The 57482-nt window shown below is 67.6% G+C and carries 49 protein-coding genes and 1 tRNA gene (1 of these 50 running past the window's edge); 29 read left to right on the top strand and 21 right to left on the bottom strand.

Annotated elements, in window-relative coordinates; all coding sequences use genetic code 11:
• A protein-coding gene (locus DYI42_RS09165; RefSeq protein WP_213545630.1) for an enoyl-CoA hydratase-related protein crosses the window boundary here: on the top strand, positions 1–1319 show its 3' portion. Its footprint begins 562 nt before the window's first position; 1319 of the gene's 1881 nt are visible here — the last part of the coding sequence; the start codon falls outside the window, past its left edge; its stop codon occupies positions 1317–1319.
• A gap of 44 nt (positions 1320–1363) precedes the next feature.
• Here the strand turns inward: DYI42_RS09165 and DYI42_RS09160 are convergent, their stop codons facing one another.
• Complete coding sequence (locus tag DYI42_RS09160) at positions 1364–1603, bottom strand: hypothetical protein (protein WP_244867753.1); 240 nt, start codon at positions 1601–1603, stop codon at positions 1364–1366.
• A gap of 102 nt (positions 1604–1705) precedes the next feature.
• Between DYI42_RS09160 and DYI42_RS09155 the strand changes: the two genes are divergently transcribed.
• Positions 1706–1984: a DUF2312 domain-containing protein gene (locus DYI42_RS09155; RefSeq protein ID WP_140014886.1), complete on the top strand. Its 279-nt coding sequence runs from the start codon at positions 1706–1708 to the stop codon at positions 1982–1984.
• A 66-nt stretch (positions 1985–2050) separates the two neighbouring features.
• Here the strand turns inward: DYI42_RS09155 and DYI42_RS09150 are convergent, their stop codons facing one another.
• Positions 2051–3124, bottom strand: a complete 1074-nt coding sequence (locus tag DYI42_RS09150) for a Hint domain-containing protein (RefSeq protein ID WP_213545629.1) — start codon at positions 3122–3124, stop codon at positions 2051–2053.
• A 102-nt stretch (positions 3125–3226) separates the two neighbouring features.
• Complete coding sequence (locus DYI42_RS09145; RefSeq protein ID WP_213545628.1) at positions 3227–4102, bottom strand: hypothetical protein; 876 nt, start codon at positions 4100–4102, stop codon at positions 3227–3229.
• 133 nt (positions 4103–4235) lie between these two features.
• On the opposite strand from DYI42_RS09145, the gene DYI42_RS09140 reads away from it, so the two are divergent.
• Together DYI42_RS09140 and DYI42_RS09135 are read left to right on the top strand one after the other, a co-directional pair.
• Positions 4236–5888 (top strand): ABC transporter permease, encoded by a 1653-nt coding sequence (locus DYI42_RS09140; RefSeq protein WP_213545627.1) that lies wholly within the window; start codon positions 4236–4238, stop codon positions 5886–5888.
• A gap of 47 nt (positions 5889–5935) precedes the next feature.
• Positions 5936–6011: transfer RNA gene (locus DYI42_RS09135), tRNA-Thr, on the top strand.
• 407 nt (positions 6012–6418) lie between these two features.
• Here DYI42_RS09135 and DYI42_RS09130 read toward each other — a convergent pair.
• The 8 genes from DYI42_RS09130 to DYI42_RS09095 form a co-directional block, all read right to left on the bottom strand.
• Complete coding sequence (locus DYI42_RS09130) at positions 6419–9640, bottom strand: hypothetical protein (RefSeq protein ID WP_213545626.1); 3222 nt, start codon at positions 9638–9640, stop codon at positions 6419–6421.
• A 340-nt stretch (positions 9641–9980) separates the two neighbouring features.
• A complete protein-coding gene (nadC, locus tag DYI42_RS09125) occupies positions 9981–10829 on the bottom strand; it encodes a carboxylating nicotinate-nucleotide diphosphorylase (protein WP_213545625.1) in 849 nt (282 codons plus the stop codon).
• Complete coding sequence (locus DYI42_RS09120; RefSeq protein WP_213545624.1) at positions 10826–12415, bottom strand: L-aspartate oxidase; 1590 nt, start codon at positions 12413–12415, stop codon at positions 10826–10828. Before DYI42_RS09120 ends, nadC begins: the two co-directional genes overlap by 4 nt.
• A 1-nt stretch (position 12416) precedes the next feature.
• On the bottom strand, positions 12417–13469 hold the full coding sequence (gene nadA / locus DYI42_RS09115) for a quinolinate synthase NadA (RefSeq protein ID WP_213545623.1): 1053 nt from the start codon (positions 13467–13469) through the stop codon (positions 12417–12419).
• A 592-nt stretch (positions 13470–14061) separates the two neighbouring features.
• Positions 14062–14376, bottom strand: a complete 315-nt coding sequence (locus DYI42_RS09110; protein WP_213545622.1) for an AtuA-related protein — start codon at positions 14374–14376, stop codon at positions 14062–14064.
• Entirely contained in the window at positions 14363–15706 is a 1344-nt protein-coding gene (locus DYI42_RS09105) for an acyclic terpene utilization AtuA family protein (RefSeq protein WP_213545621.1), read from the bottom strand. The genes DYI42_RS09110 and DYI42_RS09105 overlap by 14 nt, the downstream gene beginning before the upstream one ends.
• A complete protein-coding gene (locus DYI42_RS09100) occupies positions 15703–17562 on the bottom strand; it encodes a TRAP transporter permease (protein ID WP_213545620.1) in 1860 nt (619 codons plus the stop codon). Before DYI42_RS09100 ends, DYI42_RS09105 begins: the two co-directional genes overlap by 4 nt.
• A 9-nt stretch (positions 17563–17571) precedes the next feature.
• Positions 17572–18534 carry a TAXI family TRAP transporter solute-binding subunit gene (locus DYI42_RS09095; RefSeq protein WP_213545619.1) on the bottom strand — a complete coding sequence of 321 codons (963 nt, stop codon included), beginning with the start codon at positions 18532–18534 and terminating at the stop codon, positions 17572–17574.
• 98 nt (positions 18535–18632) lie between these two features.
• Between DYI42_RS09095 and DYI42_RS09090 the strand changes: the two genes are divergently transcribed.
• Positions 18633–19562: a LysR family transcriptional regulator gene (locus tag DYI42_RS09090; protein ID WP_213545618.1), complete on the top strand. Its 930-nt coding sequence runs from the start codon at positions 18633–18635 to the stop codon at positions 19560–19562.
• A 231-nt stretch (positions 19563–19793) separates the two neighbouring features.
• Here DYI42_RS09090 and DYI42_RS09085 read toward each other — a convergent pair whose 3' ends face one another.
• Positions 19794–21011, bottom strand: a complete 1218-nt coding sequence (locus tag DYI42_RS09085; protein ID WP_213545617.1) for an aminotransferase class V-fold PLP-dependent enzyme — start codon at positions 21009–21011, stop codon at positions 19794–19796.
• Between the two features lie 68 nt (positions 21012–21079).
• Between DYI42_RS09085 and DYI42_RS09080 the strand changes: the two genes are divergently transcribed.
• Positions 21080–21865: an IclR family transcriptional regulator gene (locus tag DYI42_RS09080; protein ID WP_244867751.1), complete on the top strand. Its 786-nt coding sequence runs from the start codon at positions 21080–21082 to the stop codon at positions 21863–21865.
• On the opposite strand, the gene DYI42_RS09075 is transcribed toward DYI42_RS09080, so the two are convergent.
• Genes DYI42_RS09075 through DYI42_RS09045 form a run of 7 tightly spaced genes read right to left on the bottom strand, consistent with a single transcriptional unit; the run spans position 21862 to position 28753 of the window.
• A complete protein-coding gene (locus tag DYI42_RS09075) occupies positions 21862–22350 on the bottom strand; it encodes a RidA family protein (protein ID WP_213545615.1) in 489 nt (162 codons plus the stop codon). The genes DYI42_RS09080 and DYI42_RS09075 overlap by 4 nt on opposite strands.
• The gene (locus DYI42_RS09070; RefSeq protein WP_213545614.1) at positions 22340–23302 is read right to left on the bottom strand and encodes an ABC transporter ATP-binding protein; all 963 of its coding nucleotides are present in this window, start codon (positions 23300–23302) and stop codon (positions 22340–22342) included. Before DYI42_RS09070 ends, DYI42_RS09075 begins: the two co-directional genes overlap by 11 nt.
• Positions 23299–24294, bottom strand: coding sequence for an ABC transporter ATP-binding protein (locus DYI42_RS09065; protein WP_213545613.1), 996 nt, complete (start codon positions 24292–24294; stop codon positions 23299–23301). Before DYI42_RS09065 ends, DYI42_RS09070 begins: the two co-directional genes overlap by 4 nt.
• The gene (locus DYI42_RS09060; RefSeq protein ID WP_213545612.1) at positions 24291–25409 is read right to left on the bottom strand and encodes an amidohydrolase/deacetylase family metallohydrolase; all 1119 of its coding nucleotides are present in this window, start codon (positions 25407–25409) and stop codon (positions 24291–24293) included. The genes DYI42_RS09065 and DYI42_RS09060 overlap by 4 nt, the downstream gene beginning before the upstream one ends.
• Positions 25410–25412: 3 nt before the next feature.
• Complete coding sequence (locus tag DYI42_RS09055) at positions 25413–26276, bottom strand: ABC transporter permease (RefSeq protein WP_213545611.1); 864 nt, start codon at positions 26274–26276, stop codon at positions 25413–25415.
• Positions 26276–27217 carry an ABC transporter permease gene (locus tag DYI42_RS09050; RefSeq protein WP_213545610.1) on the bottom strand — a complete coding sequence of 314 codons (942 nt, stop codon included), beginning with the start codon at positions 27215–27217 and terminating at the stop codon, positions 26276–26278. Before DYI42_RS09050 ends, DYI42_RS09055 begins: the two co-directional genes overlap by 1 nt.
• A gap of 54 nt (positions 27218–27271) precedes the next feature.
• Positions 27272–28753, bottom strand: coding sequence for an ABC transporter substrate-binding protein (locus DYI42_RS09045; protein ID WP_244867749.1), 1482 nt, complete (start codon positions 28751–28753; stop codon positions 27272–27274).
• A gap of 640 nt (positions 28754–29393) precedes the next feature.
• On the opposite strand from DYI42_RS09045, the gene DYI42_RS09040 reads away from it, so the two are divergent.
• From DYI42_RS09040 to DYI42_RS09005, 8 genes are all read left to right on the top strand, one after another.
• Entirely contained in the window at positions 29394–30236 is an 843-nt protein-coding gene (locus tag DYI42_RS09040) for a PaaX family transcriptional regulator C-terminal domain-containing protein (RefSeq protein WP_342344633.1), read from the top strand.
• 114 nt (positions 30237–30350) lie between these two features.
• Positions 30351–30521 (top strand): hypothetical protein, encoded by a 171-nt coding sequence (locus DYI42_RS09035; protein WP_213545608.1) that lies wholly within the window; start codon positions 30351–30353, stop codon positions 30519–30521.
• Positions 30522–30544: 23 nt separating this feature from the next.
• Positions 30545–31543 carry a 1,2-phenylacetyl-CoA epoxidase subunit PaaA gene (gene paaA / locus DYI42_RS09030; RefSeq protein WP_213545607.1) on the top strand — a complete coding sequence of 333 codons (999 nt, stop codon included), beginning with the start codon at positions 30545–30547 and terminating at the stop codon, positions 31541–31543.
• 24 nt (positions 31544–31567) lie between these two features.
• A complete protein-coding gene (gene paaB / locus DYI42_RS09025) occupies positions 31568–31855 on the top strand; it encodes a 1,2-phenylacetyl-CoA epoxidase subunit PaaB (protein WP_213545606.1) in 288 nt (95 codons plus the stop codon).
• Positions 31855–32709, top strand: coding sequence for a 1,2-phenylacetyl-CoA epoxidase subunit PaaC (paaC, locus tag DYI42_RS09020; RefSeq protein ID WP_213545605.1), 855 nt, complete (start codon positions 31855–31857; stop codon positions 32707–32709). Before paaB ends, paaC begins: the two co-directional genes overlap by 1 nt.
• 5 nt (positions 32710–32714) lie before the next feature.
• Positions 32715–33236 (top strand): 1,2-phenylacetyl-CoA epoxidase subunit PaaD, encoded by a 522-nt coding sequence (gene paaD, locus DYI42_RS09015; RefSeq protein WP_213545604.1) that lies wholly within the window; start codon positions 32715–32717, stop codon positions 33234–33236.
• Between the two features lie 49 nt (positions 33237–33285).
• Entirely contained in the window at positions 33286–34362 is a 1077-nt protein-coding gene (gene paaE / locus DYI42_RS09010) for a 1,2-phenylacetyl-CoA epoxidase subunit PaaE (protein ID WP_213545603.1), read from the top strand.
• Positions 34352–35104, top strand: a complete 753-nt coding sequence (locus tag DYI42_RS09005; RefSeq protein WP_213545602.1) for a Phenylacetic acid catabolic protein — start codon at positions 34352–34354, stop codon at positions 35102–35104. The genes paaE and DYI42_RS09005 overlap by 11 nt, the downstream gene beginning before the upstream one ends.
• Before the next feature lie 110 nt (positions 35105–35214).
• Here DYI42_RS09005 and DYI42_RS09000 read toward each other — a convergent pair whose 3' ends face one another.
• Both DYI42_RS09000 and DYI42_RS08995 read right to left on the bottom strand, forming a co-directional pair.
• Positions 35215–36894 (bottom strand): tetratricopeptide repeat protein, encoded by a 1680-nt coding sequence (locus DYI42_RS09000; RefSeq protein WP_213545601.1) that lies wholly within the window; start codon positions 36892–36894, stop codon positions 35215–35217.
• A 240-nt stretch (positions 36895–37134) separates the two neighbouring features.
• On the bottom strand, positions 37135–38625 hold the full coding sequence (locus DYI42_RS08995; RefSeq protein WP_213545600.1) for an eCIS core domain-containing protein: 1491 nt from the start codon (positions 38623–38625) through the stop codon (positions 37135–37137).
• A gap of 245 nt (positions 38626–38870) precedes the next feature.
• On the opposite strand from DYI42_RS08995, the gene DYI42_RS08990 reads away from it, so the two are divergent.
• The 15 genes from DYI42_RS08990 to DYI42_RS08920 all read left to right on the top strand — a co-directional run.
• Entirely contained in the window at positions 38871–39878 is a 1008-nt protein-coding gene (locus DYI42_RS08990) for a hypothetical protein (protein ID WP_213545599.1), read from the top strand.
• Positions 39879–40169: 291 nt separating this feature from the next.
• Complete coding sequence (locus DYI42_RS08985; RefSeq protein ID WP_213545598.1) at positions 40170–40913, top strand: hypothetical protein; 744 nt, start codon at positions 40170–40172, stop codon at positions 40911–40913.
• Between the two features lie 42 nt (positions 40914–40955).
• Positions 40956–42413, top strand: coding sequence for a phage tail sheath family protein (locus DYI42_RS08980; protein ID WP_213545597.1), 1458 nt, complete (start codon positions 40956–40958; stop codon positions 42411–42413).
• A 24-nt stretch (positions 42414–42437) separates the two neighbouring features.
• A complete protein-coding gene (locus DYI42_RS08975; protein WP_213545596.1) occupies positions 42438–42893 on the top strand; it encodes a phage tail protein in 456 nt (151 codons plus the stop codon).
• Positions 42894–42906: 13 nt separating this feature from the next.
• Complete coding sequence (locus tag DYI42_RS08970; protein ID WP_213545595.1) at positions 42907–43392, top strand: phage tail protein; 486 nt, start codon at positions 42907–42909, stop codon at positions 43390–43392.
• A gap of 21 nt (positions 43393–43413) precedes the next feature.
• Complete coding sequence (locus DYI42_RS08965) at positions 43414–43602, top strand: DUF5908 family protein (RefSeq protein ID WP_213545594.1); 189 nt, start codon at positions 43414–43416, stop codon at positions 43600–43602.
• Between the two features lie 9 nt (positions 43603–43611).
• Entirely contained in the window at positions 43612–44265 is a 654-nt protein-coding gene (locus tag DYI42_RS08960) for a CIS tube protein (RefSeq protein ID WP_213545593.1), read from the top strand.
• On the top strand, positions 44262–46046 hold the full coding sequence (vgrG, locus tag DYI42_RS08955) for a type VI secretion system tip protein VgrG (protein WP_213545592.1): 1785 nt from the start codon (positions 44262–44264) through the stop codon (positions 46044–46046). Before DYI42_RS08960 ends, vgrG begins: the two co-directional genes overlap by 4 nt.
• 69 nt (positions 46047–46115) lie before the next feature.
• Positions 46116–46415 carry a PAAR domain-containing protein gene (locus tag DYI42_RS08950; RefSeq protein WP_213545591.1) on the top strand — a complete coding sequence of 100 codons (300 nt, stop codon included), beginning with the start codon at positions 46116–46118 and terminating at the stop codon, positions 46413–46415.
• Between the two features lie 10 nt (positions 46416–46425).
• The gene (locus DYI42_RS08945; protein WP_213545590.1) at positions 46426–46881 is read left to right on the top strand and encodes a GPW/gp25 family protein; all 456 of its coding nucleotides are present in this window, start codon (positions 46426–46428) and stop codon (positions 46879–46881) included.
• Positions 46868–50638, top strand: coding sequence for a baseplate J/gp47 family protein (locus tag DYI42_RS08940; protein WP_213545589.1), 3771 nt, complete (start codon positions 46868–46870; stop codon positions 50636–50638). Before DYI42_RS08945 ends, DYI42_RS08940 begins: the two co-directional genes overlap by 14 nt.
• The gene (locus DYI42_RS08935) at positions 50635–51606 is read left to right on the top strand and encodes a hypothetical protein (RefSeq protein ID WP_213545588.1); all 972 of its coding nucleotides are present in this window, start codon (positions 50635–50637) and stop codon (positions 51604–51606) included. The genes DYI42_RS08940 and DYI42_RS08935 overlap by 4 nt, the downstream gene beginning before the upstream one ends.
• A 25-nt stretch (positions 51607–51631) precedes the next feature.
• Positions 51632–54019 carry a hypothetical protein gene (locus tag DYI42_RS08930; protein ID WP_213545587.1) on the top strand — a complete coding sequence of 796 codons (2388 nt, stop codon included), beginning with the start codon at positions 51632–51634 and terminating at the stop codon, positions 54017–54019.
• Positions 54016–57126: a contractile injection system tape measure protein gene (locus DYI42_RS08925; RefSeq protein WP_213545586.1), complete on the top strand. Its 3111-nt coding sequence runs from the start codon at positions 54016–54018 to the stop codon at positions 57124–57126. Before DYI42_RS08930 ends, DYI42_RS08925 begins: the two co-directional genes overlap by 4 nt.
• Positions 57123–57482, top strand: a 360-nt coding sequence (locus tag DYI42_RS08920; protein WP_213545585.1) for a hypothetical protein, incomplete at its 3' end; no start/stop codon positions are given. The genes DYI42_RS08925 and DYI42_RS08920, both read left to right, overlap by 4 nt.

The raw sequence follows: 57482 nt of genomic DNA, 5'->3' as shown, positions 1-57482 counted from the left end.
AGATCGGGCAGGGAAGCGAGGGCGCCCCCCCGCGCCGCACCCGTGATCTGCGCACCGGCCTGGCCGACCCGCAGGGCTACGAGGCGGCGGTGGCGCGCGCCCGGGCCGAGCTAGAGGCCGATCCGGCCCGCGCCGTGCTGGAGGCCCCGCACCGGGTGATCGACTGCGTGGAGGGTGCGCTTCTGCTGCCTTTCGAGACCGGGCTGGCCTATGAGCTGGAGGCCTTCGAAGAGTTGCGGGGCGGCCGTCAGTCGGCAGCGCTGCGCCATGCCTTCTTTGCCGAGCGCGCGGTGGCGCGGCCCGCCCGGCTGGGCGAGGCGAAGCCCGCGGCACCGCGGCGCGTGGGCGTGGTGGGCGGTGGCGCAAGGGGCACGTCGCTGGCGGCGGCGGTGGCGGCGGCGGGCGCGGAGGTGCGCCTGATGGAGCAGGACCTCGGCCACCTGGAGGCAGCGATCGGGCGGGTGCAGGCGCATCTGGAGGGCGAGGTGGCGGCAGGCCGGATGAAGCCGGAGGCCGTGGCGCAGGCGCTTGGCCGGGTGTCCGGCGCCGAGCGCGATGGCGGGCTTTCGGGCTGTGACCTGGTGGTGGAGACCATGCCGGAAGAGAGCGGGCTGAAGGGCGACCTGCTGGCCCGCCTGTCGGAGCTGTTGGGGCCGGGGCCGGTGCTGGCGACGACGGCGCGCCGCGCCGAATTGAAGACGCTGTCTGCGCCGTTGGCGCATAAGGCGCGGTTCATCGCCCTGCGCTTTGCCGGGCCGCCGCATGAAGCGGGCCTTCTGGAGGTGGGCGCGCGGCCCGACGCCGAGGGCGCAGCGGTGGCGCGTGGATTCGGGCTGGCCCGGCTGCTGGGCGTGGCCGCGATCTGGGCCGAGCCTGCGGTGGCTGAGTTCATTGCCGCAGCCGGGCGCGCGGCGGGCGACGACATGGTGAAGCGCGGCGAGGCCAGCCGCGAGGAGGTGGCCGCGGCGCGGGCATGGTTTGGCATGGTGGCGGAGGCGGATGCGGGCGATGCCGATATTGCGGGTTGGCGCGCGGAAGAGATCATCGCGCCGATCTGCCTGGCCATGGCCAATGCCGGCGCGCTGATGCTGGCGCAGGGCGTGGTCGAAAACGCCGCCGCGATCGACGTGGCGATGATGGCGGGCGAGGGCTTTCCGCGCCACGCGGGCGGGCCGATGCAGTGGGCCGAGGCGCGCGGGCTGGCGCGGGTGGAGGCGGAGCTCAAGGCGCGGGCCGAAAGCCATGGCGAGGCGCTCTGGGCCCCCGCGCCGCAGTTTGCCGAGCTGGTCAAGAACGGGCAGGGCTGGGCGGACCTTTAGCGCGGCTGGGATGAGGACCGACGGGCAGAAGAGCTGCCCCGGGGTCAGCCCAGCAGCAGGCCCGTGATCACCAGCGCCAGCCCGATGGCCGAGACACCGAGGGCGGCCATGTTCCATGCGCCCATCTTCTGCATGTGGGCGACCATTTCCTCGTTGGGCAGCCCGGCGTTGCGGGCTTTCATCACCGAGCGGACGCAGGCGAGGATGCCGATGACGCCCGCGAGCGCGAGCGCGGCACCGGGCCAGACGAGAAGCGACAGGTCGAGAGCGGCGGTTTGTTCCATTCGTGCGAGGTAGCACCGTGCGGTGGGGCTTTTCAAGCGCGCTGCGCGCCGCTACTCAGGGCGCCGTGGCCAAGAATGAGAACGAGGCAGAAGGAGTTTCACATGAGCGACGTTGATACCGGAGGCGATCAGGGCGGCACGCCGGGCAGCTACCGCGTGGCAGCCGACGAGTTGCGCCAGTTCATCGAGCGGTTCGAGCGGCTGGACGCCGAGAAGAAGGACATCGCTGAACAGCAGAAAGAGGTGATGGCCGAGGCCAAGGGCCGGGGCTATGACACCAAGGTGATGCGCAAGGTGATCGCGCTCAGGAAGCGCGAGCCCGACGATATTGCCGAGGAAGAGGCGGTGCTGGACATGTACAAGCAGGCGCTTGGCATGTGAGCAGGCGCTCAGCGCCGAGGGATTGCGCCGCCTCCGGGCGGCGTTTTCATGCGGAGTGCCGGGCGTTCAGGCCGCCACGAAGCCCGGCGCCGTGCCGCGCGGCTCGGCGGGCAGGTCGATATCCCACATCAACGAAGCCAGCATGCGCGCCTCGTAGAACCTGAGCGTGGGCCGGGCGAGCTGGAGCGAATGCTGCGCGCCGATCTCGCCCAGGTCGATGTTGCCCGGGAGGCCGGGGAAGATGGAGGCGATTTCGCACTGGGCTGCCGTGCCGAGGCGGGCGCGGGCGACATCGCCGTAATAGAGGCTTTCACAGGCCAGCCCCTCGGCCTCGATCACCTCGTGCTGGGGCAGCATGAAGTGGGCGTATCCGATTTCATGGACATTCACGAGGTCGATCCCCGGCACCCCGACGAGCGCGCGGGCGGGCACGAAGACCTCCGGCGCTCCGAAGTGCAGCTCGGCCAGCGGATCGGCCATCAGCACCCGGTGCTGTTGCGACAGCACGAGCGGGGCGGGGTTGCCGAAGGCGCCGGCATCAAAGCGCACGGGCGCGGCATCGGCCCGGCCCGGCACGAGGCTTTGCCCGATCCACATCACCGGTTGCGCGCCGTTGTCATGGGTCAGCACGCGCTGGCCCGCGCGCAGCCGCTCCACCGGCACCATGCCGTCCTCGGTGGCGATGCGGGTGCCGAAGCCGAAGCAGACGTAGCCGTATTGCTGCAAGCCGTCCTGATCGGTGGTGTAGAAACCCGGCGGGTTTTGCGGATCGTGATTGTCCCAATACCATTGTTCGAGGTCGAACTCGGGCGACCAGACGACCTGGATGGTGTCGCCATTGCCATCGACCCCTTCAAACACCACCGCGCCGCCCTGATCGCCGTTGATGTCGACGAAATCGGAGCGCACGACCACGGCATCTTCCAGCGTGCCGCCGCCGCTATTGCCGGAATAGGTGAGATCATAGGTGTCGCCCACCGAGAACTGATAGGGCGAGCTGTCGCCCGTGTTGGAGGTGATGGTGAGGTTGGAGGTGGAGTTTGGCGGGTAATCGAAGGTCGAGGTGCCATCGCCACTGTTGACGTTGGCGCCGCTTGCGATGCCGAACTCGCTGTCGGGCGCGGTGATGGTGATGGGCATGAACGGGCCTCCGGTAATTGCGCGCGGAGCTTAGGCCGCGGGCACCGAAGGCTTGGTTAACAAGCTCGGAAAACCGCCAAGAATTTTAGGGAAACCCTTGGGTCAGGGGGCGAGGAAAGTGACGCCCTCGATCGAACGGATCCGTTCGACATCCTCAACGTAGGATTGGGTGAGCTGCTCGACCAGCTCTGCGCTCCAGCCGGGCAGGTCCATCTCAACCTCGACGGCCTCGGGGCGGGCGTATTTGTCGAGAAAGGCGGTGACCACGCGCTGGCGCTGCTGCGGCGTCTTCACCGGGTGTGAGGCCAGGTAGCTTTCCATCCGGCACAGTCCCTCCTCCGACATGATGGTGCCCAGCAGATCGTTTTCGCCCTCGATTGGCATGGTGGCCGGCATGGCGCCCATGTCGCGCAGGATCTCGGGCCAGATCAGCGGGGTATCCTCGTTGCACCAGGCCACGAGGCGGGCATCGGGCACGGCGGTGCGGATAGCCGCGACGGTATCGGACCAACGCAGCTCGACCGGGGTGACGCCGGCGATGAACGCGGTGAAATCCTCTTCCTTGCAGCGCCCGAACAGGTCGGGGATGAAGGTGGCCGGGTTGGCAATGCCGATATGAAATTCGGCCTCGGCCTCGGGGAACAGGTTGCGAATCCAGCGCACCTTCTCGCCGATCTGGGGGTAGATCCGATTTTCGGCCAGCACGGCGTGGGCGGCACAGACGAATTGCTCGTTTGAGAACACCAGCCGCTCGGCGTGATCTTCGTCAAGCACGGCGGCGAGCATGTCTTCCTGTAACTCGGCGGATGCTGGCTGGCCCTTGAGCGCGTTCATCGCCTCGCGCAGCACGCGGCGGTAGCGCCCCGGCCCGGTGACCATTGTGCCGATCTCGGCCAGCTCACCCTTGTTCTTGAGCAGGCAGCGGAACAGCTTGTCGTTGTCTGTGCAATGTGCGCCCAGGTGGTACACGACCTGCATCGGATCGTCCCCTCGTTACTCGTTTTGCCTCTTCGCCCCCAAGCGTTGCCGCACAATATGGTGCTTTGCCCGGCAGATAAACCGCTTTCCATTGGCCTTGCAGGGGTTATTGCCGGGAGGGTAGGGAGCAATCATGGCAGATGTAAGCACAGGGCAGGGCAGAAGGCGGCGGGCGCGGTTGAACGGATGGTCGACCGGGTCGGTGGCGATTGCGGTGCTGGTGCTGATGCCGATTGCCGCCGTCGTCGTCATGGCGCTGACCCCGGCCGAGAATATCTGGCCCCATCTCGCCGCCACGGTTCTGCCGCGCTACCTAGAAAACACGGTAGTGCTGATGCTGGGCGTGGGCGTGCTCGCGGCCTCGATGGGCGCGGGCGCGGCCTGGACGGTGGTGATGTATCGCTTTCCGGGGCGGCGCTGGCTGGAGTGGGCGCTGTTCCTGCCGCTGGCGGTGCCCGCCTACGTGGGGGCCTACGCGCTGGTGGACTTCCTCGAATACGCGGGGCCGGTGCAGACCGCCCTGCGCGAGGCCTTTGGCTGGACCAGCGCGCGGGACTACTGGTTTCCCGACATTCGCTCCCGCTGGGCGGCGGTGCTGGTGCTTGCCGCTTCGCTCTATCCCTATGTGTACCTGCTGGCCCGCGCGGCCTTCCGCGAGCAGCCGGGCGGGGCCTATGAGGTGGCGCGCGCGCTGGGCGCGGGGCCGGTGGCGCGGTTCTGGCGGGTGGGGCTGCCGTTGGCGCGCCCGGCCATCGCCGCCGCAACGGCGATCGTGATGATGGAGACGGTGAGCGATTTCGGCACCGTGGAGTTCTTTGCCGTGCAGACGCTGACCACCGGCATCTTCTCGGCCTGGCTGGAGGCGGGCAACGCGGGCGGGGCGGCGCAGCTGGCCTGCGTGATCCTCGTGCTGGTGCTGGTGCTGGTGGTGCTGGAGCGGGCCTCGCGGCGCCGCGCCAAGGTGCACCAGGGCGCTCGGGGCGTACGCCCGGTGGCGCCGCAGGCGCTGGGGCCGGTGCGGCGCTGGCTGGCGTTCGGGCTCTGCATGGTGCCCTTCTCCTTGGGCTTTCTGCTGCCGGTCGGGGTGATGGTGCATCACGGGCTGGGCCCGAAGGCCGACTGGCTGGACCCGCGCCTCCTGGAGGCGCTGGGCAACACGCTGGTGGTCGGCGGGGTGGCGGCGGTGCTGACGGTGGCGGCGGGGCTCTTCATGGTGTACGGCGTGCGGCTTTCGGGCCATGCGCTGCCGCGGATGCTGCTGCCGGTGACCACGCTGGGCTATGCCGCGCCGGGCGCGGTGCTGGGCGTGGGCGTGCTTCTGCCGCTTGCCGCGCTCGATCACCGGGTGGCCGACGCGGTGCAGGCGCTGACGGGGTGGGACCCGGGGCTGGTGCTGACAGGCTCCGCCGCCGCGCTGGTCTTTGCCTACGTGGTGCGCTTCTTCGCCATCGGGCAGGGCGCGGCGGATGCGGCCTTCGGGCGGATCTCGCCCAACATCCCGCTCGCCGCCCGCGCGCTGGGCCGCACCCGCCGGGGCGTGCTGGCGTCAATCTACCTGCCGCTGATGCGCGCCTCGGTGGGCACCGCCTTGCTGCTGGTCTTCGTGGATTGCGTGAAGGAACTGCCAGCCACGCTGCTTCTGCGCCCGTTCAACTATTCCACGCTGGCGGTGCGGGTCTATGAGGAGGCCTCGCTGGAGCACCTGCCCCAGGCCGCCCCGCCCGCGCTGATGATCTGCGCCACCGGCCTCGCTGCCGTCGCGCTGCTGGCCCGGGCGAACCGCTAGAAGGGCTTGCACCACGGCCCCCGCCACGCTACCTCTCGCCCCGCAGTGCCCCTATAGCTCAGCTGGTAGAGCAACTGATTTGTAATCAGTGGGTCGGGAGTTCGAGTCTCTCTGGGGGCACCAGAACATCAGGAACTTTGGCGTGCGCCCGCTGCTGTAATTGAGTGCCAGGACGCGCACAGGATGTGGCGCATCGCGTGACGGTTGCTTCCCTGTTCTGCAGTGGCGCGTTTTGACGCGCGCTTTGATGTTCTTGAAGCTCAGGGTGCGTCGCTGCCTGGTGGCACATTGCGAATCGGCGGTCCGACGAGCCGCGCGGCATTGGCGCTGCGGGCGACGGTATCGCGCCATTCGGATGATGCCGTGGCAGGGCTGGCGGAGGTGATGGCGGCACCCCGTGCGGGGGGAGCATGCGTTGCTCAGGGCGATTGCAGTGCATCTCGGTGCACGGGGCATCCTCAGCCGGCGCGGTGGGGAAGCGGCTTTGTCCCCCTCCGGTTCGGGCGCAGTCTGCCTGCACACGCAAAGGCTTACAGTTTCGAGCGCACGTATTTCAGGTTGTTGTCGAGAAGCGAGCTCTTTCCGACGTCCGTCAGGCCGAGCTCGTAGATCTCTGCCGCGCGCGCCCAGTCGGATTCGAAATGCATGCGGGCCCATTTCTCGTAGGTGTAGACCTTCAGGTCGTGGGTCTTGTCCGCCGAGAGGGCGCCAGAGAGCGCGTTGACGAGGTCGAGCGCGTGTTCCGGGGCCGGGGCGGAGAGATGTTCGTCGACCCGTTTTGACACGATCGACACCACCACATCCTCGCGAGATTTGCTGTCCGGCAGGATTGCTTTCATCTCTTCCACAGCCGCGAGCAGGCCCGCCACGTCGCCTTCTGCCAGGGCCTGCCGCGCCCATTCCTGCTGGACGTAGGGGATATTGCGCTTCAGGTCGGACGAGTCCGGGACGACCTGAAGGCCGGTTGCATAGGCCGATAGCGCGTCGCGCCAGGCTTTTCGGTCAAGCTGGTTGTCTCCCCAGCGCCTGTAGAGCGTGATGGTGAGGGAGCGGACCTGCTCGGGCTCCAGGAAGGCGCGGGCGAGGGCGATCTGCTCTTTCGCGGCGTCCACCTTGCCCTCGTCCAGCAGCGTCGAGATCATCCATTCCAGCGTGCGTTTGCCCATCTCGGCAACCGCCTCGTCGCCCGGAAAGAGCGTGCCCAGCACCGAAAGTGGCCCGGCGACGGAGGCTGCGCCCCCCTCGGCACCGGCGCTTCGGGTCCATTCCTGCGCGATGTAGGCGACGTTGTTGGAAAAGAGCTTTGGGTCGTCCAATTCGGCCCGCGCTGCGGAATAAACCCGCGCCGCGTGCTCCCAGTCCTGCGCCGACATGGCCGCCTGTGCCTCGCGGTCGACGATGAGCAGGCGAAGGTCGCGCCATGTCTTGTCGGTCAGCAGGAGTTGGGTCGAGTTGAGAAAGGCCAGCGCGCCCGCGTAGTCGCCTGCCTTGGCAAGTTCTTGCGTTTTCAGGATGATCTCACGCTCATTGGCACCGGGTTTTGCGAAGAAGGGGAAAAGCTCCCGCAGACGGGCCGTGACCTCGGCCAGCCGTTCGGGGCTTTCGGCAAGCGCGGCCTCGCGCCACTTGGAGGCGGCGAAACGCGCGTTGTTCTTGAGGTGCCGGTCGTCGGGGTGGGCACGGAGCCCGTCGGCATAGATCTGCGCTGCCGCCGGCCAATCCTCCGCCTGGAGCAAGGCATCGGCGTAGAGGCTGTAGACGTGGGCGCCGAAGTCCTTCTCTGAGCGGACGAGTGCGAGGACCGGCTTTGCCAAGGCCGCCATCGGGAGAGCGTCATCGATGGGGCGCTCGGCGGCGGCGTCGCGGAGCGCGCGGGCAACGTAGCTTTCGGTGACGTCGTCGAGGCCGTCTACGTCGGGGAAGCGCTCTGCCATGGTCCGGAGTGCGCCAAGACCAGAGGGAAAATCGGCCCCGGCGCGCGCCCATTCCTGACCGAGGTAGCGCAGATTGCGCGCGATGCGCCGGGAGTCGGGATAGGCGGCAAGGCCTGCCGCGAGCACATCGGCCGCCTCGGAGAAGGCCCCGGCGTCCATGAGCCGGTTGCTCCAGCGGAGGTAGACTTGGGCATGCCAGTCGCGCAGCTCGTTCCGTGCGTCGCCCTCCAGCGTTTCCAACCCCTCTTCGCCGAAGGCCAGCGCGGCCTCCCATCGTCCGTTTTCGATCATCGTCTCCGCGGCGCGTGAAAAGATCGCTGCGCGCCAGGGGGCGAAATCCTCTTCGGGGATCTCAGCGGCAGCCCGCGTGAGCAGGTCGAGCGCGCCGGCGGGATCGCCCGCATCGGCGGTTTGGAACGCCCAGCGCTGCCACAGGGCGAGCTGGTTGCTCGCAAGGCCGCGGTCGTCCGGCGCGAGCCTGCGCCCGAGGGCGGCGACCTGAACCGCCTCCTCCCAGCGCCCGTCCGAGGAGAGGGCGATGCTCCACTTTCCGAGGGACGCGAGCGCGTTGGTTGCCGCCGAGGAGAACTCCGGGTCGAGACTCATGGCGCGGAAGTTGGCGAGCAGCGCCTCGTGGAAGCGGCCCTCCCGGAGGTGCATGACGCCGTGATTGTAGTAGATCAGCGCCGCCAGACCGGCCGCGCCGATCTCGCGCCGCTTGGAGCGGTTCGACTCGGGGATGTAGTTGAACCCGGTGAGCGCCTCGAAGGCCTCGATCTTCTCGCGGCGCGGGTCGAAGCCCTGCGGCGTGGTGGTTTCCACGTCCATGTGGTTGGCCCCGTCGTAAACGATCGAGAAGGCGTGGTCGGGCACTTCGATTGCCCGCGCGTCGAGGCCGAGGCGCAGGGCGAGGGCGTTGTAGACAACGGCTGAGGACACGCAGTTGAACAGGCCCTCGTCGAGCAGCACCGACAGGTCGGTTTGCTTCTCGCGGTAACCGGCAGTCAGGACCTTGTCATGCAGCCAGGGCAGCATCTGACCGGCCAATTCTGCGGGCGGCAGGTTGGTGTCGATCTGGCGGCGCAGCTCGGCCTCGATTTCATCGAGCCGGGCGATGTAGCGCGCGCGGGCGTCAGCATTGCGGATGCCGGAGGCGAAGAGGGCGATTTCCTCGAAGTCTTCCCGCGACAGCGCGCCACCTGCCGCGCGATCAAAGATCTCGCGTTCCTCCGTCGTGAGAGAGAGATCCCCCGTGCCGAGCGCGGCGAGGCCCTCGATGATCTGGAGCGCGCCGGTGGGGCTTTCGCCGAACTGGTAGGTCGTCGCAGGCGGGCCCAAGGTGCCTTCGATGCCCAGGTCCGCGAGCGTGACCGAACGCGCTTCGGCGGCGGGGGACAGGCGGATCATCACCCAACTGGTCGCTGCGGGCCGGAGCGGGAAGCGCTGGGTGGGCTTAAGCGGATCTATTCGCTCGTCCAGCACCGAGCGAAACCCGCTGTTGGAGGAGATCGTGGAGGTCAGCACGTCGACGCGGCCAGGCGGAGCGTTGCGGCCCTCTGCGAGGGTAAGCACGAGGGTAGAGCCGCTGACGATCTCATCGAACCGGAAGACGAGGTCCACCGAGCCGCCGGCCTCGACATCGAAGGTCGCGCTGGTGCTCTCATCGCTGTCTGTCAGTTTTTCCAGCGTAGGTTCGCTGACGGGCAGAGCAGCCGTTCCCTCCACCGGCACGAGCGCCAGAAAGTCATCGGCGACCGTCGGTGCGGAAGGCAAGGAGAGCACAGCGGCGCAGGCAGCCAGTTTGCAGATCCGGAACATCATGGTTCCTCCGTTCGGGCCTCCCCATTCTCGGCAGGGATGCCGCGCAGTCAATGTTGGCTGCAGGGTTTGTTTGAGCCGGGACCGTCTGAGACTGTGCCAAGCCGCGCTCACGGCTCAGAAAACGCTACCCTGTTCCGGGTGATCTGCGGCGCGGATGTTTCGCGATTTGCTGCGCGACCGGGTGGCGGAGCTGGCCGATATCGATGGCCCTTTCCGCGGTCAGGCCTTGATCGTCGCACGTGCTGGTCCTGCCATTGAGCGCGTCTCTGTGCCTGGTCGCCGGTCGTGGCGCGGAACTCCGGCCGGGATTCGCGGGCTCTGCCGCTCTCGCTGCTGCCTAGAAATCCAGGCCGAGGTCCAGAACGCTGGCGGAATGGGTCAGCGCGCCGGAAGAGATATAATCCACCCCGGTGGCCGCAACCTCGGCGATGCGCTCCAGCTGCATGTTTCCCGAGGCCTCCAGCACCACCTGCCCGGCGGCCATGTCGACCGCCCGCGTAAGGCTTTGCGTGTCCATGTTGTCGAGCAGCACCACGTCGGCGCCGCCCTCGTCCAGAACCTCGGAAAGCTGATCCAGCCGGTCGACCTCGATTTCGCAGCGCAGCATATGCGAGGCGTGCGCCTTCACCGCCTGCAATACCGGACGGATGCCACCGGCGGCGGCGATGTGGTTGTCCTTGATCAGGATTGCGTCCGACAGGTTGAAGCGGTGGTTGAAGCCGCCGCCGTGCAGGACAGCCTGCTTTTCGACGAGGCGCAGCCCCGGCGTCGTCTTGCGGGTGCAGGTGATGCGGGCTTTCGTGCCGCGCGTCTCTGCCACGAAAGCGGCGGTGAGGGTGGCGATGCCCGACATGCGCCCGGCGAAGTTGAGCGCCACCCGTTCGGCGGCGAGGATCGAGGCGGCATCGCCTGCGATCTCCATCAGCAGGTCGCCCGGTGCGACCGCGTCGCCATCGGCCTTGTGTGTGGTGATGTTCAGCGCCGGATCGACCAGCCGGAAGGCCAGCGCGGCGATCTGGAGGCCCGAGACAACACCGGGCATGCGGGCGTTGAGCCGGGCGGTATAGGCCGTGCCGGGTGGGATGACGGTGCGGGTGGTGATGTCGCCGGAAGTGCCGAGATCTTCCATCAGGGCGGCACGGACGAACGGTTCGAGGATCAGGTCGGGCAGGGGGGCGTGCGTCATGCGGGGGCCTTTGGAGCGGTGGTTGTGGCGTTGGCGGAATCGCGGAGGGTGAAGGCCTCGGCGAGGGTCAGGAAGGAGCGGGTGCCGGTTTCTCCCGTGGCCTCCGGATGGTCGGCGCGGAAATGCGCGCCCCGGCTCTCGCGGCGCGCCAGTGCGGCGGCGGCGATGAGAGTGGCGGTGGCGGTCATGTTCAGCAGCGGCGCGCAGGTGGGTTGGGCGGCTTCGATCCGGGCGATCTCGGCGAGGGTTCGGTTGAGGCCCCCGGCACTGCGGATGACGCCCGCGCCATCGGTCATTGCCTGGCGCAGCGCGGCTACCAGCGCCGGATCGGGCGGCTCGGCCGGGCCCAGATCGGGCAGGTGCAGCGCCTGTGCAGCGCCGGGCGCGGGCAGGGTGGCGTTGATCGCCAGAGCACAGCGGCGGCCATAGACCAGCGCTTCCAGCAATCCGTTCGAGGCCAGCCGGTTGGCCCCGTGCAGCCCGGTCGAGGCGACTTCGCCGCAGGCCCAGAGCCCGGTCAGGCTGCTTTGCCCGGCGGCATCGGTGGCGACGCCCCCCATGTGGTAATGCGCGGCGGCGGCCACCGGGATTGGCTGGGTGAGCGGGTCGATCCCGGCCTGTTGGCAGGCCTCGGCAACGGCGGGGAAGTCGCGCAGGATCGACGCGCCGAGGGCTGCGCGGGTGTCGAGCGCGGGGGCGAGCCCGGCCTGGGTTTGGGCATAGACGGCGCGGGCCACGATATCGCGCGGGGCAAGCTCGGCGTCGGGGTGGGCCTCCAGCATGAAGCGGGCGCCGTGCCGGTTGATCAGCACTGCCCCCTCGCCACGCAGTGCCTCGGTTGCCAGTGGCGCCGGGTCCAGCCCGCAGGCGATGGCGGTGGGGTGGAACTGGACAAACTCGGCATCGGCGATCTGCGCCCCGGCGCGGGCCGCCATGCCGATCACCTGCCCGCGGACGCGCGGCGGGTTGGTGGTGAGCGTGTAGAGCCCGCCCGAGCCGCCGCCCGCCAGCAGCACCGCCGGGCCGCGCAAAACGACGCTCTCGCTCAGGCCTGCATCGCAGCGCGCCACCGACACGCCGGTCACGCGCCCGTCCGAAAGCTCCAGCGCGGTGGCCATCACCCCTTCGAGCACCTGCACATGCGTGGCCTCGCGCAGCTGTGCGGTGAGCGCGCGCATGATCTCGGCCCCGGCCTGATCGCCCCGCACCCGGACGACGCGGGCGAAGCTGTGTGCGGCTTCGCGGGAGAGCACATAGGCCCCGTCCTCCGTCCGGTCGAAGGGGGTGCCGAGCCCGGTCAGGTCGAGGATGTGCTCGCGCGCCTCGCGGGTGACGGCCTCGGCCACGCGGGCGTCCACGGTGCCCGCGCCGGCACGCAGGGTGTCGCGCGCATGGGCCTCGGCGCTGTCGGCCGGGTCCATCGCCGCGGCCACGCCGCCCTGGGCCCAGGCCGAGGAGGCACCGCTGCCCAGTGGCTCGGGCGAGATCACCAGCACCGGGCGGGGGGCGAGCTTGAGCGCGGCGTAATGCGCTGCCAGCCCCGCCCCGACGATGATAACGCGGGACGTCTCTATCGGGCCCGCCACCTCAGCCGGCCAGCCGCGCCGAAAGGTCGATCATCCGCTGCACGGCCACACGGGCCTTCGCGGCCACGGCCTCTTCGACCTCCACCGCGCCCTCCATGCTGTGAAGCGACCACAGCACCTTTTCCAGCGTGATCTTCTTCATGTAGGGGCACATGTTGCAGGGGCCGACGAACTCCACCTCAGGCAAGGCGTCGGCGATGTTGGAAGCCATCGAGCATTCTGTCACCAGCATCGCCTTCTCCGGCTGCTCCCGCGTGACATAGTCGATGATGCCGCTGGTGGAGCCGGAGAAATCGGCCTCGGCCACCACGTCGGGCGGGCACTCGGGGTGGGCGATGATGCGGGTGCCGGGGTTCCAGCCGCGAAAGTCGCTCAGGTCGCGGGCGGTGTATTGCTCGTGGACGATGCAGGCGCCGTCCCACCAGACCACGCGCTTCTGTGGCACCTGTTTGGCCACGTTCTGCGCGAGGTACTTGTCGGGCGTCATGATGATCGTGTCGCTCTCCTGCGCGGCGACGATCTGGGCGGCGTTGGAAGAGGTGCAGCAGATGTCGGAGGCCGCCTTAACCTCGGCGGTGGTGTTCACGTAGCTCACCACCGGCGCGCCGGGATATTGGCGGCGCATCTCCGCAATGCCCTCGGCGGTGATGCTCTCGGCCAGCGAGCAGCCGGCCTCCATGTCGGGGATCAGGACGGTCTTGGCGGGGTTCAGGATCTTGGAGGTTTCGGCCATGAAGTGCACGCCGCATTGCACGATCACCTGCGCCTTGACCTTCGTGGCCTCGATCGCCAGTTGCAGGCTGTCGCCCACCACGTCGGCGATGCCGTGGTAGATTTCGGGCGTCATGTAGTTATGCGCGAGAATCACCGCATCGCGCTCTTTCTTCAGCCGGTTGATGGCCGCGACGTAGGGGGCATGAATCGCCCAGTCGGGCGGCGTGACGACCCGGCTCATCCGCGCGTAGAGATCGGATGTGGCCGTGGCGATTTCGGTTGAAGGCGCGAGATCGTAGTGATCGGCGAGTTCGGCGCGCAGCGCGAGCTGGTCGAGCAAGGGAGAATGGTCCTCAAGTTGGTTCGGATCGCCTCATGGGCAGGGCAGCGCGCCGGAACCGACGGCTGGGGGACTTCTACGGAGCGAATGACCCAAGGGCAAGTTCGCGCTTGGGTGGCATGGGACGCCTTGCGCAAACATGCCAAACCCCGGCGGCGCAAACGCAACTGGAAACGCCATGGAGACTCAGCGGGTCGCTTGGCACCGGGGCAACGTCGGCGGCTTGCACGGCGGGCTGCCTGGTGCGCTTGGTCCGGTGGCTTCGATAGGGTCGAGGGCCGACAGGCGGAAGCCAAGTTCGTTGAGTGTGGTTCTGTCGCTGTTTGTGCCAGCGCCCGTGCGCGGCATCGGCCGGCGGTTGCGGAAGATCGCGGGCCGGGCAACGCGCTCCATGGTCAACTGACGGACATGACCTTGGCCGGGAGGGGCGAGAGTGAAACCGTTTGTTCCTTTCTCCCGATCTCAGGCAGGCTTGGGGTCAGAACGCAGAGCCAAGGTCTCTCGACTGGGGTTTGGCCCGGAGGCGACAGGGCGATCTTTGGCCTGCGCGATGCAGCCCGGTTGCGAAACACCCTTTCGGCTTGCGTCAACCTCATCCAGCCCTGTCCGGTATTCGCATCTCCAGCAACACCGAGGCAAGGCATTTGCCATGCGCGTCCAGCGCCAGCGAGCGGGTGACGCCGCCGGTCAGCGCGCCACGGATCACGAAGTTGAGCGCATGCAGTGCAGGCAGTTCGTAGCGCGTGATCGCCTCCGGCGCGAAACATCCGAAATGTGCTGCCACGCGCTCCGGCGTGACCACCTCGCGGATCAATGCCCAATGCGCCGGGTCATGGGCGATGACCGAGATGTTGGAAATGTCGCCCTTGTCGCCGGTGCGGCCATGGGCGATGTCATGCAATTTCATCCTCGGCCTCCATCATCTTGACCGTTGCGACGACCTCGGCAGCCGGAATGAGCGTGGAGCCGATTGCGAGAACAGGGCGGTGGTGGCTGCGCGCCCCGCCGCCACCGGCCGGCCCTGAGAGGTAGAGCGCCTCGACCTCCTCGCCCACGCACCGGGCGGCTTCGGCGTCCTGACAGCGGGCGGCATAGCGCATCCGCACTTCGGGCACCCCGGCGGCTGGCTCTGCTCCCGGGATCACCGAGTTCAGCCCGATCAATTCGCCGCGTGCCTCGTGAATCCGCGTCTCCAGCGGTTTCAGGCGCGCGCGCACCACCTCGATGGCCAGGGTGCCCCGTGCCACGCAATTGGCCCCCGCATAGGTGATCTGGCCTTCACCCATCCAGCCATCACGATAGCCGACCGACACCTTGAGGAGGCCCGAGGCGGCCTGGCCCTGGGCACCGGCGACGGCGATGCAATCGGGCGCGGTCTGGGCGAAGGTGACGCCGGAGAAGTCGGCAATCACGTCGGGCTGAAGATAGCGCGCCGGGTCGTGAATTTCGTAGAGCATCTGCTCGATGCAGGTGGCGCGGGTGATTTGCCCGCCGGTGCCCGGCAACTTGGTAATCGTGGCGTTTCCCTCTGCATCGACGCTGGCCAGCGGGTTGCCGACGTGGGCGAGGTCGGGCACGTCCTTGACGCCGGGGTCGGCAAAATACCCTCCGGTGATCTGGGCGGCGCATTCCAGCAGGTGGCCGACGAGCACGCCGCGCCCGAGCCGGGCCCAGTCATCCCGCGCCCAGCCGAACTCGTGGACAAGCGGCGCGAGAAACAGTGACGGGTCGGAGGCGCGACCGCAGATCACCACGTCGGCCCCCGCCTCCAGCGCCGAAACCAGACCCTCGATGCCAACATAGGCGTTGGCGGAAACGAGCCGCTCGGAGAGCGCGGAGGCGGGTTCGCCGGTTTCGTCCAGAATGTAGTCACCGATCCGGTCGAGCACGTCGTCGCCTGTGACGGCGGCGATCTTGAGGTCGGTCAACCCCAGCTCACGCGCGATTTCGGCGGTGCGTTTGGCCGCACCACGCGGGTTGGCCGCACCCATGTTGGTAATGATGCGCGTGCCATTCTTGTGGCAGGCGGGCAGGACCGCGCGCATGCGGCGCGCGAGCAACGGGTCATATCCCGCCTCCGGATGGCTGATCCGGTCCTGTTGGGCCAGCGCGATGGTGCGCTCGCCCAGGCATTCGAACACGAGGTAATCCAGCGCGCCGCGCTCCGCCAGGTCCACCGCAGGGGCCAGCCTGTCGCCCTGAAAGCCCGCGCCTGCGCCGATCCGAACCACGCTCATACCATGGCCTCCCGCCTGGCGCGCCCGGCAAAGAAGGCGCCGGCCAGCAGCGCCAGCGCAATGAAGGGGGTGACGGGGTGGGGGTAGATGGCCAGCGCGATGATGGCGGCGTAGAGCGCCACATCGGGCGCCCGATGGCCAAAGAGCCGCGCGCCTGACAGCAGCCCCGGCACCGCGATGACCAGCACCAGACCGGCGGCAATCGCCTCCAGAATGTCGAGCGGGGTGCCGCCCAGCAGCATGCCGGGATAGAGCAGCAGCAGGAAGGGCACGATATAGGTGACGGCGCCCAGCCGCACCGCTTCGCCCGCGGCGGGCAGCCAGTTGGTGCCCGCGATGCCCGAGCCGACGAAGACTGCCACGCAGACCGGTGGGGTGATGACGGAGATGGTGGCGAAGTAGAAGACGAAGAGATGGGCGGCCAGCGGGTCCACCCCCACCGCCGTCATCGCCGGGGCCAGCACGGCGGCGACCAGCACGTAGGCGGCGGTGGTCGGCAGGCCCATCCCCATGATCAGGCAGACGAAGCCGACGATGATGGCCACGAGCACGATGCTGTCTCCCGCGATCGAGACGATCAGGGAGGAGAGCGTAACGCCGATGCCGGTGAGGTTGATCATCGAGACCAGCACCTGCGCTCCGGCCAGCAGCACGCCGATGATGACCATGCCCTTGCCCGCGTCTTCCAGCCCGGCAATCAGCTTGCCCGCCATCTGCCGCGCCGAGAGCCGCCCGGCCTCGGTGGCGAGGAAGGCCACCAGCAGCCCGAGGATGCCGTAGAAGGCGGAGGTGGCGATGGAGCGGCCCAGCCAGATGCCCACGCCCAGCCCGCCGAGCGCGGCGAGGATCGGCAGCACCCGGCGCGGGGCGAGGATGGTGGTCCAGTCGGGCATCTCGGAGTCAGGCACCACGGCGAGGCCCCGGCGCAGCGCGACGAAATGCACCGTCATGAAAACCGAAAGGTAGAAGAGCACGGCGGGCAGGATCGCCCCGACGATGATGGTGAGGTAGGGCACACCGAGGATTTCGGCCATCACGAAGGCGGCCGCCCCCATGATCGGCGGGGCGATCTGCCCGCCGGTGGAGGCCACCGCTTCGACGGCGGCGGCAAAGGGGCGCGGGTAGCCCAGCCGGATCATCATCGGGATGGTGAAGTTGCCGGTGGTGGCCACATTGGCCACGGCAGAGCCCGAGATCATGCCGAAAAGACCGGAGGCGATGGTGGCGATCTTGGCCGCGCCGCCGGGCTGGCGCCCGCCAAGGCGCATCGCGAGGTCCATGAAGGCCTGCCCGCCGCCGGTGTGCAGCAGCAGCGCGCCGAAGAGCACGAAGGCGGCGATGACGGTGGCGGCAACGCCGGTGAGCATGCCCCAGATACCGAGGTCGCCGAGGAAGATGGTTTCGGTCACGAAATCCACGCCGAAGCCCCGGTGGCGCAGCGGCCCGGGCAGCAGGTTGCCGAAGAGCGCGTAGCCAAGCCCGAGGCAGACCAGCACCGGAAAGATCAGCCCCACCGTGCGCCGCCCCAGCTCCAGCACCGCAAGCACGAGGCCCGCCGTCAGCGCCATATCGAGCCCTTTGGCCCAGGGCAGCTCGGTCATGATCCGCTCGTAGTTGACCACCACGTAACCGCAGGCCGCCATGGTGACGGCGGTGAGGGCAAGATCCACCGCCAGCCCCACAGGGCGCCAGGACTTGCCCGCGCCCAGCGGGTAGAGCGCGAAGCCGAGCGCGGCGACGAGCGCGAGGAACAGCGCCCGCTGGATCAGCCCTTCAAACGGGCCGGTCGCGGCGGTGTAGAGAACGAAGAGGCCGACGAGGATCGCCAGCCCCTTCTGGATGCGCTCGGCTGTCATGACGCCCGCTTACTCGGCGGGTTGCAGTTTGGCGGGCAGTTCGATGCCCTGCTCTTCAAACCAGCGCGCCGCGCCGGGGTGCAGCGGCACGGTGCCGAATTGCAGCGTCATGTCGGCCAGATTTGCGCCCTTGAGGCTGGCCATGGCGTTGGCCTGTGCGGTTTCGTCCTCCATGATCGCCTTGACGATCTTGTAGGCGGTGTCTTCATCCATCGTGCTCGGGGCCGCGACGCCCACGCCGAAGCTCCAGGTGGTGTAGGCCGGAACGCCGTCTGCCGCGCCTTCAGGGATGTCGACCACTGAGATATCCGGCATCTCGGCCCTGAGCTTATCGGCCTGCTCGGGGGTGAGGCCGAGGATGGCAATATCCGTCGAGGTGGCGATGTCCATCGTTGAGCCGTCGAGCTTGTTGCCCGAGCCGGACTTCACGTAGCCCGCCACGCGGTTGTCCTTGATCATGCCCACCACATCGGTGGTGGAGCCGCGCACGTAATCGGCGGACAGGCCGAGGGTGTTGAACACCGCTTCGGTCGTCGCCTCGGTGGCTGAGCCCTTGATGCCGGGGTTGAAACGCACGCCCTCCAGGCCCGACAGATCGGAAACGCCGGCGTCAGCACGCATCACCACGTTCTGCGGCGCGCCGGTGTAAACCCAGAGCAGCCGCAGGTCTTGCGGGTTGCCGTCGAAGGCATTGGTGCCCGCAGCGGCGTGCTGGGCGACGTTGGTTGTGACAAGCCCTAGGTCCACCTGATCGCGGGCCATGCGGCGGATGTTGTCCATCGTGGCGCCGGTTTCGACAACCGAAGCGCGCAGCCCTTCGGCGTTTTCGTTGATCAGCTGGCCGACGGCGACGAAATAGCCGTAGTGGCTGGACGAGGCCGAGGTGGAGCCGATCAGCAGGTCCTGGTCCTGCGCGGCCAGCGGACCGGCAAGCAGGGTTGCGCCCAGCAGGGCCTTGGCGAGATGTTTCATGAGTATCCTCCCTTGGTGCCCGCAGCGCGGGATCTGGGCGCAGCATGGCACAGGTTATCTATTGCTAGAATTGCTATGTTCGCGATAATTGATGCGAAATGCGCAACACTCCATCGCTCACCGACTATCGGATCGTTCGTGCCTTGACCGATCAGGGGGCTTTCCGGGCGGCTGCCGAAACGCTGGGCATGTCGCCTTCCGCCCTGTCGCGCCAACTCGCTGCGCTTGAAAGCCAGTTGGATGTGCGCCTGTTTGATCGTGACACCCGCAACGTTGCCCCGACCGCCTCGGGGGAGGCCTTCGCACGGCTGGCCGAGCGGATGCTGAACACCGCCGAGGACGTGATGGAGGAATTCGGCGCCCACCTGTCTGCCAGCCGGGGGAGGCTGACCATCGCCGGGCTGCCCTCCGTCACCGCCGGCCTGTTGCCGGGCCTTCTGAAGAGCTTCGCCGCGACTCACCCGGGGATCGATCTGCGGATCGTCGATGCGCTTTCTGGCAACGTGATAGAGGCCATCGAGGCAGGGCGCGCCGATATCGGCTTTACGGCTGGCACCGTCTCGGCCCGGATGCGCCTTGCCTTCCATCCGCTGCTCGATGACCACTTTGTCGCCGTCGGTGCGCCGGATGGGCCGCTGATGGAAGAGCGCAGCTACACGCTTTCGGAACTCACGGCCATGCCGGTCATCGCGATGGAGGTCGGCACCAGCGTGCGAGAGTTGCTGGACGGTGCCTGCCAGCGCGGCGGGCTTGCGCTGACGCCCCGCTTTGAGGTGGCGCATCTGGCCACGGCGGGCGCATTGGTGGCGGAGGGGCTTGGCATCACCATTTTGCCCACGCTGACCCTACCCGTGTTGCCGATGGAGCGATTGGTGCAGCGCCCGGTCGGGAATTTCGGCGCAAAGCGTCGTATCGGGCTGGTCTACCAGGCGGGTCGCTCGATTTCGCCAACGGCCAGGGCGTTCCTGGAGCACACCAGGCAGAACCTGCGAGGCATCTCCAAGCCCGGGCGCGGTTTCTCGGATTGACCTTCGCCGAACCTCCCGAAGAAGAAGGGGCGAGATCGGTCTTGCGGGCCTGGCCAGAAGGGACCGTTGCGCTGGTGCTGACCGTTGCGGGCCGGTTCAGGCGGCCTGCGCTAAAACGGCATCTGTCGATCATCAAGGGCGCCAAGGCCCGCGCCGTCCGGGTCTCCCTTTCAGCGCAGGCACCGGCCCGCTCAGGCTGCGTAGGGATCGATCTCCCCCTGTCTCATCCCTTCAGGTGAGCCATGTGAGGTAGGATTCGGTGCCGCCGTTGCGGGCCCCGGCCAGCGCGCTGCGTGCGTCTATGGCACCCGCGGCGGGGTCGGTCAGCACGGGTTTGAGCGCATCTCGGACCAGCTCGGCTTGCCCGGGCATCAGGTTGCACGGGTCGAGGTCGAAATAGCCTTTCTCGACCTCATGCCCGCGCACGACGATCGGAGGATCGAGCTTGCCGAAGGCCACGACGAATTGCGCGGCAGAGGCCGGGGCGAGGGCCGGATCGGCCCAGACGCGCAGACGTTCGAGCGGGTTGTTGGTGGGGTCGGGCAGGGGTTTTGCCGTGATGCCGGGCAGCCCCGCGACCGCCTCGGCCCAGATCGTCAGGGCGCGGGTCTCTTCGGCCCGGATCGCCTCGTGGTCGCGCTCCATCCATTGCTCCATCGCGGCGATGGCACCGGCCATGCTTTCCTTGCCGATCTTCATGCCGCGGCCGATCCCGGTGTTGTGCAGGTAGGCGGCGCGGATCAGCGCCTTGCGACCGGCCACGATGCCCGAGGTTGGTCCGCCCAGAAACTTGTGGCCGGAATAGATGGCGATATCGGCGCCCGTGGCGAGCATGCCGGTGAGGTCATATTCGGAGGCCGCATCGACGATGACCGGCACGCCCTTGGCGTGGGCGATGCGCACGAAGGTGTCCAGCGGCATCATCCCGTAATCGACGACATGGTGCGAGACGACGTAGAGCGCCGCTGCGCAACCGTCGAGCGCGGCCTCGAGCTGGTAGTCGCGGGTGAGGGTGGATTGCCCGACGATGCGCTGATCGCCCCCGGCCAGCGCGATGGCCTGGCTGACGGGCGCGCCGTATTCGCAGAGGTGCCCCATCTGTACGGCCACGCCATTGGTGTCGCCGGGGCGGGTCGGCAGCGCCTCGGCCTTGGCCGGATCGAGCCCGGTGATGCAGCCTGCGACGGCCAGCGAGATACCGGCGCTTGCCGAGGCGGTCAAAAACCCGGCCTCAGCCCCGGTGAGCCGGGCGATGGTTTGGGAGGCGCGCGCCTGAAGCTCGTGGATATTCACGAAGCGCGGCATGGCGGCGGCGGTGGCCCGCGCGACGCGCTCGGTGGTGATCGAGCCGCCCAGCGAGGTCATCGTGCCCGAGACGTTCACCACCCGGCTCAGGCCCTCGGCATCATGCCAGGACCAGTCGATGCCGTAATCTTCATTGCGCAGCATGGTGTGCCTTTCCGTCTTGCTCGTGTTTCTACAATTATGGTCTATAGTGCGCGACTATGGAGATGCCCATGAAAGACAATGCCACAGGCGCACGTCGCAGCCGCACCAGCGGGATCGACCGGGCGCTTCAGATCCTTGATATCCTGACCGAGCGGCATGGGCCGATGACCTCCTACGAAGTAGCCAAGGTTGCCGGTGCGCCGCCCTCGACGATCTACAAGGTGATCGACGAGCTGGTGGACCGCTCGATGCTGGTGCGCACCAAGGACGGGCAGGTGTGGCTCGGGCCGCGGCTCATGCGATATGGCCTGGCCTACCGGGCGCGGATGAGCGCCTTCAACGAGGCCGAACGCGCGATGTTTGCGCTCAACGAGCGGGTCCGCGAGATGGTGCAGATCTGCGCCCGTGACGAGGGCATGATGCAGGTGGTCGCCATGGCGGAGGGCTCGTCGGGCCCGTTTCGGGTGACCTCGGACGTGGGCACGCGGGTGCCGCTGAACTGGACCGCCTCGGGCCGCCTTCTGGTGGGCCATCTGCCGGACAGCCAGCGGCTGGAGATCTTTACCCAACATGCCCGACCGTCCAACACCCGGCTGGCCGAGACCGACCCGGTGCGGCTGGCCGAGATCAGCCGCACCGACTTTCTGGACGGGCTTTCGGTGCAGATCGATACCTCCGAGGACCAGGTGGCCTGCATTGCCGCGCCGATCCGAGATCTGGACGGAATGTGCCGCCTCACCATGTCGGTGGTGATGCCAAAGCACCGGGTCGAGGAGAAGTTCGACCTTGTCTCCCGGGAGGTGCGCGCCGCGGCGCGAGAGGTGGAACGGGCGCTTGGGCTGCATCACGGCTAGGCGGGGGTTGCGGCTTCGAAGATCGCCTCGATCTCGACGGTGATGCGGTTGGGCAGTGAGCCGACTCCGAAGGCGGAGCGGGCGTGGATGCCCGGCTCGCCGAAGACCTCGGCCAGAAGGTTCGACGCGCCGTCGATCACGAAGGGGTGGTGCTCGAACTCGGGGTCGCAATTGACGAGACCCAGCAGCTTCACGACGCCTTTCACCCGATCGAGGCTGCCGAGCGCATCGCGCAGGGCGGCGAGGATGTTGACGGCGACCAGCTCGGCGTGGTCACGGGCGGTATCGGCAGTGACCTCGCTGCCGACCTTGCCCTTGAGCAGCGTGCCATCGGCCTGCACCGGCCCCTGCCCGGAGACATAGATCATGTCGCCCGAGCGGCGGACGTTGCAGAAAGACCCGATCGGGCTTGGCGCACGGCTCGGCAGCGATATGCCGAGGGAGGCGATGCGTTGCTCGGGGGTTTCCATCAGGTCAGAGGTCATGAAGCTCCTCGGCTCTCTTGCAATATGTCAGGTGATCGGTACCGGGCTGCTGCGGCTCCGGGATGCCCTCGGCGCAGATATCGCGGGCATGGGCGCAGCGTGTGCGAAAGACGCAGCCCGAGGGCGGGGCCAGCGGCGAGGGGATATCGCCCTCAAGGGGCACGCGGTCGCGCCGGGCGCGCGGGTCCGGTTTGGGGATCGCGGAGTTCAGGGCGCGGGTGTAGGGGTGGGCCGAGGCGCTGTGGATCCTGGCGACCGGGCCAAGCTCCATCAGCCGGCCAAGGTAGAGCACCGCGACCTGATCGCAGAGGTAGTTCACCACCGAGAGGTCATGGGCGATGAACAGCATCGTCAGGTTGCGCTTTTCGCGCAGCTCCAGCAGCAGGTTCAGCACCTGCGCCTGGATCGACACGTCGAGCGCCGAGACGCTCTCGTCCGCGACGATGAAATCGGGCTCCAGCGCAAGGGCACGGGCAATGCCGATGCGCTGGCGCTGGCCACCGGAGAAGGCTTGGGGATAGCGCGTCATGTGGTCGGCGTTCAGCCCGACCTCTTCGAGCAAGGCGGCGACCCTGTCACGCCGGTCTTGCCGGGTGCCGATATTGAAGGCCTTCAGCCCCTCGGCAATCAGATCGCCCACTTTCAGTCGCGGGTTCAGCGAGGAGACCGGATCCTGAAAGATGATCTGCATCCGCCGCCGCATCTCGCGCATCTGCGCCGTGCCGAGGGTGGTGATATCGGTGCCGTCGAACAGCACCTGACCGGAGGTCGGCTCGACCAGCCGAAGGAGGGCACGGCCAAGTGTCGTCTTGCCCGAGCCGCTTTCGCCCACCAGCCCCATGATCGAGCCGCGGGGGATATCGAAGCTGACATCCTCGACCGCGTGGACCGGGCCGCGGGGCGTGTCGAACCGCTTGGTCAGCCCGCGGATCTGGAGAAGCGCTTCGCTCATGCCGCCCCGGCCATGTCATGGATGCAGGCGGCAAGGTGGGCCGGGGCCTTGGGTTGAAGCTGCACCGGGGTCTGGCAGGCAGGCTCGGCGAAGCGGCACCGGGGCGCGAAGGCGCAGCCCGGGGGCAGGGCGGTGAGGGCGGGCACCGAGCCGGGGATCGGCACCAGCCGTCCCTCGGCCGCGGGGGCGGATTTGGGGATCGAGTTCAGCAGGCCCTGGGTGTAGGGGTGGCGCGGCGCGTCGAAGAGCCGGGTGACCGAGGCCTGTTCGACCACCGCGCCCGCATACATCACCGCCACGTCATCGGCCATCTCGGCCACCACGCCCATGTCGTGAGTGATGAACAGGATCGACATGCCGAGATCCTTCTGGAGCCGTCGCATCAGGTCGAGGATCTGGGCCTGAATAGTGACATCGAGCGCGGTGGTCGGCTCATCGGCGATGAGCAGCGCGGGGTTGCAGATCATCGCCATGGCGATCATCACGCGCTGGCGCATGCCGCCCGACATCTCGTGCGGGTAGCTGTCGATCCGGTTGGCGGCCCCCGGGATTTCGACCAGTTCGAGCATCTCGATCACCCGGCGGCGGCGGGCCCTGGCATCCAGGTCTTCATGCAGCAGAACCATCTCGCCGATCTGGTCGCCCACGGTGAAGAGCGGATTGAGCGAGGACATCGGCTCCTGAAAGATCATCGACAGGCCCGGGCCGCGCAGGTTGCGATAGGCGTCGGGGCCGGTGCTGTGCAGGGCGTGGCGGGTGCCCCTGCTGTCGGTAAAGACCATCTCGCCCGACAGCACCTTGCCGCCCGGCGGCAGCAGGCCCATCAGCGCCAGAGAGGTGACCGACTTGCCCGAGCCGCTTTCGCCGACGAGCGCCAGCGTGCGCCCGCGCTCGAGCGCAAAGCTGACATCGCGCAGGGCGGTCACCTGCCGCTTGCCCTTGCCGAAGCCGACGCGCAGCTTGTCGACGGAAAGGATGGTCTCGCCGCTCATGGCAGGCGCCGGGCCGCGAGTTGCCAATCGGTGCCGAGCAGGGTGCCGCGCGGCTCGAAGACCTTGTCCATGGTCATCGCGTTGTGCTGGCTGTCGAGCACCTCGATCTCTGCATCGGCGAGATCGAAGGCGGTAAAGTCGGCGCGGGTGCCGGGAGCCAGGCCTTCTGCCGCCACCGAAAGGCCAAGCAGCCCGCGCGGCGCGTTGGTGGAGGCCTCGATCACGTCCTCGAAGGGCAGGCCCACCGCCAGCAGCTTCGACATAGTGGTGGCCATGTCATAGACCGGGCTGGCCATCGAATGCTTGTGCAGGTCGGTCGAGATCGAAAACGGGCGCAGCCCGTCGGCGATGCTGTCGCGCGCGGTCTTGAAGTTGAAGGATGCGCCGCCGTGGCCGATATCCATGAGGATGCCGCGCGCAGATAGATCCTGCGCCATGCGGAACAGGGCCGGGGTGTCGCGGATCGACCCGGCGGGCTTGCCGTTGAAGCAATGGGTAACGATATCGCCCGGAGTCAGGATCTCGAAGACCTCGTCGATCAGCGGGGGCGGCTCGCCGACGTGGACCATCAGCGGCAGATTGGTCATCTCCGCGACGCGCTTGGCGATCTTGGCGGGGGTGATGCCCCAGCTTCCGACGATGACGCCGGAGGCGCGCACCTTGATGCCGCAGATCACGTCACGGTTGGCCTCGATCACCTCCAGCGTGCGGTCGATGTCGATCGAGCGCCAGTCCTGCAACTCGGGCACGCGGTTGCAGGCCACGAGGCCGATGGAGCCGATGTTGAGGAAGGCCTTGATGGTTTCGGACTGCGGTTCGATCACGTATTCTCGCAGCCCGTGAAACGACGCCTCGCCGGCACTTCCCGCATCGGCCATCGCGGTGACGCCGGTGGGGCGCCCGGCCTCCGAGGCGCGCACCGAGATGTCGGTTCCGCCATGCCAGACATGCACATGCAGGTCGCACCAGCCGGGCGAAAGATAGGCGCCCTTCAGATCGATCTCCTGCGCGCCTTCTATGGCGGCGCCGGCCACCAACCCGTGGTCATCGACGAAGATGCGATCTGGCGTGGCGTTGAAACCCGCGCTGCGGAAATTGGTGAGGGTGATGGACATGGCTCAGGTCTCCTTGGCCAATCTTGGGTCGAGCGCGTCGCGCAGCCCGTCGCCCGCAATCTGGAGCGTCAGGACGGAGGCGGCGATGATCAGACCCGGAAAGAGTATGAGGAAGAAGGCGTTGTCGATGAACTGGCGGCCTTCGTTCACCATCGTGCCCCAGGTCGGCGTGGTCGGATCGACCCCGACGCCGAGGAAAGACAGCCCCGCCTCTGCCAGCATGGCATAGGCGAAGATGAAGGTGGCCTGCACGAGGATCGGCGACATGATGTTGCGCAGCACATGGGTGATCATGATGGTAGGCGTTCGGGTGCCGAGGGCCTGGGCCGCCTCGACATAGGGCAGCTCGCGGATCACCAGCGTGGAGGCGCGCACGATCCGGGCGATCCGGGGCGTGTAGACGATGGAGAGGGCGAGGATGACGTTGCCCATGGAGCCGCCGAAGATCGCCACCAGCGAAAGCGCCAGGAGGATGTCGGGGAAGGCCATCATCGCGTCGATGAGCCGCGACAGCGGCGTATCGAGCCGCTTGAAGAACCCGGCCAGCAGGCCGATCCAGATGCCCGCGGCAGAGGAGAGCAGGGCGACGCCGAGCCCGATGCCGAGCGAGACCTGACCGGCCACCATCAGGCGGCCCAGCAGGTCGCGCCCGAAGGCATCGGCGCCCAGCAGGTAGCCGCCTTCGCCCGGCGGCGTGAGGCGGTTGCGCACCGACATGCCGCCGATGTCGGTGACGCCGAGCAGCGGCAGCAGGACGCAGGCCGCGACGATGGCGACGAAGAGGGCGAAGGCGACCAGCACCGAGGGGCGCGCCGAGAGCAGCCGGAAAAAACCGGGCGCGGAGGCGGATGCGGCGGAGCCGGCCATCAGTACTTCACCCGCTTATCGAGGATCAGGTAGAGCAGGTCGGTGGCGAGGTTCACCAGCACGTAGAGCGCAGCGACAACGATCAGCGTGCCCTGGATCACCGGGTAATCGCGGCGCAGCACGGCGTTGACCACGAGGTTGCCCATGCCCGGCAGGTTGAACACGCGCTCGGTCACCACGGCGCCCGAGACCAGCAGGGCGAAGGTGAGGCCGACCACGGTGATGATCGGGATGCCCGCGTTCTTCAGCGCGTGGCGCAGCACCACGCGACGCTCGCGCATGCCCTTGGAGCGGGCGGTGCGGATGTAATCCTCGCCCAGAATGTCGAGCATGGAGGCGCGGGTGAAGCGCAGGATCAGCGCTGAATTGGTAATGCCCAGCGTGATAGCGGGCAGGATCAGGTGGCGCATCCGCTCTGCAAAATCCGCATCCGGGCTGCCGTAGCCTGAAACCGGAAACCATCCGAGATCGGTGGCGAGGTAGCGCTGGAAGATGAGCCCGGTCAGGAAGCTCGGCACGGAGGCCGCCAGCATTGCCGAGGTAACAGACATCTGGTCGCCCACCGAGCCGCGCCGGTAGGCGGCCCAGATGCCGATGGGCGTGGCGATGACCAGCGCCACCAGAAGGGAGAAGAGCGCCAGGAAGATCGACGGCTCGGCCCGGGTGGCCAGAACCGAGGTGACGGACTGGTTGAAGAACAGCGAGGTGCCCAGATCGCCGCGCAGCGCGTTGGTCACGAAGGTGAGGTATTGCACGATGATCGGCTGGTCGAGACCGAGGCGGATACGCAGCGCGTCGACCTCTTCGGGCGTGGCATCGGGGCCCAGCATCAACGAGGCCGGATCGCCGGGGGCGAGACGGACCAGCACGAAGGCGATGGTGAGCACCAGGAAGATGACCACGACCATGCCGACGAGGCGTCTGACGAGATAGCTGCGCATTGAGGCCCGTTTTCAGGAAAGGGCCGGCCCCCGCAAGGGCCGGCGTTGGTTGTTTTACTCGGCGGAGGCCGCGTTCCAGAAGGCGGGCCAGGGCGAGGGGACGACGCCTTCAAGCCCGGCGGCCTTGCCTTGCAGGGCGTTGAAATTGCCGACCTTGATGAGGCCCACGTCTTTCAGCACGATTTCCTGCAGTTCGGCAAAGACTTCCTTGCGCGCCTCCGGATCGGCGACCGAGGTGAAGCGATCGAGGATCTCGTTTTTCTCGGGATTATCCCAGCCTTCGCGGGCGGTCGAGAAATAGGACGAGGTCAGCGCCGGTTCGGGCAGGAAGGGCGAGTGGGTGATGTAGATGTCCCAAAGGTCGGGGTTGTCGCGGTTTTGCGCCAGCGTGGCCCAATCCACCACGTCCATCTCCACCGTGAAGCCGGCCGCTTCGAGCGCCATGCGGGCGACCTCGGCCATCTGGTAGTGAAACTCGTACTGGCGCGAGGTCAGGATGCGCAGCGGGTCGCCGTCATAGCCGATCTCGTCCAGCAGGGCCGAGGCCTTGGCCTGGTCGTTCTGGTTGTAGAGCTCGGTGCCGGCCTCGGTGTTCCATGCCCAGCCCTCGGGATACATCGCGCCATCGGTCTGGAAGAACTTCTCATCTCCGAAGGCAGCGAACAGCATGTCGTCGAAGGGGAGGGCGGCCTGCACGGCCTGGCGGAACTTCAGCTCCGTCATCTTTCCTTTCTTGTGGTTCACCGCGAAGACCGGCCAGCCAAAGGGCTCCAGCAGCACGGGCTCTGCTGCGTCGGAGGCTTCGATCCGGTCGTAGGCTTCGGTCTGCAATCCGTCGGCATAGTCGAACTGCCCCGAGAGCAGCCCTTCGACCCGCGTGTTCGGGTCGGGCACCGGCACGAAGCGGATCTCGTCCGGGGTCTGCGTGCGCTCGGCGGCGCCGGTTGGCTGGGTGTAGCCATCGAAGCGGACGAGCTGCGTGTATTGATCGGGCTCGTGGGCTTCCAGCTTGTAGGGGCCGGTGCCGACAACCTCGGCGATCTCGTCGCCGATGATCTCCTCGGGGTAGACCACGGCGGCAGAGTTGGAGAAGGCCAGCAGCGACATCAGCGGTGCGTAGGGCGCGTTCAGCGAGATGGTGATCTCGTAATCGCCGGTTGCCTCGATGCTCTCCACCTTGTCGGCAATGGCCTTGCCGCGGCTGGCGACCTCGACCCAGCGGGTCATCGAGGCCAGCACGTCGGCGCTGTCCATGGAGGAGCCGTCGTGGAAGGTCACGCCTTCGCGCAGCGGGATGACATAGGTGAGGCCGTCGTCGGAGATTTGGGGCATGGCGGCGGCCAGGAGCGGCACGACGCTCCAGCTTTCGTCGAAGGTGTAGAGCGTCTCGACAAAGTGCTGGGTGACGATGCTGACCACGTCCTTGGTGGAGATCATCGGGTCGAAGGTGTCGGGCTCACCGATGATTGCGACGTCGATGGTGCCCTCGGCGATGGCCGGCGATGCGGCGACCAGCGCGATCGTGGCGGCGGTCATGAGTGGGCGGAATCTGTGATGCATGATGCAGGTCCCTGTGGCTTGGTTTGAACGGTTTCTTGGTCTTGCCCCATTAGAACCGACCGAATGCCATAGTAGTCAACTATATTGCATTATTATGAATTATACTGGCGGGGTGGCTCCTTAAGTTTCTGTTTTACAGGTGTAATATCAGGGGATGCCGCTGTGTGAAACTTGCCTGGGGTGCCGGTCTGCGGCATTCGGCGCTCATGAAATGCGTGTTGCAGCTGTCAATCCGTTGCCCGGGCAACGTCCGTCTGCTCCAGTCCACCTTCGGTTCGAGGCGTCAGTATCTGGTGATCGGGCGGGGTGCCCCCTGGGGTATCCACACAGGATCGTCGCCCAGGGTGCCTGTTGGCTTCCAAGTGAGCAAGCTTGCCGATAATCTCGCACGGTGCCTGATCCGACCGCGGCCGCGATTAGGGCAATGCCCGTGCGGTGATGCAGGCCTTCCATCGGGTGATCGTAAAGCGGCACGGTTGCGGCGCCGTTTCGCGTTTGTTGTGACGGATACCTTGCGATACCCTGTGCCTTGTCTGCGCTCATGTGGACGTCTTGGCCGCAGGAGCACGCGATGAACAGTCGAGCAGGGGAGCGCAGGGCCGCACAGGACAAGCCCGTGTCGGACGTGCCGCGCGCGCCTGCTTTCATCGTGACGATCTATGGTGATGTGGTTGACCCGCGGGGCGGCGCGCTCTGGATCGGCACCTTGATCGAGTGTTGCGCGCGGCACGGGCTGAACGAAACGCTCGTGCGCACAGCGGTCTCACGCCTTGTGGCGGCCGGGAATCTGGAAGGTGTCCGGATTGGCCGAAAGAGCTATTACCGCCTGTCCGAGAGGGCCCGTGAGGAGTTTCGCGAGGCGGCACGGCTGCTGTTTGGGCCGCCACCCGATGTGGAGGATTGGCTGATCAGCCTGTCCACCGCCGGGGACCTGCCCGGCCCCTGGGCGCGACTGTCGCCGAGCGTCGCCATCGCGCCCAACCGGGAGGATGTGGCGCCGGTCGATGGTGTGGTGATGCGGGCCGAGCAGATCGGGGCGCAGGATGAGTTGCGGTCGCTCGCCCGGGAAAAATGGGCATTGGACGAGGTCGCGCGCGCTTACGAGGCGTTTCTGGATCGTCACGCGAGCCTGCTGGACACAGGGCGCAGTGAGTCGTGCTTTTCGCCGGAAGGTGCGCTGGCCCGTCGGCTCCGACTCGTCCATGACTACCGGCACGCAGCCCTCAACGACCCGAGATTGCCACGCGCAGCCTGTCCGGAGGACTGGCCGGCCACACGGGCGCGGCGCTTGTTCGTGTCCGCCTATCTTGGCCTGTCGGACAAGGCGGACGCCTTTGTCGGCGAGAGTTTTCTCAACGAGAACGGTGCGTTGCAGGCGCACAATGCCGAGACCGAGCGGCGGTTGTCCCGGTTGGAGAGGGAGGCCGCAGGCTGGGAGCAGTCTGCGACCTTCCGCTAAACATTACATGAATTGCACGTTTCCGCTTAACTTGTGCTGCATTGCGTGCTAATAACCTGACCGTGCGGTCAGTCTTTGTCGGGCGACGGCAGGAGGCACAGGGAGGAAACGTGCATGCCGGAGGCGTTCATTTGTGACGAACTGCGCACCCCGCTTGGCGTATCTGGCGCAAGGCGGGGGCTGACGACAGCGCAACGGTCGCGCCGGATTGGCGGCGGCTTTGCCTTGCGTGCCCTGTGCCTGGGCGCCGGCCAGGGGATCGCCATGATCCGCGAACGCACCTAATCTCTCATCGAGGAGGAACGACGATGTATGCACAGATGGTCAAGTCGCAGGGCATGAAGTCTCTCGAGGAGATGAGCCCTGAAGAGCGCGCGTTTCAGGAGCGGGTCGACGCGGGCGAGAAGATCGAGCCGAAGGAATGGATGCCCGAGGGCTACCGCAAGACGCTGATCCGCCAGATCGGCCAGCACGCCCACTCAGAGATTGTCGGCCAGCTGCCCGAGGGCAACTGGATCACCCGCGCGCCGACGCTGGAGCGCAAGGCGATCCTGCTGGCCAAGGTGCAGGACGAGGCGGGGCACGGGCTTTATCTCTATTCCGCCGCCGAGACGCTGGGCATCAGCCGGGACGAGCTGACCGAAAAGCTGCTTTCGGGCGAGATGAAATACTCGTCGATCTTCAACTATCCCACGCTCACCTGGGCCGATATGGGCGCGGTTGGCTGGCTGGTCGACGGCGCCGCGATCATGAACCAGGTGCCCTTGCAGCGCACCTCTTACGGGCCCTACAGCCGTGCTATGATCCGCATCTGCAAGGAGGAGAGCTTTCACCAGCGGCAGGGCTACGCGATCATGATGAAGATGGCGAACGGCACGCCCGAGCAGAAGGACATGGCGCAGGACGCGCTCAACCGCTTCTGGTTTCCGGCGTTGATGATGTTCGGCCCCTCCGACAAGGACTCGGTGCATTCGGCGCAGTCGATGGCCTGGAAGATCAAGATGAACACCAATGACGAGCTGCGTCAGAAGTTCGTCGACGAAACGGTGCCGCAGGCCGAATACCTTGGCCTGACCGTGCCGGACGAAACACTCGCATGGAACGCCGAGAAGGGCGGCTACGATTTTGCCGAGCCGGACTGGTCGGAGTTTTTCGAGGTGATCAAGGGAAACGGCCCCTGCAACGAAGAGCGCCTCGGCGCCCGCCAAAAGGCATGGGACGAGGGGGCGTGGTTCCGCGACGGCCTGACCGCCTACGCCGAGAAGGCCGAGGCACGCCGCGCCAATGCGACGCTGGCCGCCGAGTGACCGGGCCCATCGGGAGGAGATGACATGAGCAAGAAGGAATGGCCGCTGTGGGAGATCTTCATCCGGGGCCAGCACGGGTTGAACCATCGCCACGTGGGCAGCCTGCACGCACCGGACGCTGAAATGGCGCTCCGCAACGCGCGGGACGTTTACACCCGCCGCAAGGAAGGGGTTTCCATCTGGGTTGTGGAAAGCCGTCAGATCACCGCGTCGAGCCCGTCGGAGAAGGGCCCGATGTTCGATCCGGCCGAAAGCAAGGTGTACCGCCACCCGACCTTTTTCGACATTCCCGACGAAGTGGGACACATGTGATGCCCTCGCTTCCCGATGCTGCAACACCTGACGCAGCCGCGCTCGCCCAGGAGGCCGCGGCCCATCAGGCCCATGACCCGCATGTCGCGGACGTGGGCCTGCAACCTGCCTTCTTCGACTGGCTTTGCCGCATGGGCGACAACGCGCTGATCCTGGGGCACCGCATCTCGGAATGGTGCGGGCACGGCCCGGTGCTGGAAGAGGACATTGCGCTGGCCAACACCGCACTCGACCTCATCGGGCACACGCAGATGTGGCTTGGCCTGGCCGCCGAGGTCGAGGGAGCGGGGCGCAGCGCGGACGATCTGGCCTATCTGCGCGATGCAATGAAGCTTCGCAATCTCAAGCTGGTCGAACTGCCGAACGGCGATATGGCGGTGACGCTGATGCGCGAATTCCTGTTCGATGCGTTCCATTTCGAGCTGCTGACCGCGCTTACCACCTCCTCCAGCCCGCGTGTGGCCGAGATCGCTGCGAAGGCGCTGAAGGAGGTGTCGTATCATGTTGAGCGCTCTTCCGATCTCGTGGTTCGGCTGGGCGACGGCACCGAGGAAAGCCACGCCCGGATGCAGGCCGCCCTGGATCGGCTCTGGCCCTATACCGGCGAGATGTTCGCGGCGGACGCGGTAGACGAGGCCATCGCCGAGGCCGGGATCGCGCCCGCGCTGGCGGACCTTCTGGCGCGCTGGCAACAGACCGTGGACGAGGTGTTGACCGAGGCGACGCTGAGCAAGCCGGAGCAGCGTTTCGATGCGCATAAGGGCGGCAAGCAGGGGCGGCACACCGAGCACCTGGGGTACATCCTGGCCGAAATGCAGTTTCTCCAGCGCGCCTATCCGGGCGCAAGCTGGTAGGCCCGATGGCACCGGTTCTGCCATCGACCGAGGAGGTCTGGGACTGGCTCGCCGAGGTGCCGGACCCGGAGATCCCCGTGATTTCTGTCACCGATCTGGGCATCGTGCGCGAGGTCCGCTGGGACGAGGGCACGCTTGTGGTTGCCATCACACCTACCTACTCGGGCTGCCCGGCCACGAACGTCATCGACATGATGATAGAAGCGTGCCTGCGTGAGAAGGACATCGGAGATCTGCGGCTGGAGCGCCGCCTTTCGCCGCCCTGGACCACCGATTGGGTCAGCGAGGCGGGCCGCGAGAAGCTGCGGGCCTACGGCATCGCGCCACCGGTGGACGGCACCGCCTCGGATGGCATGACGGCGGCGCGCGCCGCGCGGCTCTCTGGCCGTTCCAACCTTGTGATCGCCTGCCCGCGCTGCGGATCGAACCAGACCGAGCGGATCAGCCAGTATGGCTCGACTCCGTGCAAGGCCAGCTACCGCTGCCGCGACTGCCTGGAACCCTTTGATTACTTCAAGTGCCATTGATCAATCCGTTGCCCCGATTTCGCACTGTCCGGACAGGAGGAGGTCTGACATGCCCCGTTTCCATCCCCTCGAAGTGACTGACATTCGCCGTGAGACCCGCGATGCCGTTGTCGTCACGCTCAAGCCGCGGCCCGAGGACGCGGAGAGCTTCGATTTCACCCAGGGTCAGTACCTGACCTTCCGCCGGGACTTCGGCGGCACGGAACTGCGCCGATCCTATTCGATCTGCACGGGCAAGGATGAGGGGAGCTTGAAGGTCGGCATCAAGCGCGTCGATGGCGGGGCGTTCTCGACCTGGGCCAATGAAGAGATGAAGCCCGGCGACACGCTCGAAGCGATGGCGCCGCAGGGCCGCTTCTTTACCCAGGTCGACCCGTCCAGCGCCCGAACCTACCTGGGCTTCGCGGGCGGTTCGGGCATCACGCCGGTGCTGTCGATCATCAAGACCACGCTGGCGATGGAGCCCAACGCGACCTTCACCTTGGTCTACGCCAACCGACAGGTCGGCTCGATCATGTTTCGCGAGGAGCTTGAGGATCTCAAGAACACCTACCTGGGGCGCTTCTCGGTGATCCACATCCTTGAAAGCGAGGGCCAGGAGATCGACCTCTTCACCGGGCGCATCGACGCCGAGAAGATGGAGATGCTGTTCCGCCTCTGGATCGATGCCGAAAGCGTCGACATGGCTTTCATCTGCGGGCCGGAGCCGATGATGCTGACCATCGCCGAAAGCCTGCGACAGGCGGGGCTGACGGATGACCAGATCAAGTTCGAGCTGTTCGCCTCGTCTCAGCCGGGGCGGGCCAGGCAGCGTGTCGTCTCAACGCAGGCCGCCGCCGCGGGCAACACCTGCGAACTGCGCGTCACGCTCGACGGGACGACCCGCACCTTCCGGATGCCCAAGGACGGCACCGCCGTGCTGGATGCCGCCATCGAGAACAACCTCGACGCGCCCTATTCGTGCAAGGCCGGGGTCTGTTCGACCTGCCGCGCCAGGGTGCTGGAAGGCGAGGTCGAAATGGGCGTTAACCACGCGCTCGAGGATTACGAGGTGCGCGCGGGTTACGTGCTGTCGTGCCAGTGCATTCCGCTCTCTGACAAGGTGGTGCTCAGCTATGACGAATGACTTCGACACGATGACCCTGGGCGACTACCTCGCGCAGGGCGGCAAGCTGACCTCGCCCGAAAACGTCCCGCCGCGCTACCGGGGCGAGCTGTTGCGTCTGATGTCGTCCTTCGTTGACAGTCAGTTGGCCGCCTCGGCCGGCTTTGCCGCCGCGATCAACTGGGCGCCGGGCCTCAAGGCGCGGATCGCCGCCAGCCGGATCACCCTGGAAAAGGCGGATCATGCCGAGCGTGTGCTGGAGCTGATGGAGGGCTTCGGCACCGAGGCGACGCTTTACGAGCGCGCCCATGACTGGTCGGCGCGCGAACCACGCGACAGCACCCTGGAGGCCAAGCGCCATGGCGGCGACATGCGCCTTTCGGTCTTTCACTACCCGCTGGAGGGCTGGACCGATGCGGTGGTGATGAACGTGCTGATGGGGCTCGCGACCCAGCACGCACTGGGGGAGCTGACACGCTGTTCCTACCAGCCGCTTGCCGAGGTGCTGCGCGGCCTGCTGCCGCGTGAGCGGCGGCACATGGAGTTGGGGCTGGAGGGGCTGGAGTGGATCGGCGCGACCGACGAGGCAAAGGCCTCGGTCGCCTACTGGATGCCGCGCGTGGCCGAAACCTTCGGCCCGGCCCGGTCCGACCGCTTTGACAGGCTCAAGACGATGGGGCTTCGTCACACGGATAATGAGACACTGCGCCGCGCGTGGCGCGCCGAGGCGGAGCAGACGCTTTCCGCGCTCGGACTGAACTGAGCGGAACGAACGGGCAAAGGCCGGATACCGGACGCAACGCGCGCCGCCTGAGGAGCCATGTGCGCGGCGCCTTGCACGCCGGGGCGGGTGGGCCCAGCTGGATGCGGGGCCTACAGGGCGGAAATCCGGCGCTGTGCTGCCGCTTCCGCATCCGGGTCGTCCGCCCGTTCCGCGAGCCGCGCGAGGTCCTGAAGGCGGGTCAGCCTTTGGCCTTTCGGGAAGAGGTTGATGGACCGTTCCGCCAGGGCAAGCGCCTCTGCCAGGTCTCCTCGCCGTTCCAGGATCTTGGACAGCATGACCATCGGCGCTCTGGCGCGGTCATTGGCGTTCAAGACGCCCCTCAGCACGCCCTCAGCTGCGTTTTCATTACCGAGCCGCAGGTGGCAGCTCGCGACGTTGGCCGCAAATTGCGGGTCGTTCGGAAATGTCTCCAGCGCCTCGGAATACACCTTGAGCGCCCCTTCGGTATCGCCCGTCGCCTGCACATGCTGGCCCATCATCTGGAAGTACCTGCGTTCTTTGCAGGTCTTCTGCTGCAACCGTTCCAGAACCGGAAAAGCATCCGCCGGGGACCGATGGCGGTGGAGAATGTCTGCAAACTGGAGAAGACCCTTCTCCGAGGCATCACCGTCTTGCAGAACGTGCTCCATCTGCGCGATCGCGGCCTCGGTTCGGGCGTGTTCGGCGGTCCATCGGAAATTGGACGGGTAGGTGTTTTCCCCGAGCTCAAACAACAGACCGTCAGGATAGGCGTGGATCGAGTAGGTCACCGGCGCCACCGACAAGATCGGGGCTTCAGGGAAATGGACCTCGATTTCCTTGTGGTCAATCTGTGCGATGAGCTGTCGGAGAAGGTCAGAGCCTGGACGGCCCTCATTGCCGACAACGGCCACGAGACCCATTGGTTCGGCCATGGCCCAGAGCCGTTGGAGAGCCTCCTCCGTCTGGGCGTCTTCCGGCGTGGCAAGAACGGCACCGCATGTTCCCTTGGGGTCACTCTTGTTTGCCTTGTCCGAAAATGACTTCGCGGATTTCTTGTGGTTCGCCAGCGCGACCTTGGTGCCCTCTTGCGCAAGAGCCCGGCTGCTTGCCGCGACCTTGTTCTTTTTGTCAGACAAGGCGGCCGCCATCCGGGGATCGGACCACAGGGAGGCCGGTGACCTGGGCGTGCCTTTGGCCTTTGCCTTGCCCGGCGTCTTGTGGATGGCGAAGATGTTGTGGAACCTGTCGATCCGCGCGATCGGCTGCGCCGCGCTATCGAGCATCAGCTCGGCAAAATGGCCGACAGAGTTGGGCGATGTCAGCTCGAGCGAGCCTCCGAAGCGCGGATGAAAGGATGTCTGAACATCCTCTGCAATGTAGATCCCGCCGTCCGTAAGGCCGGGATAGAGCAGCCTGAAACTCTCCACCACATGCTCGTTGCGGTGGCTTCCGTCGTCGATGATCACGTCAAACGGCCCGAATTCGGCGCAGAGCTGTTTCAGGAAGTCTTCGTCGACCTGACTGCCCTGCCGGATTTTGACGCGCGGGCCGAGATCCAGCTTTTTCTCCTGAATGTCCATGCCCACGATGACCTCCGCATTCGGGAAGTAGTCCCGCCAGACGGCCAGAGACTCGCCGCCACGGTCGGGGTCGCCATAGCCGCCGACACCGATTTCCAGGAGCTTGATCGGCTGGTCCCGCAAGTGCCCGAGAACCGCGTGGTAGTTCGGCGTGTAGTCGTGGTAGCCGAATTTGTCCGTGCCATGCAGGATTGCGAGACGGCTGAGAGGGTCGAGGGTGCTGTTCATTGCTTGTCCTGTGGTGGAATACAGTCTGAAACGCTGTATTTGGCTCGATGATGGAACGATCTGACATTCAGATCGATCACATGCCTCAACTCTGGGCCAATCCCCGGGACTTTGACAAGAGTTGGCGCAAAACAAGCCAATTGATGCAGCATAGTTGCACGTCTGCGCGGGCGCCGCCGCGTGGAATGGATTGTGTGGTCTTGGGCAGATGTCGCACTCGAGGTTCGGGAGGGGCGGCTGTCAGTGCGGCATCTGGCGCCGTGGAGACGTGGGGGCTTCGGTGGCCATGGTCGGATCGTCATAGGCTTGCAGGCCTTGCGAGGACTCCACGTGAACCGTGTGGGCCAGGAGATTGCCCATGTGCTTGACGGCCTCGCGCTCTTTCATCTGTTCGGGGTGCGCGGGCGGGTTCCAGCTTGCAACGTTCTTGGCCGCGGACGGCCACATCATGTGGTTGAGCGTGCCGGTGACTGCGGCGAGCATCATGGTGTTGAAGACGGCATGTGGCGGGGCGTTCTGGTCGGCCTTGAGAGTGTTGTAGGTGTCGAGGGCCTTGCTGGCGCGCAGCGGATCGTTCAGCCCGTGACCGGAGCGTCCGCCTGCGAGGATCGGAATATCGGATGATGTCGGATGCTGCTGCCCGATGACCTGCCCGGTCGCCGAAAGGGTCGGCGCCACGACCGCCTTTGTCGGCGTGCGTGCGGCGCTTGCCACGCGCAGGAAGGCGGCCCCGAGATCATGCAGGTGATCCTTCTGGTTTGCGCCGATGTTGGGGTTGTTTTCGACCTTCTTCCGATAGGCCAGGAAAAAGTGACCGGCCGTTGAAGAGCGGAACATTTCATCCTGGGCCTTGGTCACCGTTCGGTACTTGGTGCCACTGAAGGAGGGCTTGTCGTAGAGGTCGGCAATCTTCTGGGCATGGTTGGCGGGCAGGGAAACGCCCGCCGTGTCTTCCAGCTCTTCCGCAAGCGCCACGAGGCGGGCGATCTGATCCTGAAAGCCTTGTGGGTCGAGATTGGCGCTGCGAAGCGCCAGATCCTTCCCGGCCTCCTTCGCATTCCGGTTGAGGGCATCGAGGTTGGGGGCCATCAGCGCCGCGGAGAGGGGGCCGTGGGTCCGCGTGACCTGGCCTTGTGTGCCGATCGAGGTGTCGCCCTTTCCATATGGGTGGTTCATGCGGGGGAAGTACGAGGTGTTGGGCGGGCGTTGCTGGAAGAAACCCTGTGGAGCTGCATCGCCCGGTTCGACCCATCGCCAGGTGTTGCCGTCGGTGAACCACTCCGGCTGCACCACGTCCGCCGCCTTCGACAGGGGCGCGCGTTGCACCAGCGGCGCGGCCTTTGCGTGTCGCTCGGCCCAGGCGCGAGCGCCCATCTGGCGGGCCTCTTGCTCTAGCTTGGGGGCGTCGTTCAGAGGTGTGCCGTCGGCGAGGCGGGTTTCGGGGCTGACCCGTCCGGCCCGCTGTTGGGTCACGTGCCAGAGCTCATGCGGCAGGCTGGCGGCCTGGCCGGGGCCGATATGAACGTCGTCGCCGCGGGCGAAGGCGCGCGCCCCGATGCGCCCCGGCGCCGCAGAGCCGTGGTGCACGCGCACGCCCGAGAGCGACACGCCGGAGAGCCGCTCAACCGAGGCGGCCAGCCCCTTCGGCACCCCGGCAAGTGCCGCCGGGCGGGGCGCGAGCGCGGTGAGCCGCCCTGCCGCGCTGGGCGCGGCGGGCGCAATTTTTGCCAATCGAGACGCTGCGGACCCCGCCGCATGCCTTTGAACTGGCTTGGCTATTGCCTCGGCGGCAGATGTTAGGGGGCGTGTGGCGGCTTTCACGGCGCGTCCTTTCCTTTGCGGAAAGGGTGGCAGTCGCCGGGGCATCTGGCAAGACGTTTGGCGCGACTGCCGGGCCAGAAACGCAACTCATGGGCGAGAGAATCCTTGCTTGCCGGCGGGCGACCGTTACCCTTACGTCAACCAGGGGAGCCGCCATGCGCCGCCAGATGCCTCACCCGAAAGCCGTTGCCGCCGCTCCTGCCGTGGGCGCACCCGCGCCCGCCTTCGCCTCGAAGAGCGCCGCCTTCCGGCTTGCCCAGCTTGCCGCCGGCTCCCGCACCCCGGGCCGGGGCGTGGTGCAATGCGATCCGGATGAGGCCGTGGCCCATGCCAACCGGCACAAGGGCGACGACGAGGACAAGCTGACCGCGGAGCAGGTGCAGGCGAAGATCGGCGATGCCGACGGCGAGCTTCATGAGCGCCGGGCGCTGGCCATCCTGTGGAACAGGGGGGTGGCCCCGGAAGACGCGGTCGCCGTCCCTCAGCTTGTCGATACGGGCTTCAGGGCGGGCGCTGATTCCAAGCCGACCGAGAAGCACCTGGTGGAGCGACTCGACAACATTGGCGAGGAGGCCGTGAGGCAGCGCCACAGGATGGACCCCAAGCGTGGCATCCTTGGGACCGACAACCAATGGGATAGCCGCCTGCGTCCGAAGGTCGAGGCGGCGTTCGACAGTGCGGATGGCCTGCTGCCAAGCTACATGACCGGGTACCTCTACGAGCGAAACGAGGCTTGGACCCACGGCGGGAACAGGGCCTTCCTGGACATGCTCGGGGACAATGGGGCGGTGGTGACCCTCGATCACGGCAAGGCGGGCACCATCCTCAAAGGGACGGACAGCGCAGATCATGCAGATGCGATCGAGGCCGAGGTTGCAGCGCGGGAGCGGTCGGCGCGCCGGAACGCGCAGCGCACCGGTAAATACGAGGAGCCCTTCGGCGTTTTCGAGGAAGTGGCACACCTCATGCAGCGGGGCTACCGCTATGACCGCGACACAGGCGAACTGCTGCCCCCCGGACACGCGCGTTACGATGCGCTGAGGGCGGGGCCGAACCAGGCCGAACAGGATGACCTTGCCAGGCTTCGGGCCCCGGCTGCGCGCAGGGGCGCGGGTAGACACGGTGGCGGCGGCGGTCGCGGGGCTCAGCGCAAGTGGAAGTAGCGGGCTGTGCCTGCGGGGCGGAATCACGGCGCGGGATCGCCCCATGGTAGAGTCTAGCCGCTGTTCATGGTGGCTCTGTAGTGGGGGCGGAATTGAAGGTCTTACTACTCCATGTTGATAAAATAGAGAAAATTAGAGTTATCCACAGGTGAATATTTTCACTCGCTTTATGGTTTAATCTGTGGAAGGCTTTCCCTTGGGGCAACCTGCGTAACCTGTTTGGCTCGTTTCTATTGAGCGAATTCATTGTCGGCGGAAATTTATTTTCGCCGTGGAAGGAGTTATTTTCATATGGCACGAGAACCGAAATCCGGGAATGACGAAGCCGACAGCGGGGGCGACGGGGGCTCTGGCGGTTCGAAAACCGGCGGCAAGGGCAAGGACGACGCCCTGAAGAAAGCCAAGCGCGAAGCGAAGAAGGCCGAGCGCGAGGCGCTGGTCGAACAGTCCAAGGCGGACCGTGCCGCTGCCGAGTTGATCTATGCCGAGGCCGTGGCGGCCTGCGAGTCGGCCAAGCAGGCCGCCGATGCCGCGCAGACCGAAGCGATCGCAGCGGCGGAGCAGGCCAAGGAAGCTGCGCATGAGCCATTCGTTGCCGCGCAGCAAGACACGAAGAAGGCCGCCGCTGCCAAGGAGAAAACCCAGAAAGCCGAGCAAAAAGCGCAGGATGAGGCAAATGGGGCCGATGTGGCCGTGACCGAGAAGGAGGCCGCCGTGGCCGCCGCGCAGCGCGAACTGCAAACTGCGCAGACCGCGCAATCGGAGGCAAATGCCGTTTTGAGTACGGCGCAATCGGCGGCGGCGTCGGCCAAGTCGGCGCTGACCACGGCGCAGGCGACCGAGCTCAGTGCCAAGCTGGCGGATGAGAAGGCGGCGGTTGATCTGAAGAACGCGGGTCAGACGGCGAAGGCCACGCATGACTCTGCCGTGGAGGCCGCCGACGCCGTGCTCGCCGCGGCCCGGGCGACCCTGATGGAAACCCTCGCCTCGATCGAAACCAAGCTGGCCTGTGCCGAGCAAAGCAGCGAAGGCTGACGGGGCCGAGGCCCTGGATCTTTTCGCTTACTGGAGTGAAATATGGCGCAATACAAAACACCCGGCGTATATGTTGTCGAGGAAAACGCATTTCCGAATTCCGTTGTGGAGGTGCCAACGGCAATTCCGGTTTTCATTGGATATACCGAAACGGCAAAGGCCGGAAAAACCGATCTGACGAATGTGCCAACCAAGATCGGCTCATTCGCGGAATTCCAGCAGGTTTTCGGTGGCGCGCCGGCGATGACCGTCGATGAGGACAAGAAAACGTCAACCCTGACGTGCACGACGCCTTTTCTGATGTACAGCGGCCTGCGCTTCTTCTACGACAACGGCGGCGGCGATTGTTACATCGTCTCGGTGGGCGGCTATACCGACAGCAGCGGCAAGCCGGTCACACCCGACAAAACCGCGATCACCGATGCGCTGGCCCCGCTGAAGGCCACGCCCGAGCCGACCATGGTTATCACCCCCGATACCGCGAAAATGTCGATCGGGGACTGGAGTTCGGTGGCGCAGAAGGTTCTAAGGCATTGCGAGACGATGCAGAGCCGCATCGCCATTCTTGATCTGGTGAACGGCAACCTGAAGTTCGGCCAGCCGGGCGCGACGGACCCGGTCGAGGACTTCTACAACAACGTGGGCACGAATGGGCTGAACTACGGCGCCGCCTATTACCCCTGGGTGAACACCAACCTCATCGAGATGGGCGACATCACCTTCATGAACCTCTCTGACACGGTGAAGAAGGCGCTGCAAAAGGAGGTGGAGGCCGAGGCGGGATCGAACGCCAAGCTGAAGAGCCTCGCGGGCCAGATCACCAGCACGAAGACGGCGGCGGAGGCCAAGAGTCCGCATCAGGCGCTCATGTCGGCGAGCCAGGCCTATAACCAGACGATGCTGGCCGCGCTTGCCGCGATGAACGTGATGCCGCCCAGCACCGCCATGGCCGGAATCATCAGCTTTACCGACAATCAGATCGGCCCGTGGAAGGCGCCTGCCAACACCTCGATGACCGATGTGCTCTCGCCCACGGTGGAGATCACCTGGGAGGATCAGGAAAGCCTCAACGTGCCGCTCAACGGGCTTGCCATCAACGCCATCCGGACCTTCATCAACCGCGGCGTTCTGGTCTGGGGCGCGCGCACGCTCGACGGCAACAGCCAGGACTGGCGCTACATTTCGGTGCGGCGCACGATGATCCTGATCGAGCAATCCGCCAAGCTGGCCTGTGAGGCCTTCGTCTTCGAGGCGAATGATGCCAACACCTGGTCGGTGGTGAAGGCGATGCTCGAGAACTTCCTGACCAACATGTGGAGGCAGGGCGCGCTGGCGGGCACCAAGCCGACCGATGCCTTCTCGGTTTCGGTCGGGCTCGGCTCGACGATGACACCGACAGACATCCTCAACGGCATCATGAACGTGACGATCCTCGTGGCCGTGACCCACCCCGCCGAGTTCATCGTGCTGACCTTCAAACAGCAGATGCAGAAGTCGTGACCCAAAGCGTAAGGAGACACTCCAATGGCCGGTGAAAAGGAAGGTGCCGTCTGGCCCCTGCCGAAATTCTACTTCAGCGTGGACATCGGCGACATGGGCACGAACCTGCCGTTCCAGGAGGTGACGGGGCTCGATACCGAGACGCAGATCATCGAATATCGCGCGGGCAACTCGAAGGTGTTTTCGCCGATCAAGATGCCGGGCATCGCCAAGACCGGGAACGTGACCCTGAAGAAGGGTGTTTTCGTGAAGGATAACAAGTTCTTCGACTGGTATGCGAAGATCAAGATGAACACCATCAAGCGCGAGAGCGTAACGATCAAGCTGCTGGATGAAAGCGGCAAGCCGACGATGGTGTGGAAGCTCTCGAACGCATGGCCCACCAAGATCACCGGCACCGATCTGAAGTCCGACGGCAATGAGGTGGCGGTGGAGACGCTGGAGATCGCCCACGAGGGCATCACCATCGAGAACTCCTGAGCGGGGGCCGACGATGAGCTATTACCCGCCTGTCGGCTTCTCCTTCACCGTCGCCGTCGGCAGTACCACCCAGGGCGTCGACGCGGCCTTCAAGGAGGTGCGCGGGCTCGACAGCCGGACGGGAGTGATGGAGCTGCGCGAGGGCGGCGAGAACAGATTTGTTCACAAGCTGCCGGGCCGGGTGCGCAACAGCAACCTCGTGCTGACGCGGGGTTTGATGGTAGCGAGTTCCGGGCTGTTTCGCTGGGCCAAGGCCACGCTCGAGGGCGGGCTGGCCGAGCCCATCAAGCCGCAATCGCTGCTGGTGTCGCTGCTCGCGCCGGACCAGACGCCGATGATCGGCTGGTCGTTCGACAGGGCCTGGCCGGTGCGCTGGAGCGTGGGGCCGTTCGATGCGCAGGCCAACAAGCTGGCGATCGAGACGCTCGAGTTCGCCTATGGCGCGGTAACGCGCAAGTTGTTCAAGACACAGAAGAAAGAAGGCCTCCTGGGCAGCTAGGATGGGCCGGGGGAAGGCTGCATGACCGTCGAAATCCGTGAGATCGTGATCCGGGGCCACGTTTATGAAGACGGGGCAACGCCGGGTGCCTTTGCGGGTGGCCCTGCGCCCGCGCCCGTGCCAGTCGCGCCCGACCTCGGCAGCCCCGAGCTTCTGGCGCTGATCCGGCGGCAGGTGGAGCTGGCCCTGCGCGCCCGGTCCGAAAGGTAGGGTAGGGCGATGCTGAGCAAACTCCAGATCATCGCCTACAAGGATGATGAGCTGCGCTCCAAGGTGGGCAGCTACGCGGTGCAGCTCAACCCGGAAAGCTACGAGCACCGCCACCACGCCGAGTTCACCACCGACCGGGGCATCGACGCGGCGGGGGCGATCTCGCAGTTCAAGTCGCGCGCGCCCGAGGTGCTCAGCTTCGCGGCGGTGATCGACGCGACGGGCGTTGTGCCCGGCGTCAGCTCCATCGACGACGAGCTGGGCAAGATCCGCAAGGTGGCCTACAGCTTCAACGGCTCGATCCACAGCCCGAATTACCTGCGGGTGGCCTGGGGCAAGCTGACGTTTGATTGCCAGTTGGTCGATCTTAACGTTTCCTACCTGCTGTTCAGCCCGCAGGGCTTGCCGCTCCGGGCGCGGCTGATCTTCACCTTCCGCCAGCACCAGACCCCGGCAGACCTCGCGCGCGGGGCTGGCAAGCAGAGCGCCGACCTTACCCACCAGCGCGTGGTGCGCGAGGAGGCCGGGCTTTCGCTGATGTGCTACGATGTTTACGGCGATCCCGGGCTTTACCCGCAGGTGGGCCGCGCGAATGACCTCAATGATGTGATGCACGTGCCCGAGGGCCGCGCGCTGAACTTTCCGCCGGTGCGCGGGCAATGACGCAATCTGTCCGCAGCCCCGCGTCCGACCTTGTCACGGTTGAGATCCTGGCCGGGGGCAGGGCCATTTCCGACAGCCTGATGGTGCGCGAGGTTTCGGTAGACCGCCTGCTCAACCGCTTGCCCGAGGCGCGCATCGTGATCGAGGATGGCGACCCCTCGCAGGAGACCTTCAAGGCGAGCGAGAGCAGCGATTTTGCGCCGGGAAAAGAGATCGAGGTGAAGCTGGGCTACCATGCGAAGAACGTAAGCGTTTTCAAGGGCATCATCCTGCGTCAGGCGCTTGAGGTGGATGAAATCGGCGCCAGCGCGCTGACGCTGGTGTGCGGCGACAAGGCCGCCGCGCTGACGGTGGCGCGCGGGGCCAAGGTGTTTATCGACAGCACCGACAGCGCCGCGATGAGCGCGCTGATCTCTGCCGCCGGGCTGAGTGCCGATGTTTCCTCCACCAGCGGCAGCCACCCGCACCTGGCGCAGGCCAATGCCACGGCCTGGGATTTCATCCTCGCTCGGGCCGAGATCAACGGCATGGTGGTGGATGTGGCCGGCGGCAAGGTGCGGGTCGCCAAGCCGGACTTTTCCTCGGCGGAGTATGACGTGCTTTTCGGCGAGAGCCTGATTGCCATTTCGCTGGAGCTTGATGCCCCCAGCCAGCTTGGCGGGGTGAAGGCGCTGAGCTGGTCGGCCAAGGAACAGGAGACGGTGGAGGCCTCGGGCTCGGACCCGTCGGTGAACAGCCAGGGCAACATCTCGGGCACCAAGCTGGCGGAGGTGCTGGGGGTGAAGGACTTCGGGCTGCAAACCCCCGATCCGGTGGAGGATGCGGCACTGAAGACATGGGCCGATGCGCAGCTTCTGAAGTCGCGGCTGGCGCGGTTTCGCGGCTGGATCAGCTTTCCGGGCAATGCGGCCATCGTGCCGGGCAAGGCGCTGAAATTGCAGGGCCTTGGCGCGCGCTTCGATGGCGAGGCCTATGTGGCCGGGGTGCGGCACCGGGCAAGCGGCGGCACATGGGTGACGGAGGCGCGCTTCGGGTTGGACCGAAAGTGGTTCACCGATACCCACCGGGATGCCACCATGGCCCCCGCCTCGGCCCGGCTGCCGGGGGCGACGGGCTTGCAGATTGCCAAGGTGGTGCAGGTCAACGGCGACCCGGAGAGTGCCGGGCGGATCAAGGTGAGTTTTCCGCTGCTGCCCGGCTCGGAGGGGCTTTGGGTGCGCGTGGCGCAGCCATATGCCAGCGAGGAGATCGGCATCACCTTTTTGCCCGAGGTGGGCGACGAGCTGGTGGTGGGCTTCCTCGGCGGTGACCCGAATGCGCCGGTGATGCTGGGCGCGCTGCACAGTGCCAAGCGCAAGCCCGCCTTTACGCCCGAGGAGACGAACGCCGAGAAGTCCATCGTCACCCGCTCCAGGCTGTCGATCAGCTTCGACGACGAGAAGAAGGTGCTGACGGTGAAAACGCCTGGGGGCCATTCGATCACGCTCAGCGACGAGGAGAAATCCATCGAGGTGGCGGATTCCAACGGCAACACGCTGAAAATGGCCGAGAGCGGCATGAGCCTGTCGACGCCCGCCGACATGACGATCTCGGCCACCGGCTCGGTCTCGATCAGCGGGGACGCGGGGGTGAGCATCGACACGCCAGCCGATGTGTCGGTGTCGGGCGGCGTGGTGTCGATCAGTGCCGAAACCGAGTTTTCGGCGGATGGCGCGGCCTCGGCGAGCGTCACCTCTGCGGGCGAGCTGTCGATCACCGGCAGCCTCGTGATGATCAACTAGGAGATGGCCCGATGCGCGCGCTGATGACCCCGCCGCCAGCCCAGGCCCAGCCCCGAGGAGGCCTGGCCCATGCCGCCTGCTGCCCGCCTGACCGACATGCACGAATGCCCGATGCAGACCCCCACGCCGGTGCCGGTGCCGCACGTCGGCGGCCCGATCGTGGGGCCGGGGGTGCCCACCGTGCTGATCGGCGGTCTGCCGGCCTCGGTGGTGGGGGATACGCTGGTGTGTGTCGGCCCGCCCGATGCGGTGGTGATGGGCTCGGCCACGGTGCTGATCGGCGGGCGGCCCGCAGCGCGGATGGGCGACGAAACCGCCCATGGTGGCACGATCCTCACCGGCTTTCCCACTGTTCTGATTGGCGAATAGGAGGCCAGACATGCCGCCGGTGAGCCGCCCCGCCTCTTCCTTTCCCGCCTTCATCGGGCGTGGCTGGAGCTTTCCGCCGCGCTTTGACATCGCTCCGGACGATGCGGGCGGGCTCGGCATGGTGGAGATGGTGGATGGCACACGCGATATCGACCAGAGCCTGGAAGTGCTGATGTTCACTCTCATGGGCGAGCGGGTGATGCGGCCCACCTACGGCGTCGGGTTGCAGCTGGATGTCTTCATGCCGATGGATCTTTCGGAGATGACCCTGTTGCAACGGCGGATCGAGAAGGCGCTGTTGTTCTTCGAGCCGAGGATCACCGACACCGTGGTGACGGTGGCCCCCGCGCCGGATGCGGATGCCCGGCTCGATGTGGCCATCGACTACCGGATCGTGGGCACCAACACCCGAGGCAACCGCGTGTTCCCCTTCTACCACGACGAGGCGACCCATGCCCCGGGATGACGCCACCACCCCGGCCCTGAGGCTGCATCCGGCCCAGGAGATAGATCACCTCTGGCAGGGGGGTCGGGCGATTGCCGCGCTCGATCCGGCGAGCTTTGGCATCGACGAGCGCAGCGTGGACGACACGATCCGCTTTGCCGTGGAGCTTGCCGGGATGATTGCCTACGCCCGGCCCGATGGCCGGCTGGTGCGGTCCGGAATGGGGCCGGGGTGGGCGCAGTTCTTTCGCGACGATCCGGGCTTCCTGCTGGCCCGGATCGCCGGGCACAGGCCGGGCGGGCGCGTCGAGGCGGATTGGGACTTTCTGCGCGAGGCCAGCCGGGAGGCCAGGTGGCTGGCGGCGCGCATGCCGCAGAGCAGCATGGTGCGCGGGCTGCAAACCGTGCTCGACGCGGCCGGGCAGGCCGAGCTTTTCCTGCGACCAAAGGGCGTGGGTGCCGAGGCCGGGCATTGGGAGGCGCTGGGCTGGGAGCAGTTGCAACTGGGCGCCTCGGGGGAAGCGCGGCTGGGCGCGGTGATGGCGCGGGTGCAGGAAGTGGCACGGCAGGCGCTGTCGCAGGCCTTGTCGGACAGCCCGGATCACCAGCCGCACGCGGGGCTTTTCCTTGCCTTCGCTCAGGTGCTTCAGACCACCCGCAGCGGGTTGAACGGGCTGACGGAGCGGCACCTGGAGTTCTACTATCGGGAGGTCTTGCAGCAGGCTCCGGCGACTGCCCGGCCTGACAGCACCTGGCTGGCGCTCACCTTCGGGCCGGGCACGCCGCCGGTGGCGCTGGAAGAGGGGCACGTCTTTCTGGGGCCGCAGGCTGCGGATGGAAGCCGCGTTCGCTTTGGGCTGGATCGCGCGGTGCGCTTCGCGCCGGCGCGGCTGCTGGCGATCGACCGGCTCGGCCTTTGGCAGGACCGCCGGGGGCGCGTCGGCGGGATCACCGCCACGGCGATGCCGCTGTCTGGCGTGCCCGGCGGCTGGCCTTCCTTCGGGCACGGTCGCGCGGGCGGTGCGCTGGTGCGCGGTGCGCGGGCCGATCCGGCGCTATGCGGCATCATGATCGCGTCGCAGGCCCTGGCGCTGAGCGGCGGAGCGCGCGAGATCGAGGTGACGCTCAGGCTGGTGGACCCGGAGAGCCGGGGGATCGCCGATGCGCTGCGCCAAATCGCGGCGGAGCTGCCGCCAGAGGTGACGGCGGCGCAGCGAGAGGCGGCTTGCCTTGCCATCCTGGCCGCCAGCTACCGCGCCGAGGTGAGCACCGCCAAGGGCCCGGTGCTGGCTGATGGGCTTGAAGTGACCCGCGCCGAGGGTGCGCGCGGCGCGGCACCGGGCCGCCTGACCTTTCGGCTCACCCTGCCCCCTTCTGCGCCGCCGATCGCCGCCGACCCGAAGAGCGCGCCCGCGTTGCCCTGGCTGCGGTTCACCCTCGACCCGGCGGCGCGGCCCTTCGGCTATGCGCCGCTGGGGCGCTTCCTTGTGACCGATGCCCAGCTTGCAGTCCGGGTCGCCGGGCTTGGCGGGGCGGTGCTCGGGGCGGGGCAGGGCAAGCCGGTGCCAACGGAGGGCACCTTGCCCTTTGGCCCGGTCCCCGCGCCCGGCGCGCAGCTGGAAATCAGCCACCCCGACCTTTTGCAGCAGGGGGCCAAGCGCCTGGGGCTGAGTTGGGATTGGATCGGTCTGCCGCAGCCGCCAGAAGACCTCGCCAGCCATTACGCGGGTTATGGAGACGACATTGGCAACCAGAGCTTTCGGGCCGTGCCGGAGGTGTCGGATGGCAGCCAATGGGCCGGGGCCTTGCCCGAGGGCCGACCGGAGGAGGAGCGCCGCACAGGCGTGCCGATCTTTGCGCTGGGCGGGGAGGGCGCGATGACGCCGGACGTGGCGATGCGGTTCGACGCGGAAGCTTTGGAGGGCGCGCCGCCGATGCGCCGGGTGCGCCTGACATGGCGCGCCCCGGCGATGGGGCTCGGGCAGAGGGTGTATCCGGGGCTTCTGGCGGATGCGGTTCTGGCGAAGGCCACCAGGTGGAAGATCCCTGCCGCGATCCTCGGGTTCTTCGGGCTGGAGCGGCCCGTGGTGCAGCCCAAACCGCCGCTTCAGGTCAAGCTTGCGGGGCTGCGGCTGAGTTACACCCGTCGCGCCTCGGTGGCGGCGGGCACGGCGGCATTGTGGCGGGTTGCCCCGCTCGATGCCCCTGCGCAGGTGAGCCAGTCGGCGCTGTCGCCGCTGCCGCAGAGCGGACGGGCGCTGTTGCGGCTGACGGTGGGGGGCGTGGCGCCGGGCGAGGTGGTGAACTTGCTTGTGATCACCGCCGACGGCCCCAAAGCCCGTGCCACGCCGGGGCTGCCCGAGCAAAGCGAGCCGCCGCTGGACATCACCTGGGCCTACCGTTCGGGCGCAGGTTGGGAAGATCTGCCCGAGGCGATGGTTCTGGCGGACGAGACCGACCATCTGCGGCAGACCGGGGTGATCTCCCTGGTGCTGCCGGGGGATATCGCCCCGGGGCCGGACGGTGCTGTGCAGATCGGGCTGTCGGCCCCGCCGGGCGTGGCCCCGCCGGGGCGGGTGGTGCAGATCCTGACGGGTGGCGCACGGGTGACCCGGGTGATGGACCCGCTCCCCGATCTGCCGCCCGCGGTGGCGGAGGGTGTCGGCCCGGCCGCGCCGCATCTGCCCGCAGGTGCGATCAAGGGATCGGAGCAGCCGGTTGCGGGCCTGACGGCCACGCTTCAGCCTTTGGCGAGCACGGGCGGGCGGGCGGCAGAGACGGTGGCCGCCTTCCGCCAGCGCCTCAGCGACGCCTTGCGGACCAAGGAGCGCGCCATCACCGCCGGAGATTACGAAACGCTGGTGCTCGATGCCTTCCCCGATATTGCGGAAGCCAAGTGCCTGATCGACGTGCAGCAGGGCGGGCTGACGGTTGTCGTGACGCCCTGTGCCGGGCGTGATCTGCCCGACGCGCGGCCCGCGGTGGGCCTGCCGCGCCGCCGGGAGATTGCCGCCTTTCTTGCGGCGCGCGCGGCGCTCTGGAGCGGCGAAATCCGGATTGTGTCGCCCAGCTACGAGGCGGTGCATCTCGGCGGGTGGCTGGCGCTGGAGCCGGGGGCTTCGCGGGGGGATGTCTTTGCCCGGATCGAGGCGGTGCTGTCAGGCTGGCTTTGCCCGTGGCGCGGGGCGGCGCTGGCGCCGATGCCAATCGGCACGGGACAGATTGAGGCGGCGGCGCTGGCGGCGCGGCTGGAGGAGGTGCCCGGTGTGGCGCGGATCACCGGGGTATCACTGGTGCAGACCTTCGAGACGGCGGACGCGAGCGTTGTGGGCGCCGTTCGGCATGGGTTGAAAGACACCGCTCTGGCGACGCGGCTGCGCGGGTGGCGGCCCGAAGGCGTGATCCGGAGCTCGGGGCCCTGCTCGGTGCTCGTGCCCGCGCGGCGCCACAGCCTGAGCCTGCTGTCACCGGATCGGGCACTTGGTGGTCTCTCCGTGGCAGGCGATCTCTTTGCCTTCCGACCCGAGGAGGTGCCGCTGTGGCGCGCCGATCCGCTGGCGATCCCCCGCGCGCCGAAACCCTTCGGGATTGGCGCCATGGAGGTGGGCCGCAGCTTCATCCCGACAACGCCAGCCGATGCGACGCCGCCGCGTGAGGGTGGCCGCCCGCACCCGACAGGCGCGCCGCCCGCGCCTTTCGCGGTGCTGCCGCCGAGGGGCGGCGCACCGGGCGGTGACGGGCCGGGGCGGCCCGCGCAGGACAGGAGGGTTTTTTCGTGAGCACGGCCAAGACAGATCTGATCTCGAGCTTTCGTGACGGCAGCCTGCCCAGCGGCGAGGATTTTCGTGAGTTGATCGAGACCATGGCCACCGAGGACGAGCTGGCCCAGCTGCGGGCCCGCGTGGCCGCGATGGCCGCGCCCGAATTGCTCACATTCGGCCCAAGCGGCCAGAAGTGGACGCTGGCGCCCCAGGATGGCCAGTTGCGGCTCTTCCGCACCACCCGCCCGCCGGGCGACCAGCCGGGCGATGTGGCGCTTTCGGGGCTGGTTTCGATGGGCGGACGGATCGGTGCGGCACAGGGGGCGGACCTCTACGCGGAGGCCGCGCCCGTCATGGCCGCGATGGCGCTGCCCGCGCTGCCAACCAAGCATGGCTGGCAGACCCTTCTCGCGCCGCCGGGGCGGGCGGTGGCCTTCGAGATCGTGCTTTATGCCCCCGCCGGGGCGGGCGCGGGGCAGACCAATCTGCTCAAGCGGCTGGTGGGCATCGCTCCGCCGGAAGACACGGTGATTCACGCCACGGCCACTGCAACCGCCGACGGGCTGCAAACCTCCCTCTCCGAGGCCCGCAGCCCGGGGCGGGCGGGCATTCTGCGCCGCTTTGCGTGGGTGCTGGCGGGGCTTGTGCTGCTGCTTACGGCGCTGCTGGCCTACACGGGGGGCGACGTGACGGCGATCCCCGCCCAACTGGAGGCCGCGCTTGCCGCGCTCGGGCGGGTGCCGTCGGAGGGCATCTCGGCCCTGACGCCCGGGGCCATCGGGCTGGCGCTGGCGGCGCTGGTGGCGCTGCGCGAGGTGGTCGTGGCCGCAACGCGTTGGCGCGCCTCGGCTCTGCTACGTTGGCGCTCCGGCAGCTTCAACCCTTTCAAGCCACACCCCCGGTCGCTTCAGGTCAAGGCGGCGGGCGCGGTGCCGGCCTCTCCAACCACGCTGATCCGCTATGCGCTCACCCGCCTCTGGGACTAGCCCCCTCGCGCCCGGGGCCGAGCCGATGACGCCGCTGGTGGCACCGGTGATCGACGGGGCGGCGCAGCTCCCGCCCGAGGAGGCTTTCGAGGGGCTGTTTGAGGCGGCGCTGGCGCGGGTGCAGGCGCTGAGCGGTGCCACCTGGACCGATTACAACGAGCATGACCCGGGCGTCACAATGCTGGAGGCGCTGTGCTACGCGCTCACCGACATCGGCTACCGGACCAACCACCCGATTGCCGATATCATCGCCTCCTCTGCGGCCACCCATGGCCTGACCCCGGCGCAGATGGCGCTGTATACCGGGGCGGAGATCCTGCCCACGGCCCCGGTGACGGAAGAGGACGTGCGCGACCTGCTGCGCGTGAACTTCCCGTCGCTCTCCGGGGTGACACTGGCGCCACGCCGCCAGAATGCGCAGGTTGTGGATGTGTTTTTGCACGTGTCGCGCGTGGGCGCTTCAGGCCCGGGTGGCGGGCTGGCGGAGGCGGCCGCGCGGCTTTTGCGGGCAAACCGGCCGATGGGCCTGGCCTGGGGCGATGTGACCGAGATCGCGGCGCAGCCCTATGCCTTGCAGGCGCAGATCGAGCTGGCCCCGGAGGCGGCCCCGGTCGAGGCGGCGGCACGCATCCTCAGGGCCGCGGCTGAGGCAAGCGCGCCCCCGCCGGCCTTTGCCGGGCCGGTGGAGGAGGCGCTGGACGCCCCGAGCCCGCCGTTGGTCGGGCTCTTCGACCTCGGGGGCGCGCGCAGGGCCGCGCCCGCCCAGCCCGCGGACCCTGAGCAGGAGCCGGGGCAACTGCGGCGCGCGATCTCGGCCTTGCCGGAGGTCCGGGGCATCGCCCGCCTGAGCACCGGGACGAGCGGCGCGAGTGCGCTGCGCCTCGCCGCCCCTGCGGTGCCCGGTGCGGCGGAGAAGGTCACCGCCCAACCGATTGCGCCGCTCCGCGTGCCCGCGCTCGATTCCGAGGCGCTGGCGCAACTGGACCTCACCCGCATGGGCGTGGCGCTGCCGCTCGATGCCGCCGCCGTGCGCGCCCGCTATGCCGAGCTGGAGGCCGCGCAGCAGGATGTCGCGGCCTATGACCTCACGGTCCAACGCGCAGCGGGGCAGGGCCGGGTGCCACTGGGCAACCCGCGTCGGGAACTGGGGCGCTACCGGTCGGTGCAGTTTCTCTTCCCGCAGATCTACGGGCTGGGGCGGCTGGGGCTGACCAGCCCGCTGCGGGGCGACCAGAGGGCTGAGCGGATGGCGCGCATCCTGCAACTGAAGGGCTTCCTGCTGTTCTTCGAGCAGATCATGGCGAACACGCTGGCGCAGCTCGATGGGCTGGCGCCGCTCCTGTCGTCAGCGCCGCTCACGCGCAGCTACTTTGCCGGGCCGCTGGCGGGCGAGGGTGCTGCGCGTCAGGAGGTGGCACCGCAAACGGCGCGGCTTCTGGGCGAGGGCAGCGGTGCAGGCTGGGCGGTGGCCTATCGACGCAAACTGGAGGCCGCGCTTGGGCAGGCCGACCCTGTCGGGCCACGGCTCAACCGGGCGCTCGATCACATGCTCGCCCGCTTCGGCCAGCGCGTGCCCGACCGGCATCGCCGCACGCTGGATGAGTCCGCGGGCTGCACCCCCTCCGAGGCCTGGGGGCGGGTGCTGGAAGACAAGCGCGCGCTGCTTGCCGAGGCGGTGCCCTTGGGTCGCAACCGGGGCCTTGGGGTGAACCCCGATGCGCCGGACGGGGATTTTGCCTTCTTGCGCGCCCTGCGGCTGCGCACCGGATTTCGTGGCGCGGCCTGCGTGATCGAACATGCCGAACTGGCGCCGGTAGAGCCGCAGAAGGTGCAGGCGGTGGCGCTGGAGACCGAAACTGGCCTGAGCCTCACCGGGCTGCTGGCGCAGCCGCACGAGCGCTTTGACTGGCCGGAGCTGGGTGAGTATCTGGCCACGGCCTGCGGTGAGCGCGCGGCGTGGCAGATCTGGCCGCAGGAGGATTACAGCGCTGTCCTCGTGCTGCGCCCGGCCAAGGGGCCTGGCCTGACGATCTATCAGCGGTTCCGGTGCATTGAAGAGGCGCGGGAGGCGCGCGCGCTGCTGCTGGCCGTGCCGCCCAGGCTTTTGCCCACGCTGTTTCCGGGGCGGTTCTTCGGGGCGCGACTGACCTGCCTTCTGGCGCGGCACGACACTTCGGCAGAGATGCGCGCCTTCGTGGGCCGGGAGGTGCTGGCCCAGTGCCCGGCCCACTTGCAAACGGCGCTGGGCTGGGCCGAGCGGTTTGACCTGAGCTTTGCCGCACGGGAATATGCCGCGCAACTTGCCGCGCCGAAGGTAAGACGGGCGCGCTTGGTGGCGCTTGTGCAGCAGGTCTGGGTGGCGCGCGCATTGGAACAGGTGCAGGCCCCCGGCCAAGCGGAGGCAGTGGCATGAGCGAACACAGTGTGGGGCGCATGGTGTTCGATCTCGAAACGGGCGGCGTTGCGCTGGCCGAGCAGGTGCAGGCACGGGTGAGCCGCCATGCGGCACTCGGTCTGCCGGAGGTGCTGGAGGCTGGCCTGGCGGGCCACGTGCGGCGCATCGACCGGCTTGAGGTGGATATCGGGCGGGTGCCGCTCTCGGGGTTGGAGGCGGCGTTGGATCGGGGGCTGGAGGCTGCGCTGGCGGATCGGCTGGGCGATGCCTGTGAGCGGGCGGAAGCGCAGATCGAGGACAGAACGCAGGACGACGCGGCCGCGCCGGGAGCCGAGCCGGCGGAGGGCCCGGCTTCGGCGCTGTTGTTGATGGCCCCGGAGGAGGCGCGCGCCGCGCTGAGGGCGCGACTTGAAACGTATTTGGGGCGGCGCAGGCTGGCGCTGGAGCTGGGGGACGGGACGTTTGGCGCGGTGCTGAAGCACCTGGCGCTGGCACCGCCTGATGCGCGGGAACGGCGCCTGGGTGCGGCTCTCTCCGGGGCCGCACCGTCTGAGCGCGCAGCGTTTCGCGTCGCGCTGCTGCGCGCCCGCCTTGCGCGCGAAGAGGGCGCGGTGGAGGCGCTCTTGCCGCAGACGGTGGCGGAGCTTGCACCGGCCATTGAGCCGGATGGGCCGCCAGCCCGCAAGGGCGAGACGGCGCTGGAGCGGGCGCTTTCTGCCGCGCTCTTCCCGGAGCCTTCGGCGGGCGCAGCGCCCCCCTTTGCCGCGCCGGTGGTGGCCCGGGCGCTGCAAGAGGCACCTGCCGCGCTCTGCACTCATCTGTGTGACATGGCAACGCGCGGGCCCTTGGCCGAGACCCTTCTGGTGGCGCTGCCGGAAGACCTGTTGGAGCGCCTTCTCGCGCAGCTCTTTGGCCGCCACTGGCCCGCGCTTTGTACCCGGCTCGGAGACAGCACGCCCGCGCGCCTCAGGGTCGCGCTGCATGTCGGGCTGGAGCCCATGGGCGCGGGCGATCCGTGGGATCGGATTGCCGTGCGCCTTTCCGGATGGGAGCAGGCGCGCGCGGTGGAGTCTGTCGCTACCCTGAGGTCTGAGCCCGAGGCGACGCCACTGGCCAGCACCTCTGATGAGGAGGGCGTGCCGGGCGGTGCAGGGGAGGGCAGGCGAGACCCGCTTGGCCCAATGGCCCAGACGGCGGAGGACACGGCGGGCGAAGCGATGTTGCCGCGCGCCTCATCGCGCGAGGGTTCTGTCGTCAGGGGCGAAGCTGCGCGGGGGCCTGTGTCGGTTCAGGTCGGTGCGCAGGGGCGCGCGCGGAAGGCGCACACGGCGGGCCATGCAGAGGCGCGCGCGGTTGAGAACCACCTTCGCACCAGGCACTCCGATCCTGCTTGGGAGGAACGGCGCGGCAGGCGCCGCAGGGAAACCAACCCGGATCGCCCTGTTCCGCAGCACCATGAGGCAGGCCCGGACGCACCGGGTGCAGGCAAAGACGGTCTCGGGGCACGGGCCGGTGTTGTCGGGGCCGCCGGGCGCAAGGGCGACGAAAGAAAGACGACCGGTGGAGGGGCTGCCTGCGTGAGCGAGGGGGGCACGACAGACGAGCTCGGGCCGGGAGCGCGCAATTGGCAAGGCGCACCGGCGCACACAGGGCGACGTCCGCGTGATGCGGGCGGCGCTGCTGCTCAGGGGTGGGGCGAGGCCGACGCGGGCGGGTGGTCAGAGGAGGGTCGGCTCGAGGCCGCCGACGGCCCGGGGCCAGACGCGGCGGACCTTTCGTCGCCCGGGCTGAGACCGTCGGGCGCGGAGGCCGCTATGGCGGGTTCGTCGCTCCCGGAAGCAGGCGTGGCGCGAGGGGCAGGTCGGGCGACCCGGCGTGACGGGAATGCGGGCCACGCTGCGGCGCAAGGGGCGTCATGCGGGGCGCTCCTTGTGGAGGGCAGCCGAGAGGGAGAGCGGCCGGGCGCTGTCACGGAGCGGGAACTGGTGACGTCGGTGGCAGAGAGGCCCGGCTCTGCGGTTGGCCTGGATGAGCCTCTGCCGGAGGCGCTTGCCGATCTGGCCCGGGTGCTCTCGACCGGGCCGCTGCCGCCTGACATGGCGCGGCGCGTCTTGCGGGCGATGTCGGCACTGGCCCTCTTGCCCCCGCCGGACGTGACGGCGGCGCTGCGCCGCCTGCTGGCCCACCCGCCACTGCGGCAGCGGGTGGCCGCATGGGCCACGCCCGCCATCGCGCGGCGCGTGCTGGTGCTACTGGCGGCTCCGGCGGCCGCGGTCGCACTCTGCGACGACCTCGCGGACCTGCCTGAAAACGCCGCGGCGGGCTGGGCCAAGGGCGCAGTCCCGCGCGCAGTTGCAGCGCATCTTGCGGAGCACAGGGCGGCCCCGCCCGCCGAGGTGCTGACACCGCTGGCCTTGCTGCGCCGCGCGATGGCCGAGCGTCTGGCGGTGGGCGGCCTGCACTTTGCCAGCCTGCGCGCGGCGCTGGGTGCAGCGGCCCCGGTGGGGTCCGTTCTGGCGGCGACTCTGGGTGAGCTCGATGAACTGGAGGCGCTGGTGCCCCTGGTACACGCTTCTTCCGCCGCTCCTGTCGCGCCGGAGCCACCGGCTGAAGGCCTCGCGCCCACCTGGCAGACGCCGGTCGCCGGGGTGGTGCTGCTCTGGCCGTTTCTTGCCCGCTTCTTCGACGGGCTCGGGCTGTCGGAAGAGGGGCGCTTCCGCGGGCCGGCGGCGCGCTGGCGCGGGGCGCTCCTGGTGCAGCACCTGGCGACTGGGCAAGGGCTGGAGCCGCAGGGCGACATGGCCTTGCCCAAGGTGCTCTGCGGCCTGCCGCCGGAAGAGATCCTGCCCGAGGGCCAGGACCTTTCGCCTGCAGAAGACGATCTGGCGCAGGGGCTGATCGGCGCCGTGCTGGGGCATCTTGCGGCGCGGGTCAGCCTTTCGCCCGAGGCGTTGCGGGGCAACTATCTGGCCCGGGCGGGCCACCTCGACCTTGGCCCGTCACCCGGCCTCAGCGTGGCACACAGGCCGTGGGATGCGCTCCTTGCCGCGCTGCCCTGGCCGATGGGCGTTGTCAGCCTGCCTTCGATGAAACGGCCCCTCCCCATCGCGTGGCGGCTGGCATGACGGATCAGGCCCATGCCGCGCTGGAGGCCGAGCTTGACTGGCTGGCCGAACTCGTCGCCGCAGCGGTGGAGGCTTTGCTCACCGGCACACCCGATCTGCCCGACCGGGTGCGCCAGAGTCCACCTCCGGCGCCCGGCGGGCGCTACGGCGCGCTGCTCACCCGGGAAGGGCCGGACATGGCGGGGCGGCTTGCCCTCGTGCTCTGCCTTGCTCCGCATCTGCGGCCCGAGGCGCTGGACCCGCTGCACATCGTCGATCAGGCTACGGGCCGCCGCTTTACCCGCTTTGGCGGCGCGGTCGAGGGCGCGCGGCCGCTGATTGGCACGGTGACTACGCTGGCCTTTCTGCTCGGGCAG

The sequence above is a fragment of the Vannielia litorea genome, assembly GCF_018424695.1.
GTDB classification, from domain to species: Bacteria; Pseudomonadota; Alphaproteobacteria; order Rhodobacterales; family Rhodobacteraceae; genus Vannielia; species Vannielia litorea_A.
The sequence above is the reverse complement of the archived record's forward strand: the minus strand, read 5'-3'. Positions and strand labels throughout refer to the sequence as shown.

Coding starts and splice junctions, on each gene's coding strand:
- DYI42_RS09130 (WP_213545626.1), bottom strand. CDS start 9,640: ATGTTCCGGATCTGCAAACTGGCTGCCTGCGCCGCTGTGCTCTCCTTG.
- DYI42_RS09000 (WP_213545601.1), bottom strand. CDS start 36,894: ATGAACAGCACCCTCGACCCTCTCAGCCGTCTCGCAATCCTGCATGGC.
- DYI42_RS09090 (WP_213545618.1), top strand. CDS start 18,633: ATGCGCAACACTCCATCGCTCACCGACTATCGGATCGTTCGTGCCTTG.
- DYI42_RS08945 (WP_213545590.1), top strand. CDS start 46,426: ATGCCGCCGGTGAGCCGCCCCGCCTCTTCCTTTCCCGCCTTCATCGGG.
- DYI42_RS09095 (WP_213545619.1), bottom strand. CDS start 18,534: ATGAAACATCTCGCCAAGGCCCTGCTGGGCGCAACCCTGCTTGCCGGT.
- DYI42_RS08965 (WP_213545594.1), top strand. CDS start 43,414: ATGACCGTCGAAATCCGTGAGATCGTGATCCGGGGCCACGTTTATGAA.
- DYI42_RS09105 (WP_213545621.1), bottom strand. CDS start 15,706: ATGAGCGTGGTTCGGATCGGCGCAGGCGCGGGCTTTCAGGGCGACAGG.
- DYI42_RS09055 (WP_213545611.1), bottom strand. CDS start 26,276: ATGGCCGGCTCCGCCGCATCCGCCTCCGCGCCCGGTTTTTTCCGGCTG.
- DYI42_RS08970 (WP_213545595.1), top strand. CDS start 42,907: ATGAGCTATTACCCGCCTGTCGGCTTCTCCTTCACCGTCGCCGTCGGC.
- DYI42_RS09035 (WP_213545608.1), top strand. CDS start 30,351: ATGCCGGAGGCGTTCATTTGTGACGAACTGCGCACCCCGCTTGGCGTA.
- DYI42_RS09070 (WP_213545614.1), bottom strand. CDS start 23,302: ATGAGCGAAGCGCTTCTCCAGATCCGCGGGCTGACCAAGCGGTTCGAC.
- DYI42_RS08990 (WP_213545599.1), top strand. CDS start 38,871: ATGCGCCGCCAGATGCCTCACCCGAAAGCCGTTGCCGCCGCTCCTGCC.
- DYI42_RS08975 (WP_213545596.1), top strand. CDS start 42,438: ATGGCCGGTGAAAAGGAAGGTGCCGTCTGGCCCCTGCCGAAATTCTAC.
- DYI42_RS09075 (WP_213545615.1), bottom strand. CDS start 22,350: ATGACCTCTGACCTGATGGAAACCCCCGAGCAACGCATCGCCTCCCTC.
- paaB (WP_213545606.1), top strand. CDS start 31,568: ATGAGCAAGAAGGAATGGCCGCTGTGGGAGATCTTCATCCGGGGCCAG.
- nadC (WP_213545625.1), bottom strand. CDS start 10,829: ATGACGCACGCCCCCCTGCCCGACCTGATCCTCGAACCGTTCGTCCGT.
- DYI42_RS09150 (WP_213545629.1), bottom strand. CDS start 3,124: ATGCCCATCACCATCACCGCGCCCGACAGCGAGTTCGGCATCGCAAGC.
- paaA (WP_213545607.1), top strand. CDS start 30,545: ATGTATGCACAGATGGTCAAGTCGCAGGGCATGAAGTCTCTCGAGGAG.
- DYI42_RS09110 (WP_213545622.1), bottom strand. CDS start 14,376: ATGAAATTGCATGACATCGCCCATGGCCGCACCGGCGACAAGGGCGAC.
- DYI42_RS09085 (WP_213545617.1), bottom strand. CDS start 21,011: ATGCTGCGCAATGAAGATTACGGCATCGACTGGTCCTGGCATGATGCC.
- paaE (WP_213545603.1), top strand. CDS start 33,286: ATGCCCCGTTTCCATCCCCTCGAAGTGACTGACATTCGCCGTGAGACC.
- DYI42_RS09100 (WP_213545620.1), bottom strand. CDS start 17,562: ATGACAGCCGAGCGCATCCAGAAGGGGCTGGCGATCCTCGTCGGCCTC.
- DYI42_RS09080 (WP_244867751.1), top strand. CDS start 21,080: ATGAAAGACAATGCCACAGGCGCACGTCGCAGCCGCACCAGCGGGATC.
- DYI42_RS08940 (WP_213545589.1), top strand. CDS start 46,868: ATGCCCCGGGATGACGCCACCACCCCGGCCCTGAGGCTGCATCCGGCC.
- DYI42_RS08960 (WP_213545593.1), top strand. CDS start 43,612: ATGCTGAGCAAACTCCAGATCATCGCCTACAAGGATGATGAGCTGCGC.
- paaD (WP_213545604.1), top strand. CDS start 32,715: ATGGCACCGGTTCTGCCATCGACCGAGGAGGTCTGGGACTGGCTCGCC.
- paaC (WP_213545605.1), top strand. CDS start 31,855: ATGCCCTCGCTTCCCGATGCTGCAACACCTGACGCAGCCGCGCTCGCC.
- vgrG (WP_213545592.1), top strand. CDS start 44,262: ATGACGCAATCTGTCCGCAGCCCCGCGTCCGACCTTGTCACGGTTGAG.
- DYI42_RS09160 (WP_244867753.1), bottom strand. CDS start 1,603: ATGGAACAAACCGCCGCTCTCGACCTGTCGCTTCTCGTCTGGCCCGGT.
- DYI42_RS09060 (WP_213545612.1), bottom strand. CDS start 25,409: ATGTCCATCACCCTCACCAATTTCCGCAGCGCGGGTTTCAACGCCACG.
- DYI42_RS09005 (WP_213545602.1), top strand. CDS start 34,352: ATGACGAATGACTTCGACACGATGACCCTGGGCGACTACCTCGCGCAG.
- DYI42_RS08985 (WP_213545598.1), top strand. CDS start 40,170: ATGGCACGAGAACCGAAATCCGGGAATGACGAAGCCGACAGCGGGGGC.
- DYI42_RS09045 (WP_244867749.1), bottom strand. CDS start 28,753: ATGACCGCCGCCACGATCGCGCTGGTCGCCGCATCGCCGGCCATCGCC.
- DYI42_RS08950 (WP_213545591.1), top strand. CDS start 46,116: ATGCCGCCTGCTGCCCGCCTGACCGACATGCACGAATGCCCGATGCAG.
- DYI42_RS08930 (WP_213545587.1), top strand. CDS start 51,632: ATGACGCCGCTGGTGGCACCGGTGATCGACGGGGCGGCGCAGCTCCCG.
- DYI42_RS09140 (WP_213545627.1), top strand. CDS start 4,236: ATGGCAGATGTAAGCACAGGGCAGGGCAGAAGGCGGCGGGCGCGGTTG.
- DYI42_RS08925 (WP_213545586.1), top strand. CDS start 54,016: ATGAGCGAACACAGTGTGGGGCGCATGGTGTTCGATCTCGAAACGGGC.
- DYI42_RS09155 (WP_140014886.1), top strand. CDS start 1,706: ATGAGCGACGTTGATACCGGAGGCGATCAGGGCGGCACGCCGGGCAGC.
- DYI42_RS09050 (WP_213545610.1), bottom strand. CDS start 27,217: ATGCGCAGCTATCTCGTCAGACGCCTCGTCGGCATGGTCGTGGTCATC.
- DYI42_RS08980 (WP_213545597.1), top strand. CDS start 40,956: ATGGCGCAATACAAAACACCCGGCGTATATGTTGTCGAGGAAAACGCA.
- DYI42_RS09145 (WP_213545628.1), bottom strand. CDS start 4,102: ATGCAGGTCGTGTACCACCTGGGCGCACATTGCACAGACAACGACAAG.
- DYI42_RS09065 (WP_213545613.1), bottom strand. CDS start 24,294: ATGAGCGGCGAGACCATCCTTTCCGTCGACAAGCTGCGCGTCGGCTTC.